At 47.3% G+C, this 57671-nt stretch carries 45 protein-coding genes; 16 read left to right on the forward strand and 29 right to left on the reverse strand.

Translation table 11 applies throughout. From position 1 onward, the window contains the following. Window positions 1-50 precede the first annotated feature (50 nt). From CWM47_RS27435 to proC, 4 genes are all read left to right on the forward strand, one after another. A complete protein-coding gene (locus CWM47_RS27435) occupies window positions 51-887 on the forward strand; it encodes a phytoene/squalene synthase family protein (protein WP_100991813.1) in 837 nt (278 codons plus the stop codon). Window positions 888-1066: 179 nt separating this feature from the next. After that, window positions 1067-2557, forward strand: a complete 1491-nt coding sequence (gene gatB, locus CWM47_RS27440; protein ID WP_100991814.1) for an Asp-tRNA(Asn)/Glu-tRNA(Gln) amidotransferase subunit GatB — start codon at window positions 1067-1069, stop codon at window positions 2555-2557. Beyond that, window positions 2554-3690, forward strand: a complete 1137-nt coding sequence (locus tag CWM47_RS27445) for a TlpA disulfide reductase family protein (RefSeq protein ID WP_100991815.1) — start codon at window positions 2554-2556, stop codon at window positions 3688-3690. The genes gatB and CWM47_RS27445 overlap by 4 nt, the downstream gene beginning before the upstream one ends. 134 nt (window positions 3691-3824) lie before the next feature. Further along, on the forward strand, window positions 3825-4628 hold the full coding sequence (gene proC / locus CWM47_RS27450) for a pyrroline-5-carboxylate reductase (RefSeq protein ID WP_100991816.1): 804 nt from the start codon (window positions 3825-3827) through the stop codon (window positions 4626-4628). A gap of 66 nt (window positions 4629-4694) precedes the next feature. Here proC and purB read toward each other — a convergent pair whose 3' ends face one another. The 14 genes from purB to nuoK form a co-directional block, all read right to left on the reverse strand. Then, on the reverse strand, window positions 4695-6035 hold the full coding sequence (gene purB, locus CWM47_RS27455) for an adenylosuccinate lyase (RefSeq protein ID WP_100991817.1): 1341 nt from the start codon (window positions 6033-6035) through the stop codon (window positions 4695-4697). Between the two features lie 44 nt (window positions 6036-6079). After that, window positions 6080-7441 (reverse strand): DUF1207 domain-containing protein, encoded by a 1362-nt coding sequence (locus CWM47_RS27460; protein ID WP_100991818.1) that lies wholly within the window; start codon window positions 7439-7441, stop codon window positions 6080-6082. 47 nt (window positions 7442-7488) lie between these two features. Continuing rightward, entirely contained in the window at window positions 7489-8850 is a 1362-nt protein-coding gene (locus CWM47_RS27465; RefSeq protein WP_100991819.1) for a dipeptidase, read from the reverse strand. A gap of 167 nt (window positions 8851-9017) precedes the next feature. Continuing rightward, window positions 9018-9683: a glycerol-3-phosphate 1-O-acyltransferase PlsY gene (gene plsY, locus CWM47_RS27470; protein ID WP_100991820.1), complete on the reverse strand. Its 666-nt coding sequence runs from the start codon at window positions 9681-9683 to the stop codon at window positions 9018-9020. 149 nt (window positions 9684-9832) lie between these two features. Beyond that, window positions 9833-11113 carry a M16 family metallopeptidase gene (locus tag CWM47_RS27475; RefSeq protein ID WP_100991821.1) on the reverse strand — a complete coding sequence of 427 codons (1281 nt, stop codon included), beginning with the start codon at window positions 11111-11113 and terminating at the stop codon, window positions 9833-9835. Window positions 11114-11215: 102 nt separating this feature from the next. After that, window positions 11216-12412 (reverse strand): type IX secretion system outer membrane channel protein PorV, encoded by a 1197-nt coding sequence (gene porV / locus CWM47_RS27480; protein ID WP_100991822.1) that lies wholly within the window; start codon window positions 12410-12412, stop codon window positions 11216-11218. Window positions 12413-12526: 114 nt separating this feature from the next. After that, complete coding sequence (porU, locus tag CWM47_RS27485; RefSeq protein ID WP_100991823.1) at window positions 12527-15967, reverse strand: type IX secretion system sortase PorU; 3441 nt, start codon at window positions 15965-15967, stop codon at window positions 12527-12529. Continuing rightward, a complete protein-coding gene (locus CWM47_RS27490; protein ID WP_100991824.1) occupies window positions 15967-16590 on the reverse strand; it encodes a SprT-like domain-containing protein in 624 nt (207 codons plus the stop codon). The genes porU and CWM47_RS27490 overlap by 1 nt, the downstream gene beginning before the upstream one ends. Window positions 16591-16653: 63 nt before the next feature. Then, complete coding sequence (locus CWM47_RS27495; RefSeq protein ID WP_100991825.1) at window positions 16654-16854, reverse strand: hypothetical protein; 201 nt, start codon at window positions 16852-16854, stop codon at window positions 16654-16656. Window positions 16855-17004: 150 nt separating this feature from the next. Then, window positions 17005-17493: a GtrA family protein gene (locus CWM47_RS27500; RefSeq protein ID WP_100994081.1), complete on the reverse strand. Its 489-nt coding sequence runs from the start codon at window positions 17491-17493 to the stop codon at window positions 17005-17007. Between the two features lie 135 nt (window positions 17494-17628). Next, entirely contained in the window at window positions 17629-19032 is a 1404-nt protein-coding gene (locus tag CWM47_RS27505; protein ID WP_100991826.1) for an NADH-quinone oxidoreductase subunit N, read from the reverse strand. Between the two features lie 73 nt (window positions 19033-19105). After that, a complete protein-coding gene (locus CWM47_RS27510) occupies window positions 19106-20584 on the reverse strand; it encodes a complex I subunit 4 family protein (protein WP_100991827.1) in 1479 nt (492 codons plus the stop codon). 55 nt (window positions 20585-20639) lie between these two features. Beyond that, window positions 20640-22550 (reverse strand): NADH-quinone oxidoreductase subunit L, encoded by a 1911-nt coding sequence (nuoL, locus tag CWM47_RS27515; RefSeq protein WP_100991828.1) that lies wholly within the window; start codon window positions 22548-22550, stop codon window positions 20640-20642. 84 nt (window positions 22551-22634) lie between these two features. Further along, window positions 22635-22979 carry an NADH-quinone oxidoreductase subunit NuoK gene (gene nuoK, locus CWM47_RS27520; protein ID WP_077132821.1) on the reverse strand — a complete coding sequence of 115 codons (345 nt, stop codon included), beginning with the start codon at window positions 22977-22979 and terminating at the stop codon, window positions 22635-22637. 297 nt (window positions 22980-23276) lie between these two features. On the opposite strand from nuoK, the gene CWM47_RS27525 reads away from it, so the two are divergent. Next, window positions 23277-24194, forward strand: a complete 918-nt coding sequence (locus CWM47_RS27525) for a Kelch repeat-containing protein (protein ID WP_100991829.1) — start codon at window positions 23277-23279, stop codon at window positions 24192-24194. A 119-nt stretch (window positions 24195-24313) separates the two neighbouring features. Here the strand turns inward: CWM47_RS27525 and CWM47_RS27530 are convergent, their stop codons facing one another. Beyond that, a complete protein-coding gene (locus tag CWM47_RS27530; RefSeq protein ID WP_100991830.1) occupies window positions 24314-25129 on the reverse strand; it encodes a 3'-5' exonuclease in 816 nt (271 codons plus the stop codon). 44 nt (window positions 25130-25173) lie between these two features. Beyond that, window positions 25174-26754, reverse strand: a complete 1581-nt coding sequence (locus tag CWM47_RS27535; RefSeq protein WP_100991831.1) for an FAD-dependent oxidoreductase — start codon at window positions 26752-26754, stop codon at window positions 25174-25176. Between the two features lie 357 nt (window positions 26755-27111). Between CWM47_RS27535 and CWM47_RS27540 the strand changes: the two genes are divergently transcribed. After that, window positions 27112-29679: a TonB-dependent receptor gene (locus CWM47_RS27540; protein WP_100991832.1), complete on the forward strand. Its 2568-nt coding sequence runs from the start codon at window positions 27112-27114 to the stop codon at window positions 29677-29679. 148 nt (window positions 29680-29827) lie between these two features. Here CWM47_RS27540 and CWM47_RS27545 read toward each other — a convergent pair whose 3' ends face one another. From CWM47_RS27545 to CWM47_RS27555, 3 genes are all read right to left on the reverse strand, one after another. Further along, a complete protein-coding gene (locus CWM47_RS27545) occupies window positions 29828-30220 on the reverse strand; it encodes an ExbD/TolR family protein (protein WP_100991833.1) in 393 nt (130 codons plus the stop codon). Window positions 30221-30304: 84 nt separating this feature from the next. Further along, a complete protein-coding gene (locus CWM47_RS27550) occupies window positions 30305-31015 on the reverse strand; it encodes a MotA/TolQ/ExbB proton channel family protein (protein ID WP_100991834.1) in 711 nt (236 codons plus the stop codon). A 248-nt stretch (window positions 31016-31263) separates the two neighbouring features. After that, complete coding sequence (locus CWM47_RS27555; protein WP_100991835.1) at window positions 31264-32235, reverse strand: zinc-dependent alcohol dehydrogenase family protein; 972 nt, start codon at window positions 32233-32235, stop codon at window positions 31264-31266. A 228-nt stretch (window positions 32236-32463) separates the two neighbouring features. Here CWM47_RS27555 and CWM47_RS27560 point away from each other — a divergent pair, with 228 nt between their 5' ends. Beyond that, the gene (locus CWM47_RS27560; protein WP_100991836.1) at window positions 32464-33189 is read left to right on the forward strand and encodes an MIP/aquaporin family protein; all 726 of its coding nucleotides are present in this window, start codon (window positions 32464-32466) and stop codon (window positions 33187-33189) included. A 33-nt stretch (window positions 33190-33222) separates the two neighbouring features. Beyond that, a complete protein-coding gene (glpK, locus tag CWM47_RS27565) occupies window positions 33223-34725 on the forward strand; it encodes a glycerol kinase GlpK (protein WP_100991837.1) in 1503 nt (500 codons plus the stop codon). Window positions 34726-34838: 113 nt separating this feature from the next. On the opposite strand, the gene CWM47_RS27570 is transcribed toward glpK, so the two are convergent. The 10 genes from CWM47_RS27570 to CWM47_RS27615 form a co-directional block, all read right to left on the reverse strand. Then, the gene (locus CWM47_RS27570) at window positions 34839-35951 is read right to left on the reverse strand and encodes a mechanosensitive ion channel family protein (RefSeq protein WP_100991838.1); all 1113 of its coding nucleotides are present in this window, start codon (window positions 35949-35951) and stop codon (window positions 34839-34841) included. 83 nt (window positions 35952-36034) lie between these two features. After that, on the reverse strand, window positions 36035-37504 hold the full coding sequence (locus CWM47_RS27575) for a DUF1501 domain-containing protein (RefSeq protein WP_100991839.1): 1470 nt from the start codon (window positions 37502-37504) through the stop codon (window positions 36035-36037). A gap of 134 nt (window positions 37505-37638) precedes the next feature. After that, the gene (locus CWM47_RS27580; RefSeq protein WP_100991840.1) at window positions 37639-41139 is read right to left on the reverse strand and encodes a DUF1553 domain-containing protein; all 3501 of its coding nucleotides are present in this window, start codon (window positions 41137-41139) and stop codon (window positions 37639-37641) included. 261 nt (window positions 41140-41400) lie between these two features. After that, complete coding sequence (locus tag CWM47_RS27585; RefSeq protein ID WP_100991841.1) at window positions 41401-42924, reverse strand: c-type cytochrome domain-containing protein; 1524 nt, start codon at window positions 42922-42924, stop codon at window positions 41401-41403. A gap of 15 nt (window positions 42925-42939) precedes the next feature. After that, the gene (locus tag CWM47_RS27590) at window positions 42940-44010 is read right to left on the reverse strand and encodes a 6-bladed beta-propeller (RefSeq protein ID WP_100991842.1); all 1071 of its coding nucleotides are present in this window, start codon (window positions 44008-44010) and stop codon (window positions 42940-42942) included. A 166-nt stretch (window positions 44011-44176) separates the two neighbouring features. Then, a complete protein-coding gene (locus CWM47_RS27595; protein ID WP_100991843.1) occupies window positions 44177-44635 on the reverse strand; it encodes a DUF4890 domain-containing protein in 459 nt (152 codons plus the stop codon). Window positions 44636-44778: 143 nt separating this feature from the next. Then, on the reverse strand, window positions 44779-45261 hold the full coding sequence (locus CWM47_RS27600; protein ID WP_100994082.1) for a GAF domain-containing protein: 483 nt from the start codon (window positions 45259-45261) through the stop codon (window positions 44779-44781). Between the two features lie 119 nt (window positions 45262-45380). Beyond that, window positions 45381-45887 carry a hypothetical protein gene (locus CWM47_RS27605; RefSeq protein WP_100991844.1) on the reverse strand — a complete coding sequence of 169 codons (507 nt, stop codon included), beginning with the start codon at window positions 45885-45887 and terminating at the stop codon, window positions 45381-45383. Between the two features lie 74 nt (window positions 45888-45961). Next, window positions 45962-46798: a rod shape-determining protein MreC gene (mreC, locus tag CWM47_RS27610; RefSeq protein ID WP_100991845.1), complete on the reverse strand. Its 837-nt coding sequence runs from the start codon at window positions 46796-46798 to the stop codon at window positions 45962-45964. 89 nt (window positions 46799-46887) lie between these two features. Beyond that, window positions 46888-47913: a rod shape-determining protein gene (locus tag CWM47_RS27615; protein ID WP_100991846.1), complete on the reverse strand. Its 1026-nt coding sequence runs from the start codon at window positions 47911-47913 to the stop codon at window positions 46888-46890. A gap of 189 nt (window positions 47914-48102) precedes the next feature. Here CWM47_RS27615 and CWM47_RS27620 point away from each other — a divergent pair, with 189 nt between their 5' ends. The 8 genes from CWM47_RS27620 to CWM47_RS27655 all read left to right on the forward strand — a co-directional run bounded on the left by CWM47_RS27620 (window position 48103) and on the right by CWM47_RS27655 (window position 57656). Next, window positions 48103-49605, forward strand: coding sequence for a GH3 auxin-responsive promoter family protein (locus tag CWM47_RS27620; RefSeq protein WP_100991847.1), 1503 nt, complete (start codon window positions 48103-48105; stop codon window positions 49603-49605). A gap of 3 nt (window positions 49606-49608) precedes the next feature. Beyond that, window positions 49609-49920, forward strand: a complete 312-nt coding sequence (locus tag CWM47_RS27625; protein ID WP_100991848.1) for a nucleotidyltransferase family protein — start codon at window positions 49609-49611, stop codon at window positions 49918-49920. Next, window positions 49913-50347 (forward strand): HepT-like ribonuclease domain-containing protein, encoded by a 435-nt coding sequence (locus CWM47_RS27630; protein WP_100991849.1) that lies wholly within the window; start codon window positions 49913-49915, stop codon window positions 50345-50347. Before CWM47_RS27625 ends, CWM47_RS27630 begins: the two co-directional genes overlap by 8 nt. Beyond that, window positions 50340-51512, forward strand: coding sequence for a 1-deoxy-D-xylulose-5-phosphate reductoisomerase (locus CWM47_RS27635; protein WP_100991850.1), 1173 nt, complete (start codon window positions 50340-50342; stop codon window positions 51510-51512). Before CWM47_RS27630 ends, CWM47_RS27635 begins: the two co-directional genes overlap by 8 nt. A 177-nt stretch (window positions 51513-51689) precedes the next feature. After that, complete coding sequence (gene rseP, locus CWM47_RS27640; RefSeq protein ID WP_100991851.1) at window positions 51690-53006, forward strand: RIP metalloprotease RseP; 1317 nt, start codon at window positions 51690-51692, stop codon at window positions 53004-53006. A gap of 87 nt (window positions 53007-53093) precedes the next feature. Beyond that, a complete protein-coding gene (locus CWM47_RS27645; RefSeq protein ID WP_240625494.1) occupies window positions 53094-53600 on the forward strand; it encodes a DUF6702 family protein in 507 nt (168 codons plus the stop codon). A 175-nt stretch (window positions 53601-53775) separates the two neighbouring features. Continuing rightward, window positions 53776-56265: an endopeptidase La gene (gene lon, locus CWM47_RS27650; RefSeq protein WP_100991853.1), complete on the forward strand. Its 2490-nt coding sequence runs from the start codon at window positions 53776-53778 to the stop codon at window positions 56263-56265. Between the two features lie 152 nt (window positions 56266-56417). After that, a complete protein-coding gene (locus tag CWM47_RS27655) occupies window positions 56418-57656 on the forward strand; it encodes an AGE family epimerase/isomerase (RefSeq protein WP_100991854.1) in 1239 nt (412 codons plus the stop codon). Window positions 57657-57671 lie beyond the last annotated feature (15 nt).

The following is a 57671-nucleotide window of genomic DNA, read 5'->3' on the forward strand; positions in this document are numbered from 1 at the left end:
CTATACTTGCTAATTCCTAGACCTCGATTAATCTTACGCGCTTAGACCATATGATGGCATTGTTCAACAAAACCGCACTGGAATGCAGTAAAATCATTACTGAGAATTACAGTACGTCGTTTACGTTAGGCATTAAAACGCTTGACCGTAAATTCCATTTGCCCATTTATGCTATCTACGGATTTGTTCGGTATGCCGACGAAATTGTGGATACGTTCCATGATTTCGATAAAAAAACGCTGCTTCTACGATTTAAACACGATACCTACCAGGCCATCGAAGAAGGCATCAGTTTAAATCCCGTATTACAATCCTTTCAGCTGGTTGTCAACGAGTATAAAATTGAACCTCAATTGATTGAAGCTTTCTTGAAAAGCATGGAAATGGATTTATACTATCAGGATTACGATGCTGATGGGTATAGTCAATATATTTATGGCTCTGCGGAGGTTGTTGGCCTGATGTGTTTGCGAGTTTTTTGCGAGGGTGATCTGGCTGAGTTTGACCTTCTCCGGGCATCGGCCTGTAAACTGGGATCGGCCTTTCAGAAAGTGAATTTTCTGCGCGATCTGAAAAGTGATTTTGTTGATCGGGGACGTACATACTTCCCTGGTGTTGATTTTAATAATTTCGGAGGGGACGCTAAACAACTAATCGAGGCAGATATTCAGCATGATTTCGACGAAGCGTATATAGGTATTATGAAACTGCCGCGTGGTGCACGAATGGGGGTTTATTTAGCCTATATCTATTACCAAACTCTGTTCAACAAAATCAAGCAACTTTCGGCCACCCGTATTCAAAGTGAACGGGTTCGTGTACCAAACCCGCAGAAGTTTGCGCTGCTGGCACAAACGTATTTGAAATACCGACTAAATGTGCTTTAAAAGCTTGCAAAAAAAGTATCCCCGTTTCATCTTTTTGACAATTCATTACATACGAACGATATAGATAGCACGATTTGGCGTGCTTATTGATCAATAGCTGTGAGTAGCGAAAGCGGGCATATAAACAACCCCTGTTTAATTTCTGCCTATCTTTGCCTACAATCATTTAGTTTTTGTCAATGGTGGACCAAGTGCTTATTTCGCCGGAGGTTCTGTCTCAATACGAAGCCGTTATTGGGTTAGAAGTACACTGTCAGTTGCTTACACGAAGCAAGATATTTGCGGCCGATGCCAATGCGTTCGGTGCTGAGCCAAATACCAATATCAGTGTCATTACGCTGGGACACCCCGGTACGTTACCCAAACTGAACCGCAAGGCTGTTGACTATGCCATTCGTATGGGATTGGCTTGTGGTAGTTCAATAACGCGTCATAACGTTTTTGCCCGTAAAAATTATTTTTATCCCGACCTGCCAAAAGGTTACCAGTTGTCGCAGGACAAAGGTCCCATTTGCGTTGGCGGGGGTATTCTGGTTAAAGTAAAAGACCCCATTACGGGCGAGCTTTACCAGACAACCATTCAGGTACATCATATTCACCTTGAAGAAGATGCCGGAAAATCCATTCACGATGGCGACGACTGGGCCACACAGTTAGATTATAACCGTGCCGGAACGCCCCTTATCGAAATGGTGACCGATCCCTGCATTCGCACTGCCGAGGAAGCGGGCCAGTATCTGACAGAAGTGCGACGGCTGGTTCGGTACCTGGACATTTGCGATGGCAACATGGAAGAAGGGTCGCTCCGTTGCGACGTGAATGTTTCCATCCGACCAAAGGGAGCCACCCATTTGGGCACAAAAGTTGAAGTAAAAAACCTGAACTCGATCCGGAATGTGATGCGGGCCGTAGACAGCGAGTTTCTGCGGCAGGTAGAACTGACCGAAACAAACGGGCGCATTATTCAGGAAACGCGCACATTCGATGCGGCCACCGGGCTTAGCTATGCCATGCGTGAAAAAGAGACGATGAATGATTATCGTTATTTTCCCGATCCGGATTTAACGCCTGTGGTTATTTCTGATGAATGGCTGGCGGCTGTTCAGGCTACCATGCCCGTACTTCCGGCCGCTCTGTATCAGAAATTTACGTCCATTTATGGATTGCCCGAATATGATGCAGCTTTGTTGACCGACGCTAAAGAACTGGCCGACTATTACGAAGCCGTTTGTGCAGAAACGACCAATTACAAAGCGGCTTCTAACTGGATAATGGGGCCGGTAAAAGGGCAGCTTAATGAAAAAAACCTGCGCGACCGCCAGTTTCCGGTTTCGGCAGAACGGCTGGCTGATCTGATTAACTTGGTCGATAATGGTACCATAAGCCAAACCGCTGCTCAGCAAGTATTTAGCTTAATGATCGAACAACCAGCCAGTACACCTGCCGATATTGCCAAAGCAAATGGATTGGTTCAAAATCGCAATACCGATGCTTTGCAAACGTTGGTAGAAGAGGTGCTGGCAGCGTGGCCAGACAAAGTAGAACAATACAAAAAAGGCAAGAAGAATTTATTGGGCTTATTTGTTGGTGAGGTGATGAAAAAATCAAAAGGCTCGGCCGACCCCAAATTGGTAAATGAGTTGATAGCAAAGACATTACAGAAAGCATGAGAAACTTATTTTTTAGTGTAGCCAGTTTGGTGGCATTAAGCCTGACGGCCAATGCCCAGACCACAAAGCCATTTACAGTAACAGGCAAAGTCAACAGAGCAACGCCGGGTAGCTTTGTTTATCTGGAAACCAACTCGCAGCCAACACACAAAATTGACTCGGCAAAAGTTGCGGCAGGCAATACATTCACGATCAATGGCAAAGTAGCCGACGGTGGTGAAGTGTTCGTGCTGAACGTAGGGGGTAATCAAAAAATGGCTATCCTTGTAGAAGGGGGTGAAACCCTGAACGTGCTGGCCGATGGCTTCGTGATGGATGCCAAAACAGGTCAGGTTGGCAAAGCCACCGTTACAGGCTCCAAAAACATGGAGTATTATAACAAACTCACTACGCTTCGCACCGATATGGAAGCGAAAGTGAAAAGCTGGAACCAGCAGGTTGCCGTAGCAACCGAAAAAAAGGATAACAAGCGAATCGCGCAAATCGAGCAGGATTACCAGGTTGCAGAACAGGATGTGGTGAACAAAGTAAAAGCGATGTTGCCCGAAATGGGAACTTCTTTAGTATCCCTGTTCGCCCTGAACTTTATTAATATCGACAGCGATTTTACTACCTACGACGCTCTGGCTCAACGCTTCGAGAAAGAAAACCCGAACAGCCCACATGCCAAGTCATTAATTGGCCGGGTTGCCCGGATCAAAGGTGTATCGGTTGGTGCAGCAGCCCCCGAAATCGCATTGAATGACACAACAGGCACGCCCGTTCCACTGTCGTCGTTACGCGGCAAATATGTGCTGATCGATTTTTGGGCATCGTGGTGCGGTCCCTGCCGGGCCGAAAACCCAAACGTTGTGCGGATGTATAACAAATACAAAGACAAGGGCTTTGCTATTTACAGTGTTTCGCTCGATCAGGCCAAAGCCAACTGGACCAAAGCTATTCGGAATGACAACCTTACCTGGACACACGTTTCGGATTTGAAGTACTGGCAATCGGCGGCTGCACAGCAATATGGTGTGCAGGCGATTCCGGCAACATTCCTCCTTGATAAAGAAGGTAAAATCATTGCCAAGAACCTTCGGGGCGACGCGCTGGAGCAAAAATTAGAAGAAATCCTGAAAGGTGGCCAATGAGTTAGTCGCAAGTCATTAGTTTTGTGGGGTCAGGTTTGTAAACCTGACCCTTCTGCTTTCTATCTGGAACGAAAAAGTAGTGCCTTCGCAACAACAGGCCACTCTTTCGCTCCTTCATTCATTCGCTCTTTAACATGAAAATTGCTATTGTTGGTTGTGGGAACATGGGTATGGCTTTCGCCAAATCGTTTATACAATATGACCTGGTAAAAAAAGACAATTTACTCCTGATCGAAAAAAGTGCCGACCGCTCTGAAGCACTTAAAAACGAAAAAGCCGGGGTTGTTGTCGATACCATTGGCCCACGTGTGGGCGAAACAGACCTTATCATTCTGTCAGTTAAGCCACAGGATTTCAATAGTGTTTACGAAGCACTTCGGGACGTTATTCAACCAACGCAGATTGTTCTGTCAATTATGGCAGGCATTCCCATCGCGCAGATTCAGGAAAAATTAGGGCATCCATTAGTGATTCGGGCCATGCCCAATACCCCCGCCATGCTCGGGATGGGTATTACCGGGTTTACAGCAGCAAAAGAAGTCGATACAACGAGCCTGCGCCGTGTCGAAAATCTGATCAACGCCACTGGCCGGTCTATTTTTCTCGAAGATGAATCCATGCTCGACGCCGTAACAGCCCTGAGTGGCAGTGGCCCTGCTTACTTTTATTATGTCGTGAAGGCAATGATCGACGCCGGAAAGCAAATGGGTTTCGACGATGCCGTATCAGCTCTTTTGGTAAAGCAGACTATGTTGGGAGCATATCACCTGATCAACACCGCCGATAAATCGTTAGATGAGCTTATCAAAGCAGTAGCCTCTAAAGGTGGCACAACAGAAGCCGCCCTTCGGGCATTTGAGACTGGCAACTTAGCCAAAACCCTCGTAACGGGTATCAAAGCGGCACAAACCCGTTCGACGGAATTATCGAAGGGATAATGTAGTACCGACCGTCCCGGTCGGGTGTTGAGAAAAGTACATAGACACCCGACCGGGACGGTCGCACTACAGGCCCGTATAACTAAACGGCGTAATAGCCCGCAATTCGGTTTTTACGGAATCAGACACATTCAATTGATCAATAAACTGTTTGATAGCCTGTTCCGTGATTTTCTGATTTGTACGCGTCAGAGCTTTCAACGCTTCGTAAGGTTTTGGATAGCCTTCCCGACGAAGAATCGTCTGGATACCCTCCGCTACAACAGCCCAGTTATCTTCCAGATCGGCCGAGATAGCCGCCTGATTTAGTTCGAGTTTACCCAGCCCTTTTAACAGCGATTTCAAGGCAATGACCGAATGGGCAAAGGGTACACCAATACTTCTTAATACAGTCGAATCGGTCAGGTCACGCTGGAGCCGGGAGATAGGCAATTTGCCGGAAAGGTGCTCGAACAACGCGTTCGCAACGCCCAGATTCCCTTCTGAATTCTCAAAATCAATCGGATTAACCTTATGCGGCATCGCCGATGATCCTACCTCGCCTTCTTTCAGTTTTTGCTTGAAGTAGTTCATGGACACATAGGTCCAGACATCACGATCCAGATCGATCAGAATAGTGTTTAGCCGTTTAAACGAATCCAGCATGGCCGCCAGCATATCGTAATGCTCGATCTGAGTCGTAAACTGACTGCGAACCATACCTAGGCTTTCCACGAATTTATCGCCGAACTTTTTCCAATCATCATCAGGATAGGCCACAGCATGGGCATTGAAGTTACCCGTTGCACCCCCAAACTTGGCCGCCGTTGGAATGTCAGACAATAAATGAAGTTGCTTTTCTATTCGCTCTACGAATACCAGCAGTTCTTTACCCAGGCGCGTTGGCGATGCCGGTTGGCCATGTGTACGGGCCAGCATAGGAATGGCTTTCCACTCTTCGGCCAACACCTGCAAGCGCATAAACACATCCCGATAGAGCGGGACGATTTCGGTATCGAGCGCATCACTGAGCAGCAACGGGATAGCCGTATTGTTGATATCCTGCGAGGTTAATCCAAAATGAATAAACTCCAGATAGGGCTCAATCGGCGACCCTTCCAATTTTTCTTTTATAAAATATTCAACGGCTTTAACGTCGTGGTTCGTCGTTTTTTCGATTTCCTTAATACGCAGTGCATCAGCTTCAGAGAAGTTTTCATAGAGCGCCCTTAGCGTTGGAAACTCCGACGGATCAACACCGGCCAATTGTGGAACCTGCCATTCGCAGAGGGCAATGAAATACTCGATTTCAATACGGACCCGGTAATGAATCAGGCCTAGTTCCGAAAAATACGGAGCCAGTGCGTCAACCTGTGACCGATAGCGACCGTCAATAGGCGATATAGCCGTTAAAGCAGATAATTTCATGTAATAGTTTACGATTTACGATGCAGTAGACAGGGGCTCCTGCATCAAAATGGGTTCAGGTATAGGCCAATACCTAACCAGGTTGTTTGCTGTTGTTCAAACTGGCTGTAAGGGCGGAAACCGGAATAGCCTTCAAACAAAAACGTCAGGTTGTTTTGTGTACGGCCCAATTCAACACCAATACCGCCATGAATACCCGGCCGAAAATCTGTTTGTTGCCAGAATTTAATATCGACTCCACCCACCAGGCGGGCCGCATGAGTGGATTGCTTTTTATAAAATGCCCCTAGTTGCGCACTAAATGGTTTACGCTCCTCAGTTTTACGCAGAACCACGCCCAGCCCTCCATATAACCGCCAGTTATTGACCGTCCGGCTATAAGTTGCATCGAGCAGCTCATAGTTCACTGAATTAGGGGACGGAGCCGTGATTTGATTGCGGTAGATATAATCGTCACCCAAATGAGAAGACAGGTGATAAACCCGAAAGCGATAATTATTTTCTCCTCGGCGAACATTATAAATGATACTGATTTTATAATCGGTATTTATTATCTGTCGACGTGCTTTGCCTAAAGTATAATCGTGATACGCTTCAAACTGCGTGAACGAAGCCAGATCAAGTACCCACTCTTCCGAACGGCCGGGCTCGGTTGTTCGGCGGTAAAATGGTTTGGCAAACCCAAACGCAAAGGGAACAATGCTCCCCTTGTATTTTTGTCCTTCGGTCCAGTAACCCGGCAATACACTGCCGTAGGTTTGTGCTTCAAGCGGGTCCAGTAAGATTGGCTCGAACAGGTGTCCTTTCGGAAGAAACTCTTGTGTAGGTCGGCTAACACTTAGCTCACGGCCAGCCTCCTGAACAACAGCTACCGAGTCCACCGACTTAGGCTTTCGCTCACGCTTGACCCGCTCCGGGCGTGGAGCTGTAGCAGGCGCTTCGACAGCGGGTTTAGCTATTGGGGCTGGTTCTTCAGCCGGAACGGTAGCAGGTATTGACGTTGGCTCAGGAACGGCTTCTTTTTTACGTTTTTCCCGCTTTTCCTTCCGCGTTGGTTCAACGACAGTTGGTGCAGGTTCTGTGGTCGATGGCTGGTTTACTACAGGCGCCGGTGTTGCGGGGACAGCGGCTGGTTTGGCTACCTCACTAGCTGGCTCGATAGGTTTACCCGCTTTTTTAGCCGCTCGTTGACGTTCTTTTTCTGCCTGTTTTGCCTCATAGTCGCGCTGTTTTTGCAACCACTCGGCCCGAATTTGCCGTTCGCGTTGAACTTCCCGATCTATTTTTTCTTTCTGCCGTTGCTCAGCAGGGGTTAAAAAACGAGCAGGTGATGTACTAGGCGTTTGCGCCAGAGCCCCTGTTCCAAGTAAGAAACTCAGTAAAAGAGCTAACAGCGTTTGTTTCATAAAATAGAAGCCGTAATTGATACTTAAGCAATTGGTTAATAGAGGATTTACTGTTTAAGCTCAGCGTAATGTTTGTAGAAATAAGGGATCGTTTCAATACCCTTATAAAAATTAAACAGACCATAGCTTTCATTGGGAGAATGCAACGCATCGCTATCCAGACCAAAACCCATTAGAATTGACTTAACGCCTAATTCCTGTTCAAAAAGGGCCATAATCGGGATGCTTCCTCCACCCCGGGTAGGAATAGGTTTCTTACCCCAGGCATCTTCAAAGGCTTTACTTGCCGCGTCAAACTCAACCGAATCGACCGGTGTTACGTACGGCATACCACCATGATGAGGAACAACCGTAACGGTAACGCCTGCCGGTGCAATGGATAGAAAATGGTTGGTGAATAGGGCTGTAATCTCGTCGGGCGTTTGATTGGGGACTAAACGCATACTGATTTTAGCCGATGCCTTGGATGGCAGCACGGTTTTGGCTCCTTCGCCAGTGTATCCACCCCAAATGCCATTCACGTCGAGCGTTGGCCGAATAGACGTACGTTCGTTGGTTGAATAACCGGTTTCGCCCATCACATCGTTGATGCCCAGATCCTCCATATAGTCGGTCAGGTTGAAGGGTGCTTTCGCTAATTCAGCGCGTTCGGCATCACTCAAATCGGCAACGTTCGTGTAAAATTCGGGAATCGTGACACGTCCATCTTCGTCATGAAGCGACGCAATCATGTCGCACAACACATTGATTGGGTTAGCGACCCCACCGCCATACACTCCCGAATGCAAATCGCGGTTAGCGCCCGTTACGTGCACTTCTACATAGGAAAGTCCACGTAAACCCGTTTCCAGCGAAGGCGTATCATTGGAGATAATGCTCGTATCGGATACAAGAATAACGTCGGCCTTTAACATCTCTTTATGCTCGGCCACGAAGATGCCAAGGTGGTCGGAACCAACCTCTTCTTCACCCTCAATCATCACTTTCACATTGCAGGGCAGTCCATCGGTAGCTACCATCGCTTCAATAGCCTTCACGTGCATGTAGAATTGCCCTTTATCATCGCAGGCGCCACGGGCATAAATGCGTTCGTTCCGAATTGTTGGTTCAAACGGGGGCGAAAGCCATAGTTCGTAGGGGTCGGCAGGCTGTACATCGTAGTGCCCGTAAACTAGCACTGTTGGCTTGGATGGGTCGACAATTTTCTCTGCATAAACAATCGGATGGCCCGGTGTTTCGTAGAGTTGCGCCTTGTCCAGGCCAGCCGCCTGTAATTTGTCTTTTACATATTCGGCCGCCCGGCGAACATCGCCTTTAAAGTTGGAATCGGCAGAAACAGATGGAATGCGGAGCAGTTCTAGTAATTCATCTAAAAACCGCTGCTTGTTCGCTTCGAGGTACGTAGTCATGATGTAAAAAGTTCGCCCCGAAGTTACGCACTTTTCGCGCAACGTCGGGGCGTTGATTAGTTTAGGGTATTTGGCAATTTTAACAGGATTGCAAAATTCACACGTTTTTGAACCAGAGATTTACATCCTTTATACGCCTGTAATCCTGTCAAAAAATCTATTTTTAATCAGGGCTGAAGTTTATCGTTTTTTTTACGCAAACGAATCAGAACTGTGCGGCTCTCCTGCCCGCGCAGCAAACGGCCAATATTTTTTTGATGGGTCAAAACAACCAGCAGGAAAACAACAAAGCCGAAGACAATGAGCAGTGGGCTTTCTTTTTGGCCAAAAATCCGAAGTAACAGCAAGACCGGAAAAGCCAGTGCCGCCATAATTGATCCCAGCGATACATATTGTGAGGCAATGACAACCAGCAGAAAAATACCAATGCAGACGGCCGCCATTTCGGGGTGCGTTGCCAGCATCATACCCAGTAACGTTGCGACGCCTTTACCACCTTTAAAATTGGCAAAAACAGGATACAAGTGCCCTATGACGGCCACCAGGCCAAAAACAATCTTGAATGTCAGGATTTCGTTATCCGTAATCACATCGGCATACCAGAGCAAAGAGGATAAAACGGCAGCCGTATAACCCTTCAGCACATCCACAAGCATTACAATCGTACCGGCCCGTTTACCCAATACTCTGAATGTATTGGTTGCGCCCGCATTACCACTGCCGAACTTACGAATGTCGAGGCCAAAGAAGCCCTGTCCGTACCAAACAGCCGTAGGAATTGAGCCTAATAGATAGGCCACGACCACTGTCATGCTAATGAGAAAGATATTCATCAACAAAAAATAAGTTATTGTTGGATAGGGATTAACCGATTTTGAGGCAATCGTCCCCACAAAAGGAATGTGACGCCAAAATTAAGGGATTGTTACTAAACGGTCAACCTTTTAATCTGGCATTCAGCGGTTAGTTAACTAAATTTCCACTATTTACCCCCCACAATCACTTCGAGCAGCGTATCGAGGGCTAAATAGCGGGAAGCAGTTTCCATAATGTCGGTTGGTGTTACAGCCCGTACGTTCTGAATATAGGTTGTCAGGAAATCGGCGGGCATGTTATCCAGCAGAATTACCTTGTAGCGGTCGGCAATTTCGAAAGGCGTGTTAAGTGATCCAACAAACTCTCCAGCCATGTAATTCTGAACGGTTTCCAGCTCATCAGGTAAGACCGGCTCCGTTTGCAGAATGTGAATTTCCTTCCGAATCTCATCCAGCGTTTGCTGCGTATTTTCCTTATTAACATCGGTGCCAATCAGGAAATAACCATCCCGCCGAAACGAGGGCATATTCGAAGAAATACCGTAGGTGAAGCCTTTTTCTTCCCGAATATTCTTCATTAACCTGGAGCCGAAATACCCGCCAAAAACCTCGTTTGTAACGAGCATCTTAAAAAAATCGGGGTGCGACCGTGTAAACAACCGCCGGCCTATTCGTATGGACGATTGTACACTGTCGGGCTTTTCGGCCAGTACAGGTGACTTATCATCAGCATGTACATTGTCGAATATAGACGATAATGTGTCAGTTCGAATAGCCGATTGACCCAGTTCACGATTGATGGCCATTACTTCATTTTCGCTGGCCTGACCAGCCAGAATGATCTGAAAGGGCTGATTATGAACAACCCGGTCAAAGAAATCTACGACGTCTTTCCGCGTGAGGTTTTCAACTGCCTCTGGTCGCTGGCTACGGCCATAGGGATGGTTAGGCCCAAACAGTTTCTCCCGGAAAAGCACTCCTGCGAGATAAGCATTCTTCTCGTAGTTGACGCGCAGATTTTGAAGGGTAATATTCCGAAGATCGTCTAACTCTTTCTGAGGAAAGGCCGGTTCGGTCAGCATTTCGCGCAGGAGCGGTAATACGTCAGGCAGGAACTTGGTAAGACAGTAGACAACAACGCTTGCCCGGTCTGGGCCTGAGTTCAATTCCAGAAACGCGCCATATCGATCAATGTATTCATTAATCTGGGCCGACGTACGCGAAGGTGTTCCTTCCGACAGCATCTTCATCGTAAAGAACGCACTGCCCGGCACCTGTTCATACCATGTTCCGGCATTAAACACACATTCCAATCGCAATACCGGCTGGTGAGCAATAGAAATAAGGTGCAAAGGAATGCCATTATCCAGATGATGAGACTGAACCAATGGTAAACGTATTTCCTGAATAGCCTGAAACGCAGGTGACTGAGTTCTATCGAGAGTCATGGGAATAAAGAGTAAAAGAGCGAAACGAGCGAAAGAGTGAAAGAGCGATAGCCAACTGGCCTGATCAACGCTCTTTCACTCTTTCGCTCGTTCACTCTTTATTTAATTCGAATAAGCTTCGTCATCGCCGATGCGATTGCCTTTGTTAAGACTCAGCAATAGGGAGATACGGAAGGTTTCGGACAATGGGCTGCCTTGTTTAACGGGCAACAGGTACGAGAAATCAACACCAAATCGATCCTGTAACCGTAGACCAATACCCGTTGTAATGTACTTACGGCCACCTTTCGTATTCGACTCGTTAAAATAACCGACACGGGCAGCAAACTGATCGTTGTACCAGTATTCAATACCTGAAGAGATCGTAATTTCTTTCAATTCTTCACTAAATCCACCCGGAGCATCAGCAAATGAGCCAAATACCGAACTAAAGTAATTCTTATTGGCATTGACATTTGTTTGTACACCATTCACAAGTTGAATGTCGGGTGTTGGAACCATTAATTTGTTGGCGTCCAGAACAAAGTTGAATTTGTTATACTGATCGGCATACAGTGTGAACCGGGTTCCCAGGCGCAGGTTGGTAGGAATGAAGTAACTCTGTGTGCCACCATAGTTAATACGACCACCGAGGTTAGAAATCATACCGCCAAATGCCCAGCCAATTCCTTTACCAGTTGCATTATCACGCGCTTCGTCCTGATAGTAGGCGCTAATATCGGCGGCTGCAGTTGACCCTGGCTTCAAACCAGGATTGCTGCTCCCTGCGGCCAGATTTGAACTCAGGTATTTTAGATCAACACCGAGTGAGAAATTTTCTGAAAGTCGTTGCGCAAATGTTGCCGTAATAGCGTACTCACGTGAGTTGAATGTACCTGCTGCTACACCTGTTGCGGTCGTAAAATCGACGGTACCCAAGTCGAAATACATCAGCGAACCACCCACTACCGAGTTTTTGCCTACTTTCGAATAACCGCTCAGGTAGGTATAATACATATCGCCGATCAAATTCCTCAACCAAGGCGTGTAGGAAATTGCTGCGCCTTTATCTTGCTTGGCAAAAACTAATTTTGAAGGATTCCAGAAGATTGCATTAGCATCTGCATCGCCAAGTGCGACGCCAGCGTCGCCCAATGCGCCGGAACGGGCATCGGGCGTGAAATTCAAAAAAGGTACCGACGACGTTGGAATATTTAGCTGCTGGCCGTTAAGGGTAGTTACTACAGTAGATTGAGCAGAGACGACGAACGGAGTAATACTACAAATGCCGAGAAGAACACGGAAAAAATTGCGCTTCATATAATGAGAGATGGTCAACGACAGCTGCTGACAGTGAGAATAGCAGGCCTGTGCGGTCAAAATTACAATGAAAGGTTGGATTAGAAAAAACGAGATGACTTTATGTATATGAAATCATTTAGTTAATAGTAAGCGGCAGGTACTGTTGGCTACTGAGCCATCGACCGCCGAACGGACTTGAGAATGAATAATATATAGACCATTTGGTAAAAGGGCACCTGTTTGAGTAAGTCCATCCCAGGTCCCCATATTCAGTTTAGCATCACAGTCGGTACACTGGCCTGTCTGTTGGTTGAGCAACCGTCCATTCAGATCATATATACCCAATGTCCAGTCCAGTGGCTCCCCTGAGCGATTCAGTTCGGCTACAAATGTTGTTTGCAGCATAACCGGATTTGGACTGGCCCGCAATATAGTTACTTCCAGCCCCGGTCGGGCCGAAACTACTATGGTCAACGTGCCCTCTGTTGAATTATTGTTAATATCCCAGGCTTTGACCCGAATCGTGTAGGTTCCTGGAGCAACATCCCGGAATGTGTACAGAACCTCTCCCTGTCGTCCATTGGTGCCATTGGCTACATAATTTTCATTAAGCACAACCACTGGTTGCGAATCAAGTTGAGCCGTAAGTTCATGCCCTAAACCCGATCGGGCAATATTAATCCCCTGATTATCAGACAACACAATTCGCAAGAGTACATCTGGTCCAACTACGCGAACTATAGTTGCGTCAGGCACGCCCCCAATCACCGAAAGCGCTACCAATGGCGGCTGACTATCTATACTATCAGCAAAAACGCTGCCACCAATGAGCAGACGCTCATAACTGCCTGCCGCATCCAATACACTATCGGCTCCCACAGCATATAAATACAATTTTCCCTGCCCAACGGTATAATTAATATCCTTCGGCATCGTAAACCGTATGCTAAACTGCCCCTGCTGTACAGGCACTTGACCCGTAAAAATAGGGTTAGAAAATGCCTGGTACGTCATTTTTGGACTCCCTGCTTCTGAGCCGAGCGTTGTATGTGCCGTTGCTTTATCATACAGGGTCAGTCGAAGGAGGCCCGAAAAGGTAGCCAGTCGCTTATCCTGCTGACGAATTTCGCCCGATAGTTCAACCGTTTGCAACGCCCGTAGCGTATCGAGCCGACTTGTCGACAAGGCTTTACCATTTACCTGTGTAAGCACAGCCTGCGCCTGCGGATAGGCGAGACGTAGGGATGGATCGCCAAGCAACGCAAAATTCCGGTTGACAGGCCCACTTAAACTATTGTTTTTTGTGCTTTGCATTACCTCCCCCAGGCGAGGCATCTGCCCGTTGACAGGTTTAAAAACAGCATCATAAAATGCCTGATTCAACAATAGGTTGGTATTGGCATATACCGGGCGGGTAGTTGTCAGCAAGCCAACGGCGCCCCCTGTCCGGCTCAATAAGGTAAGTTCGGCACCAGAATTCACGTTGGGATCATCATAACGCCCAAATTGACAGGTAGCGGTTACGAATAAGGGCAGTCGGCGATTTTTCCAGGAAAGAATATCCTGAAGTGTAACGATCTGTTCATCGGCAAGGCCCAAAATTCCGCCATGCCCGCTATAATTGATAATAAGCTGCCCATCGGCCATTGCCTGGTTTATGAGTTGATTGACAACTGGAGCTTTCTGTCCGTTACTGGTATTCTCCTGCGGATAATCGTCCAGAAACACACGCTGTGGCCGATAAGCCGGAGCTGTATTTTCGACGCTTTTTGCCATTTGATCGGCATCCTGCTGATGAATATTATAATCGCCATCATCGGCAACGACCATAAGGCGAGTTTGCCAATCGCCCGTTAACGACTGGTCAGAACTATAACGAATGAGTTTATCAACCACGGTACTGGCTTCCTCCACCGATTTTACGGGAAGCCGACCAACACCAATATCCAGTTTATGATCTCCATTTTGGCTTTCGATCCATTCACCTTCGTTGGCATCCATAAAGCCATAATAATCATCTGATGAGTAGCTTAGCACTGGGTGCAGTGACTCCCGGCTTTCATAAACGGGTACCATATTCGCCAACTGCGTCGAACTGACTCCCCCGCCTATGTTCCGGTAGTTGAACGTAGCATCGCCAAACAACAGCAGATAGCGCAGTTTGGCCGGTTGTTGCAGAAAGAAGAACCGGGCCATATCCCGAATAGCTGTTGGGTCGGGTTGGCCAGATCCAAATTCATTATACACCTGCTGCGTTGTAACAACCAAGACCTCGAGCTGGTCATGCTGCCGACGAAAAGCGGCCAATCGTTCGGCTTGCTCACGCCAGGCAGCTGGTGTAACGATAAGCAGCTCGGGCACAGGTTGGGAGCGTACATCCTGATTGGCAACAGAGAGCACTGAAACAGGTGTTAAAAATTGGGCGTCGGTGAAGAGGAAATAATCACGCCGTTTTGACGATGTCCAGCCAGCCTCCTGTGCTGCCGATAATATATACGCCTGTGTGCCGGGAACAAGTGGATTTGTTATATCCCAAACGCGCAAACTGGCACTTGCCTGTCGAACGGCATACTGCCCCATTATCCCACGGCGCACCCAGGTTGGTTTATCATACTGCCGCAGTTCACGGCGAGTTTGCAACGAGAGAAAGTTCAAGTACCCCTGTGCCGATGGCTGACCGTTTTTCCGAAACGTAAGTGCCAATCGTAGCGGGCTACTTACCGATGCCAGCTTAGTAACGAATGTGTCTGTTCGAGCAACGCCCTGATAGTCGTATTCGTACCCGGAAATGGTCGACATCGGCATTGTTCCAACCAATTGGTCATTAACCTGAAGTCGAAACTGGGTTGATGATAGAGCGCCTGCCACCGCAGAAGCCCCTAATCGAAGCGACACACCCGGTATTATGCCCGGAACATCGAACGAAAACGTTTGTGTTGTGTCAATTGTCATGTACTCTCCCAGCCACTCCCGTCCTGAACGAACAGCCGGAATTTTCAATAAATCCTGTTCATGAAACTGGTAATCGTCAAATGTTGTGACCGTAGGCGTTGCAGACAGGCTGCCTGCTGGTGTATCGACCATTCGCAAACCAGGAGCATCCCCAATGGTCAGGAAATAAAAGGTGGTATCGGAATAAACATTAATCTGGTGAGTAAAGCGTCGGTTAGTGGAATCATAGCGCACGACGTGCGGACTTTGACCGAAAAACAACAAAGCATCTCCCGTATCGAACCGGCCATCGCCCTCTCCCACCACCTGAATTGCATTTTCAGTTAAATCGGCTGGTCGTGTGGTGGCGTTTGGCTGGGGCAACATGGCTCCCCCATTGCTATATAACCGCAATCGGTGGGGGTCGGCGGTAGCAAAGGCAGGATTAAGCTGGGCTAATTGAGGTTGGCTGATTCGGTAAACACCTGATTCTGTTATACCAATTTTCACCCAAAGTCCTGTTCGTAACACCGATTGCGCTTCTAACGAATGCGTAGAGAATGAAACTTGAAGAACAAACAACAAATAAAACAGCGAGTAGCCCCCTATCCATTTTTCATCCGCTTTTCGGCTATTTTCCATTATTCATTCGTCGTTTTCACTAGCTCTACCAGAGCATGGGCCAGAATCGCATACGATCTACCTGTCGTTACTTCTTTACAAACGACACGCGTCCGTCGGAGCGTACCCCGCACATAAGTCTTTTTAGCGAATTGAAATATGTGCCCTTCGGGGACTTTACTCAGAAGTAGTTTATTCTCCCCGACGGTGTGTGTTGAATCGGCATCCATTTGCCGTAATGCCATCATAAGCGCTGGGCTGGCATACGTTGTAGCCGCAGGATTAGCCATATACTGTTGTAATGGACGAAGAATAGCCACAGGAAAAATAGTCTCTGTCAGCAATGGCTGCATAAGTTGCTGGAACGCCCCCTGCCAGGCTTTACCGTGCGGTTGCACGCGTTTTTTATAGTGCTGATTTACTGCAGCATGAGCTACTTCGTGCACATAGGTAATCAGGAAGGCGTAAGGATTGAGATTGGCGTTTACCGTAATTTGCGTTTGCTTATCAGGAAATGCCCTAAAATCACCCAAACGTGTCTGGCGAGGCTTGGTGACTTTGAATCTGAAGTTATACCGTTGCCACAGCTCACGACAGTAGGTGGTAGCACCAGGTGGGAAGTAGGTTGTAAATGGGTCTATCAAGGTCTATAAAACAAAAAAGCCTTATAAAAATAAGGCTTTTTTGTAAATTTCGAAGAGCCGAAATTACTTCGTCGCGCTGTCTGCAGGAGCAGTTGCAGCCGAATCCGTAGCCATAGTCGAAGCTGAATCCGTAGCCATGGTTGTAGTATCGGTTGACATTACAGCAGTTGAATCAACAGCAGCTTCTTCAGTTTTAGGCTTGCTCTGGCAAGCTGCAAACGTTAGCATGCTACCAACAAATAATAAGGTGAGTACTTTTTTCATTCCTTTCAGTGATTTTTTAGGTTTTCGAGCACAAATATAGTTTTTTCTCAACTAATGCAAAAATATAGTCAACTAACCTGGATTAAATAGGGATTACCATTCAAATAATACTATTTATAATTGGCTTAATTGAAGATTATCTATTCTTTGTCAAAATTGTTTCTCCTCTTGTCTGGCAGAGCGTGCGCGTATCTTGTCATACACACCTGTCGTTCTAAAAGTCAATAGTTTATGACCGAAATAGTTTGCCAAAAAGCTAAAACCCATACCCACAACGTGCGACATTTTTTCCCGCCAAAACATGGAAGCATTTGGAAAATAAGGGTTTGCGATCCATTCGAGTGTAGCAACCGCAACGCCCACCTGAACCCCCCAGGCAACCAGTGCAATTATACCGAACTTGATCATTTCGCGTCCCGTATTACCCGTTTTTTTAGCCGAGAATGCAAATAGTTTGGTTGGAACGAAGCTAACGACCGTAGCCGTCAGATAACCCAGAAAAACACTTGTAGAATAATCGAACGTTTTACGGTAGAGAATCTGACTAAAAAAATTAACAGAGGCACCAAAGAGAGCCGTCAGAAAAAATGAGAAAAAACTATTGTAGTTTTTAGATTTCGGCTGTTCGATACTGCTCACGTTCACTGTTTTACTGGATAAAAGATACCGTGTTTATTTACCTTTCAGATTTGGAGGCTGTTAATCATACAAACTCAATAGCAAACTATATGTTATAATGTAAGCTACAGTTCGTCAGTAAGTTACCTGATCTTTCTAGAAAAGTCCTTGTAAAAGGCCCGGAGCTATTCCTAACCCCAAGGTTAATAAGGTGGCGGCCAGCAAAACATACTTATAAAAAGGAGCCACTTGGATGGCCTCCGTTGCGCCATCGCGGAAGTACATTGCGATGATGACGCGGAAATAATAGTAGATACCAACTGCCGACATCAGCACAGCGATCACAAGCAACCAGATTTGTCCACGCTCAACAGCCGTTGAGAACATATAAAATTTACCCCAGAAACCCGCCGTTAATGGGATTCCTGCCAGCGACAACATGGATACGGTCATGGCGAAGCCTAAAAATGGATTTTGCCTAGCCAGACCATTAAATGAATCAAAGTTTTCACTTGTTACCCCTTCGCTGGTGATCGTCTGAATACTCCGCTGCCTGGCGACCAGCAATAAAATACCAAAAGCAGAAATAGTAGCGACCGAATAAGCGAGTGAATAAAATACGATAGCTTGTTTGGTTAGTGCGCCTAAAGCGGCCAGACCGATCAGCAAATAGCCAGCGTGTGAAATACTGGAATACGCCATCATACGCTTGAAGCTATTTTGATAGACCGCTGTGACATTGCCTACAAGGAGAGTAATGGCGGCAATGATAGCCAGGATAGTCCACCAAAATCCATACACGCCCACAAACGAAACCGATAATAGCCGGAATAGGGCGGCAAAACCAGCCGTTTTAACAACGGTAGACATAAAAGCGGTGAAGATGGTAGGTGCTCCATCGTAAACGTCAGGCGTCCAGAAATGGAAAGGTGCTGCCGACACTTTGAAGAGTAAGCCAATGAGCAACATCAATAAGCCCACATAAAGCAATAACGAAAGCCCCTGCGAATGGGCTGAATAGGCACCAATACCACCTAATGTAAACGAACCAGTGGCGCCATACAGGAGTGCCATGCCAAACAGCATAATACCGGTTGTGAAAGCTCCCATCAGAAAATACTTCAGCGCGGCTTCGTTCGAGCGTAGGTTTCGTTTGTCACTACCGGTTAGCACATACATGGCAACAGATAGAATTTCAACTCCAACGAACAGCATGATCAGGTTTTCGTAACTGACCATCATAATAGCCCCTACCAGTGAAAAGAGGATAATGGCGTAATATTCAGCTGGTTGAGATTCTTCATTTTCCAGTAAACTGCCCGACAAGGCAACAACAAGAAAAGCAGACAGTAGTATAATAGCGGTAAACACCATGCCGAGGTTATTTGTCCGCAACATATCATTGAAATACAGATATGTTTTATTCCAGTCGAGAAAGTTGACTGCCAGTGTGATAAGCAAAAACAGTAGGGTTGCAGGCAGCAGAATTGCTTTTGACTTCAGGAAGCCAAGGAACAGCAGTGCTATGCCAAAAACCGATAACAGAACAATTGGAAACATAGGTCTATAGTTTACGGTAGTCGGTTGTCAGTTTTGGGAATAATACCCCAAGAGCCATAAACCGAAAACTTTTTTATTTCATTGATACCGCCGTCGTGCCGATGTACTTCATCAGGTTAGCCACAGCAGGTTCGGTTACTTTTAGGAATGTATGTGGGTAAATGCCTATCCAGAAGACCAGCACAATCAACGGGATAAATACCCAGCTTTCAGAGGTGGTCAGGTCAGCGAATGATTCAGTACGGGACGAGGTAGGACCGAACATACTTTTCTGGAACATACGAAGCATGTATACGGCACCAAAAATAATGGTAAACCCAGCCGCCAGACCCAGATAATGATTGTAGGTAAAGACTCCATGCAACAATAAAAACTCACCGATGAACCCATTCGTAAGCGGTAATGCTACACTTCCTAACAGTATAATCAGGAAATAGACGGTCAGTTTAGGTGTTGATTGAGTAATACCACCGAGTTGGTCGAGCTGGCGGGTATTTGTGCGCGAGAAGATAATGTCGGCAACAAAAAACAAGCCTACTACATTGATACCATGCGCGAGCATTTGCACCAGTGCGCCCTGCATCCCGGTTTCTGTTTGGGAGAAAACGCCAGCAGCCATCAGGCCAACGTGTGAGAACGACGAGTAAGCAATCAGCCGTTTCATGTCGCGCTGACGAATGGCAATGATCGCTCCGTATATAATACCGATAACAGCTAAAATGATGGCGGTTTTCCCCCAGGTTTCTACGCCAAGCGGTACAATGGGAAGAATAAAGCGAATCAGGCCGTAAACCCCCATTTTGAGCATGATACCCGCCAATAGCATGGTGGCAGGGGTTGGCGCTTCGACATAGGTATCGGGTTGCCAGGTGTGAAACGGGAACACCGGCATCTTGATCGCGAAGGCGATGAAGAAGGCCCAGAAAACCCAGTTCTGCGCTTCGGGAGTAAGCTTGAGCTTGTAAAAATCAGCGATAGCCGATGAGTGGGTGGCCACGTCTGTTGCAGGTGTCTGGAAATAAAGATAGACCAGCGCTAACAACATGAACAGACTGCCAAAGATGGTATAAACGAAGAATTTAAACGTAACCGGAATCCGGTTTTCGCCACCCCACATAGCAGCCAGGAAGTAAATCGGGATCAGTGCCGCTTCGAAGAAGAAGTAAAACAGAAAACCATCGCGGGCCGTAAAAACGCCCATTAGTGCCGCCTGCATAAACAGCATTAGGGCATAGAATGTGGCAGGTTGTTTATAGGTTCGATTAAAGGTCGATAAAACGATAAACGGCACCAGCAGCCCTGTCAGCAGTACCAGCAGAACACTGATACCGTCGATACCTGCGCTCAACCGGATACCCAATGAACTGATCCAGGGATAATCGAAGCCAAATTGCGAAGTGGCATCGGGGGTAAAGACAAAAAAAGCATAACCAGCCAGCGCAAGCTCGACCAGTGCGGCTACCAAAGCGATCTGTTTTATCCGCTCTCCCCCAATAAGAAAAATCAGGGTGGCCGCTACGGCAGGGTAAAGAATAAGAAAAAGAGTAAGCATATTATCGATTTACGATATACGATGGACGAATGACGATTACGCGCCAACGTTATGATTATAACCGAATGAAGAACCGTAGGGCAAAAATGACGACGATACTCACGACCATTGCCAGAACATAAAAGCCAATTGAGCCGCTTTGCAATAACCGCAACTGCGCCGAACTTTTCTGCACAAGCCAGGCTACGCCATTGACAACACCATCGACAAGCCCTTCGCCGAAACTATAGAGCGTGTCACCCAACCCACGGATTGGCCGAATAATGATGGTTTCATACAGTTCGTCAACATAATATTTGTTGTAGATCACCTGCTCAGGTAGTGAACGTTCGCTCGATTCAGGAGCCGGTATAGCCTGACGGCTAATGTACATGATATAGGCAATAACAAGTGCCAGCAAAGCAACACCTGCCGAAACAGCCATCAATATGTATTCTGTACTATGCTCAACGGTCGATTCGGCAAAAGCTTCGGGACTTATCAGCCTTGACCCTTCGAAGATGGGGGCCATAAAATGACTCAGCCAGCCACCACCCGGCAGATTCAATCCGCCACCGATAGCCGACAACACAGCCAAAACGATTAGAGGAAGAGTCATGGATATAGGGGACTCGTGCAGATGGTGCCTTTGTTCTTCCGTTCCCCGGAACTCGCCAAAGAACGTCAGAAACAGCAACCGGAACATATAGAAAGACGTTAGACCGGAACCCAGAACGCCTAATGCCCAAAGCAGTTTATTGTGCTCAAATACGTGAGCCAGAATTTCATCTTTCGAGAAGAACCCGGCAAAGGGTGGTAAACCCGAAATAGCTACCGTTCCAATTAGAAAGGTAATAAATGTGATGGGCAATGATTTCCGCAAACCACCCATCTTCCGAATATCCTGTTCGTCGGACATGGCGTGAATAACGCTACCAGCCCCCAGGAATAGAAGGGCTTTGAAAAAGGCGTGCGTAATAACGTGGAACATACCCGCCGTGTAAGCCGTTGCGCTCAGGCCAAGAAACATGTAGCCTAATTGTGAAACGGTAGAGTAGGCAAGTACTTTCTTGATGTCGTTTTGAAGTAGCCCGATTGAAGCCGCCAGCAGTGCCGTTACAATAGCAATACCGCCAACGATTTCGAGCGTGAGCGGAGAGAGCGTGTAAAGGACGTTCGACCGAACAACCATATAAATACCCGCCGTTACCATGGTCGCTGCGTGGATCAGGGCTGATACGGGGGTTGGACCAGCCATAGCATCAGGCAACCACGTATAGAGCGGAACCTGTGCTGATTTACCCATAGCGCCAACAAACAGCAGCAGCGTAATGGCTAGTACTGTTTTATCACCTATCGCTAAACTCGTAGCCTGTTTAAAAATGTCGATGTACTCAACCGTGCCGAACGTGTTGATGAGCATGAATATGCCCAGCAAAAAGCCCAAATCCCCAATACGGTTCATGACGAAGGCTTTTCGGGCGGCATTGTTGTAGCTGATGTTCTTGTTCCAGAAGCCGATGAGCAGATACGAACAAAGCCCTACACCCTCCCAGCCAATGAACATGATGACGTAGTTTGACCCCATCACCAGCAACAGCATAAAGAAAATAAAGAGGTTCAGGAATGACATAAACTTGCCAAATCCTTCGTCGTGGCTCATGTAGCCAATGCTGTACAGGTGAATCAGCGAGCCGACGCCCGTTACAACGAGCAGCATCAACAAGGATAGCTGATCGATCTGGAACGAGAAGTTGATGTGTAAATCGCCGACACTGATCCAGTCAAAGAGCGTAGCAACTATAGGTTGAGAGTCGCTGGCGAAGGAGCTGAACAGATAAATAGACAGCAGAAAGGACGCCAGCACAGCCGCTGTTGAGATCACTCCGGCCAGACCTTTCGGTATCTGACGAAAGCCGAGGCCATTGATAAGAAAGCCAAGTAACGGAAAGAGCGGAATTAACGCACAGAGTAATTCTATTTTCATTTTTTTAGTCGGTGAGTTGGTAAATCAGTAATTGGTTGGCACACGTTTTTCTGTTCTACCAACTCACTGATTTAGCGACCAATATTACCATTTCAATTTATTGAGCAATCCCACGTCGATAGAACGGGTATTGCGGTAAATCATGACAATAATGGCCAGACCAACCGATACTTCGGCGGCAGCGACGGCCATAATAAAAAAGACGAATACCTGCCCCGCAGAGTCGGAACGGTACGACGAGAACGCAATTAGTAACAAATTGACCGCATTGAGCATTAGCTCAACGGACATAAAGATAATAATTGCGTTGCGCCGGGTTAATACACCTATGATGCCGATAACGAAAAGCGCGGTACTGAGAATCAGGTAGTACGTAAGCGGTATTTGTTGAATGACTTCCGGAATGAGGACGTCCTGCGTGGGTTGCATGGCTTGCCGGTTAATACAAAGTTCCGCAAAGGTAAAGATTATTCGGAATTGGCGTAAATGTGTTTTTGCGTCTCCAAGCTGACTTGAGGTAAAACTACAGCAAAACTGTGTTCTTCCGCGAAGTTACTCGTATAGATTTTGCCAGATTGGGCTTTTAACGCGGGTAAACTATCGTTTTGCGGAGTTTCCTGTTTTTATATTCCGTAGTTCTACGCTAAAAATCGCTGCCTTTTCCGATCAATTTTGACCAAATAAGCTACTGACAGTCAAAAGATTACTATTTAATCAATTTAACATATGAAAACTTTCTTTATAGGCCTATGCATTCTTTTTCTGGCTGGTTGTAAAAAAAGTGATGATCCACTAAAAACAGTAAATGACATTACGTTAATGGCAAACCCACTCAGCGTGCCCATAAGTAGTTATGACGCAGGGCCTTACGTACTACAATCAGTGCTCGTTGGGAATTCTGTTTATTTTGGTAATTGGTCGAATACAGCGAAAACACAATTTTTTGTCCGCTATGATTTATCGGCCAATTCCTTCTCATCAGCATTAACAAAATCGACTAATGTTTGTGGATGTGGGTATAGCAGTCATTTAATAAGTGATGGAACAAATATTTTTTACATCGCCAACGATGCCACAAAATATACAGCTTCGTCCAATACATGGTCGACTTTAACATACCCCACTACAGCAAAAGACAATGCCGGAGAGGCTGGGGTTGTGTATTACAACGGAAACATCTACTTCGTTGGAGGACGCACGCCAAGTACGCTTTTCAAGTACTATAATATCAGCCAAGACAAATGGTTTACATCGCCTAACTACCTGTATCCGACCACCAGCAGCGAAATGGCCGCTTACAAAGACCGAATTTATGTACTGGGGGGACAAGGCGCCAAGAAGAAGATGGCTTATTATTCCACCACAGCAAACACATGGACAGCGGTAAATGATGCGCCCGTTGAGATTTCCAGTAATGCCAATACTATTTTCTCAGCTATCCTGGGCGACTACTTGTATCTGCTGCAAGGCCAGTCTGTCTATATCTACGACATTGCCAACGATACATGGGCTGCTAATCCGATTATGCTTAGTGGGCTACCCAACTCTGCAAATCTGTTTTCGAATGGACAGAAGCTATACATTACAGGAAAAAATACGTCAAACATTCCCGTAGTGACGGAGCTGACCGTATCGACAAAATGAGTTGCAGGGGTTAATAGACAAAATTACGGCCGTGACAGAGTTAATCGTCTCGACTAAATAAATGAAGAGGATACATACAGGATTAGAGCAAATAATCCTGTATGTATCCCTTCCCTACTTTAACGCTTTCCATTGCTGAACAGCCGTAACCGGATTTCGGTCAATCGTCGTTTCGTATCGAGCGGGAACTCTCCTTTTAGTATCCAATCATAGAACGAAGGCTCTTTCTTTAACACATCGAGTACAGGTGTGCCTTTGTGCTTCCCGAAATTAAAGACTTCTTCGCCTTTTTCGTTCAGGATCATTCGCCCGGCGAGGTCAATGTTTTTATTCGCGGTCAGGCTGTGAAGCATGTCGATGTCATTCTCGAACACAACCTCCGTTCCACTGTCCGACTTAGCGACCATTCCCATGTACCGTTGCACCTGTGCGTCAAGCACTTCGAGCGTAGCAATCGTATCGGCTTCAGCACCGTGAGCCCCAATCAGATCTTTTTTGCAGTAAAATTTGTACGCTGCCGAAAGATTACGTGGTTCCATCAAGTGAAAAATCCGCTGAGCATCTACTGATCGCCGGTTTTTCATGTCAAAATCCACATTGGCCCGTAAAAATTCTTCAACCAGGAGGGGTACATCGAACCGATTACTATTGAAACCGGCCAGATCGCAACCGTCCAGGAATTGAGCCAATGTCCGGGCAACCGCCTTAAATGGTGGTGCATCCTGAACATCGTCATCATAAATTCCGTGAATCAGGCTCGACTCCAGAGGAATAGGCATACCGGGGTGAACACGCTGATTTTTGATAACCACCTCGCCACCCGGCAACGCTTTAATAATGCAAATATCAATAATGCGGTCTTTTGCGATATTGATGCCAGTTGTTTCGAGATCGAAAAAGGCCAGCGGCTTTTTGAGTACAAGTTGATGCGTCATAACCAAACCGGTTTTTCAGGGTTTGACCACAAAGGTAAACAGCTTTAGCTTTTTAGCAGTTCGTTAATCCATTTTATACCATTCCGTACGGCGTCGACAGATGGCATTTTATTTTCCTGCATCAATTCCCGAATGGCAATAATATCCTGATCGCGTTTAAGTCCAGCCGCTGCTTTTATCTGACCGTCCTGAACGTATAGGGCTAAAAACGAGTCGCCTTCCTCTGGGTCGCCGTCATAAATTATATCATCTGTTTTAGTAGCGTGGCCAATATAATTAATACGCTTCCCCTGCTGGTTGCTCCAGAAAAACGGCACCATCCGATAAGGCTCTTCTTTGCCTGCCATATTTAGCCCAGCCACATGTCCTTGTTGCCCGGCCACTTTCCAGTGTTCAATTCGCTGGGTTCCATCAGCCACCGGATAATGAGCGACATCACCAGCCGCATACAAGTCAGTAGCTATTTGCAGGTATTCATCGGTTTTCACACCCCCATCTTTCTCCAGCGAAACACCCTCCAAAAAATCTGTTTTGGGTTTCACACCCAGACCAAGCAACACAAAATCAGCGGGTAGTCGCTCGCCATTGTCGAGTAGAACGGCTGTAACATGGTCGTTGCCTTCCAATCGGTCGATCTTACGGCCCAAATGAAATTGAATGCCTTCTTTTTCGTGCCAGCCCTGTATGACACGTCCAATTTTTTCGCCCAGAATTTTCTCAAAAGGCACCTTCTCTAACCCAACCACATTAACTTCACTACCAAGCTTTCGCAGGCTCATGGCTCCTTCCAATCCAATAAACGAGCTTCCGATAATAACCACCCGTTTGCCTGCCTGCCCAAGTTCGCGCAATTTCTGGCTGTCGTGCAGGCTACGCAACATATAAACTCCCATTAAGTTAGTCGCTAAATTGGGTAACGAATTGGGCGCACCACCAGGACAAATTAACGCTTTGTCGTAGTCCAGCGTTTCGCCGGAGGCTAATCCAATCTGTTTGGTTGCCGGGTTAAGGCTGGTTACGTGTTGGTTCGTGCGAACGTCGATGCCGTAATCTTTATAAAACTCATCGCTACGCAGCGACATCCATTCGTCGGGCGCTTTGCCTTGCAGGTAATCTTTGGAACAATTTGGCCGGTCGTAGGGTGCCTCTCTACTTTCTGTCAGCATCACGATCTTTCCCGTGAAGCCCCCCTCGCGCATTCCCTCTGCGGCAAATGCACCTGCACCCCCACTTCCGATAATTACGTAAGTTTCTGAGTTGGCTTCGTCCGGCGCCGACAAAGGGTTTTCTATACTTTCTTTGTTGGTAGTCAGGCGAACAAAAACCTGGTCGCCTTCTATACGCACCTCATGGGTAGGCAAGCCGTTCAAGGCAGGTGCTTCAAGTCGGTAGCCATTTCTGACATCGAAACAGGCATTATGCCAGGGGCAAACGAGCCGATGCCCATTCAACAATCCTTTGGCCAAAGGGCCATTATAATGAGAACATTTTGGATGTAAGGCAAAGTATTGCCCATCTACGCGGGCCAGCAATACATCGGTGTCGTTAACGCGAACTTCTTTTAGTTCACCATCGGTCAGATCATCGACGTGGCAAACGGCGGCTTCGGAATAATCAGCTATCATGAGCGGTTGAGTTTGTCCTATAAACTCACCAACTGGCTGATTTGATTTTTTTGGCAGTTACGACTACCTTATAACTAACTCATATACAGATATATAGTAACTTGTGAGCAACTATTTTCAACGATCATGTTCCAAAATAGACCCATTTATTGGCCATACCTTATTTATGCCGCAGTTTATTCATTACCCTTTCCCTTGAGTGCTTTAGAAGCTATTTGAGTTTAAAAAGCATTTTTTTAGGCAAAAGCGATTTTTCAAACGATTTCTTTCATCTTTTTAATCTCTAGTTTACACTTAAGGACTTATTATTTTGGTTTTTATATATTTGTTGATTTTCACGCTTACCAGTGTAACTGAATGAATACAAAACTCTTTTTTATCTGTTGTCTGTTATCGGCAACGACATTTGCTCAAAATTTACGCGGACGCATCACCAACGAAGCAACGGGCAGCCCGCTGCCTGGCGTAGCCATTGTGTTAATAGGTCATCAATTTGGCACAACAACAAACAGTGATGGTGATTTTTCTATGAAATTGGGCCCCGGCCAATATACGTTGCGATTCAGCTCGATAGGGTCCGAGACAATCGAACGACACGTAACCATAGAAGCGGGTGAAAACCAGCGACTTAATTTGGCACTGCAAATTTCTCAGACCAGCCTAAATGAGGTAACTGTGGTGGGGTCGCGCAACCTGAATCGCTCCGTTACCGACTCGCCCGCGCCTATTGATCTAATAGATGTGCGTCAGGTAACGTCGAAAACCGGCCAGTTGGATGTAAATCAGCTCCTGCAATTTGTAGCTCCGTCGTTTAACTCCAACCGACAGACTGGTTCTGACGGGGCCGACCACGTAGATCCAGCTTCCCTGCGCGGTTTAGGGCCTGATCAAACCCTGGTTCTGATTAATGGTAAACGTCAGCACCAATCCTCGCTGGTTACGTTATTTGGCACGCGAGGTCGTGGCAATACAGGTACCGATCTAAATACAATTCCGGCGGCCGCTATTGAGCGTATTGAAATTCTCCGTGATGGGGCAGCTGCTCAGTACGGCTCCGATGCCATTGCGGGGGTTATTAACATTGTACTGAAAACTAGTACCAATCAATTGAATGCCAATGTCAATTACGGCGCGTACCAGGCTAAATTTCGCTTCGATAATCAGAAATTCGATGGCGGAAACTTAAACGTGAATGCCAATTATGGCTGGCATATTAGAGAAACAGGCTTTCTGAACGTAACGGCCGATTTTAACCAACGCCAACATACCAACCGCGCCAATACCCCCGGTATCGACTCTACACTTCAACGGCGTCAATTTGGCGATTCGAAAATTACGAATACCTCACTCTATGCCAATGCGGAGATTCCACTCTCAGACAATACGCGTATGTATGCGTTTGGGGGCCTGAATTCTCGTAAAGGGGATGCCTACGCCTGGACCCGTTCGGCAGATAGTCCACGTAATATAACATCTATTTACCCGGATGGATTCGATCCTATTATTACAAGTGCCATTGTTGATAAAACATTTGCGGCTGGTGTACGAACGAAAATAAACGATTGGAATGTAGATTTTGGCAATATTTTTGGCTCGAATCGCTTTGACTATGGCGTTAAGAATACGCTAAACACATCCTTGGGTACCTCCTCTCCCCGTGAGTTTAATGCGGGCGGATTTCAACTGCAACAAAACGTTACCGGATTACACTTCACCCGCTTCTTTTCCAATACATTGCAAGGTCTGAACGTAGCTTTTGGATCGGAGTTCCGGTACGAAGATTACAAAATCTTTGCGGGAGAGGAAGCCTCATATAAGGCTTACGATGTTACAAGGGCTGCGGGTTCGCAGGGCTTTCCTGGTTTTCAGCCGGGCAATGCCTTAACTAAAAGCCGTATCAACCTGGGGTTATATGTCGACACAGAAGCCGATTTAACAAAAGCCTTCATGATTGGTGCCGCTGCCCGGTACGAAAATTATAGCGATTTTGGTAGTACGCTGAATGGAAAGCTATCGAGTCGATTGAAAATAAGCCCATCATTTCTGCTGCGCGGTACGCTCAGCTCTGGCTTCCGGGCTCCATCGCTGGCACAGACCTATTTCAATTCGACCATTACTAACTTTGTTGGCGGCCAGGCTGTACAGGTGCAAATTGCTCAGAATGGAAGTGCCATTACGCAGGCCTTGGGCGTACCTCCGCTTAAGCAGGAAACATCTGTTAACGCCAGTCTGGGATTTACCAGTCATTTAGGTAGCGGCTTTACGTTAACTGTAGATGCTTATTATGTTAGAATCAAAGACCGGGTTGTTTTGACAGGCCAGTTTACAGATGATTTACCAGCAATTGCACCCGAATTACAGAAATTGAACGTAAGTCGAGTGCAGTTTTTCACGAACGCTATATCGACCAAGACACGGGGTATCGACATTGTACTAGCGCATCATACGTTGATAGGCGACGGGCGGCTGAACACGTCGCTTGGCATGAATTTCAATTCGCTGGACACGATCGGCGTGAACACGAATGCCAAATTAAAGCCTTATAAAGACCTGTATTTTGATCTGCGTGAGTATTACTTCGTGAAAGCATCGGCACCTCCCTCCAAAATGAATATAACGGTTGATTATAGTATCAATAACTGGGCATTTCTGCTTCGTGTAGTTCGTTTCGGGGAAGTAAAACTGGCAAACTGGAATTACGATGCGGCTAATCTGGATATTTATCGACCTAAAGCAGCAACCGATTTATCCATCTCATACCGGTTTACGCGCCAGATTGGGCTATCCGTTGGCGGATCTAACATCTTTAATGTTTATCCAGACATGCATCGGGCCGATCTTACCGAATCAGGTGGTGCGTGGGACCCCGTCCAGATGGGTTTCAACGGGGCTTATTGGTTTGGCAAGATGAACTTCAAGTTTTAAGAGCTTAGCCTGCCCGTACGAAAAGCCCATCACTAATGCCTTTTGACGTGGCATTAATGATGGGCTTTCTGATGAATTACTTATCCATAAAAAAGTCGATACAAAAATGTATCGACTTGAAAATCAAGAAAATCCTTAAAATCCCGGTTTATTTCGACGTCGCCATAACCATCTTGATATTCAGCTTCGCTCCGGTTTGGAGTACATCGACCAAATCCTGTACGGTTAAGGTTTTATCAAAGCGCACGACAACAGTTGGTTCTGCAATACCAGCCATCATTATTTTCAGCTCGTTCTCCAGATTGACCGGATCAACTGGTTTTTTGTCGATGTAATATTTCTTATCAGCATCAACCGATAGTGTCACCTGTTTTTTGCTTAACTGCTGCGTAGAGGCCGCTTTAGGTAATAGCAATTTAATAACATTCGGGTTGGCCACCGTCGAGATGATCAGGAAGAACAACAGCAAGAAAAACATGATGTCATTCAGGGATGAAGTCGCGACTTCGGCAGCAAATTTTGTTTTACGTCGGAGTTTCATAGTTGGCAATGAATAATGGATAATGGACAATGGATAAAGTACTAGTGCACCTCCGTTATTCATTATCCATTGTACATTAAAAAATTACCGCATCCGGGCGGGCTCGGTTGTTGGTTTTTGAAGAACTTCGATAAACTCGAAAGCATTTACCTCCAGCGAGAGGGTAAACCGCTCGATCATCATATTGAGCAGGTGATAGCCTGTGTAGGCAATAACCCCCACAATAAGACCGGAGCCCGAGGTGATCATTTTTTCGTATAAGCCCCCGGCAATAATGCCAACGCTAATATTGTCGGACAGCGAAATATCGTAGAAAATCCGAATAATACCGGATATGGTGCCGATGAAGCCTAGCATCGGCGCAATACCGGCAATGACGCCCAGATACCCCATGTTCCGTTCTAAACGAGAGAGTTCGATCTGCCCAACGGTTTCGATAGTACTTTCAATTTCCCGGATAGGCGATCCGATACGGCCAATGGCTTTCTCGAATACGCGACCCATAGCCGTACGTTGATTTTTGGCAAACGACTCGGCCGATTTGATATTCCCCTGCGCCACCATATCCCGAATGTTATCGATAAAATTGGCGTCGTACCGGCTTTGCGAACGAATGACAAAATACCGTTCAAAAATCAGATAGAGGGCCGAAAACAACAAAAACGCGATGGGAATCATGACCCAGCCGCCTTTGGCTACCAAATCAAATAATTGTAACGTTTGGGGTTGAGCAGCCGTTGTGGCCGACAGTGATGTGGCCGTAGTATCAATAGCCGGAACCTGGAGCAAGAGCATACGAACGAGTCGGGTAAGTGTATGAGGGTAAACCTGTATTCGTTATTCAAACAAACGCCTGTGGGACGTATATTGTTGTCAAAGATAAGCAAGCCACCTGAAATCGTTCGAGAAAATTAGTGAACGCAGTTGAAGCATTGCTATCTTATCCCTACTTGCGTGTTTTGTACAACGCAGTACCAATCCATTGTACAAAACGCGCCCACTAAATCTATTTCAAAAAACAGCGTTACAGCTACATCACACCACTACGGCTTCAGCAGAATCTTTCCCCGACGACCTGGACGGTCGGCGTGGTCGATGGCTTCGGCAATCTGGTCGAGTGGGTACGAGGCTTCGACAGGCAGTTGAATTTTCCCCGATGTCAGCAATTCAATTACGTTTTGCGCAACGTCCTGCCGGGTATGGCTATCGACCCGACGCATCCAGTCGGTAAGCCAGAAACCCTTCACGGTCAACTCCCTGAATATCATCAGTCCCGCATTCAGGATGGGGTCCTGCAAGCTCATCAGCCCATAAATGAGCATTGTTCCGCCTTTAGCCAGACATTTAAACGCTTCTGTGGCGGTGTGACCACCAACGGCGTCAAGCACACAGGCAACCCCAACGCCATCTGTAATCTGCTTGACACGAGCCGCCAGATTTTCTGTTTCGGTATTGATTACCTCGGTCAAGCCAAGGGCTGTCAATTCGTCGTTCATATCATCACGACGAACAGTACCGATGGTTTTGATACCCCGCATGGCACAAAGCTGAATAACTAATTTGCCGAAAGCTGACCCAACCGCAGTGAGCATCAGCCAGCCGCCTTCCGGCACGCCCGAATCCTGCACCATTGCATAGGCCGTAAATGGATTGACAAATAACTGAGCCGCAACCTCGTCTGGCATGGCCTCGGGCACCGGAATCAGGCTTCGCTGATGCGCTATGGCATATTCTGACCAGGTCCCTACACTGGTAAAACTCACCCGTATACCGGTTTGCATCTCAACACCCTCTCCCAGGGCATCCACAATACCCACCCCTTCAAACCCGACTCCTGACGGAAATTGTGGCCTGATACCGTACATATTCTGCACGAACATGATGTCAGATGGATTGATTGGGGCCGCAATAACCTTAATGCGAACTTCCTTCGGACCGGGTTCGGGCAGAGCAATGTCGGTAGGTTTAAGAACATCGACGGGTTTTCCGGCCTGGGTAAAAATGATGCTTTTCATAAAGACGAATTGATAGACGAACGCATAAAATCCTGCCGTCAGGAGTAGGACGAACAAATGAATTTTTACTACTGTTTGGAATAGGGTCAAAAATATGACTTAATTCGCATAAACTATTCCTAAACCTTGAATCGAGTTGTTAGCCGAAAGTCGTCGGCCGATAGAAAAAAGAGGATTTTCTCTTTATCAATCGACCGACGACGGCTGACTGACAACGAATGACTTCTTATGCAAACTTCTCCCTTTCTAGGTGAATTAATTGGTACAATGGTGTTGCTGCTTCTGGGGAACGGAGTCGTAGCCAATGTGGTGTTAAAACAAACAAAGGGTGAATCGTCGGGCTGGATTGTCATTACCGCAGGCTGGGCCTTTGCTGTTGCGATGGGCGTTTTTGTCGCTAAAGCCTTTGGAAGCGTCGATGCACATTTAAACCCCGCCGTTACGGTCGCCTTTGCGGTGGCAACAAACGATTTCAGCCACGTGGTACCCTATATTACAGCGCAAATGATCGGCGCATTCTTAGGAGCCACACTCGTCTGGCTACATTATCTCCCCCATTGGGCAGCCACCCCCGATCCCGAAGCCAAATTAGCCTGTTTTGCTACCGGGCCAGCCATTCGCAAACCCAGTGCCAACTTTTTAAGCGAAGCTATGGCAACGCTGGTACTTATTCTTGGACTGGCGGGTATCTCCTCCAAACACCTGGGCGAACTGGCTATTGGCGTTGGTCCCTATCTGGTCGGAATTTTGGTTTGGAGCATTGGCCTGTCACTGGGCGGCACAACGGGTTATGCCATGAGCCCCGCCCGCGATTTCAGTCCGCGTCTGGCTCATGCTCTCCTACCCATTCCCAACAAAGGGTCATCTGACTGGGGCTATGCCTGGGTACCTGTTGTGGGTTCGCTGGTAGGCGCTACTATTGGTGGGTTATTGATTCGCTGGTTTACATTGTAATTTTTAAGTCTCTTTTCGCAATTTCAGATTCTTATGCCCTCCTACATAGCCGCTATTGACCAGGGAACAACCAGCACCCGTTGTATTGTATTTGACAAGCAAGGCAAAATCGTTTCCGTTGCTCAGAAAGAACACAAACAGATTTATCCGCAACCAGGCTGGGTAGAGCATGATCCCGAAGAAATCTGGCGCAACACACTCGAAGTCATCGCCCTGGCTCGCATTAAAGGGAAGCTTTCAGTACAGGATATAGCTGCCGTGGGCATTACCAATCAACGCGAAACTACCGTTGTCTGGAACCGCCGAACGGGCAAGCCGTATTACAACGCCATTGTTTGGCAAGACATGCGCACCGCCGATCTGGTTATCGAGTACTCGGGCAATGGCCACGGACAGGATCGTTTTCGTGCGCAAACCGGCCTTCCCCTGGCCACCTATTTTAGTGGTCTAAAACTGAAATGGCTGTTGGATAATGTGTCGGGCCTTCGCGAAGATGCCGACCGGGGCGAAGCCATTTTCGGTAACATGGATACGTTTGTCGTCTGGAACCTGACGGGCGGCACCAACGGTGGCTTGCACCTCACCGACGTCACCAATGCCAGCCGGACGCAACTCATGAATCTGCATACACTCGACTGGGACGATAGCTTACTAAGCGACTTTACGGTGCCACGAGCTATGTTGCCCCAAATACGGCCCAGTAGTGAAGTATATGGAACCGTATCGTCGGAGGTATTGCCGGGGGTTCCCGTGGCGGGTATTCTGGGCGATCAGCAGGCTGCTCTTGTTGGGCAAACCTGCTTTGAGCCGGGACAGGCAAAGAACACCTACGGCACCGGCTGCTTTCTACTGATGAACACTGGCACCGAACTCAGAACCTCCACTTGTGGCCTGTTGACAACGGTGGCCTATCAGTTTCAGAATGAACCCGTTCATTACGCGCTGGAAGGTAGCGTAGCCATTACGGGCGCCCTGGTGCAGTGGCTGCGCGACAACCTTGGTATCATTAAGAAAAGTACGGACATTGAAACCCTTGCCCGGTCGGTTGAGGACAATGGTGGCGCTTATTTCGTACCAGCATTTTCGGGCCTTTACGCGCCCCACTGGAAAGCCGACGCGCGTGGCGTTATTGCGGGCTTAACGCGATTTGTGACCAAAGGTCATCTAGCACGAGCGGTTCTGGAAGCAACAGCTTACCAAACCGTCGATGTAGTCCGGGCTATGGAACAGGATGCGGGCGTGTCGCTCAAATCCCTGCGTGTGGATGGCGGCATGGTTGTCAATTCATTGCTGATGCAGTTTCAGTCCGATGTGTTGAACGGACCCGTGGTGTGCCCCCGTATGACCGAAACAACCGCCCTGGGAGCTGCCTATGCCGCCGGACTGGCGGTTGGGTACTGGCAAAATCTGGACGACTTACGCCAGAATTGGGGTGTCGCCCGAACGTATGAACCCAATATGGACGATGCCCATCGAAAAAAACTCATGCGCGGCTGGCAAAAGGCCATTGAGCGGTCGTTTGGGTGGGAAGAGTGAGTTGGTAAAATAGTGAAGTAGTCGAATAGTGTTCTAGTAATAGTGAGTTTTGAGAATCCCCTTCACTGTTAAACCTCTTCACTATTCGACTACTCCACCATTTTACCATTTCACTACTCCACTACTTTAGGCTTCATTTCTTCGGCCAACATCAGACGTGTTTGAGGCAGACTTTGCGGGTATTCATCGCGGAGGAACGCAATGATTTGTTCGCGCATGTGACAACGTAAATCGAACGCCGACGGCGAATCCGACGCTGACACCAGAATACGTATAACAATACAGGTAGGCTGCGTATCAGTTACTTGCAAGGCAAAGGTTTCTCCTGTCCAGAGAGGGTCGTTTTCGGCTATTTCACGCGCTTTTTCGCGTACCTTTTCAACTGGCACATTATAATCCAGGTACAGAAAAACAGTACCAATAATGGATGCATCCGAGCGTGTCCAGTTCTCAAATGGCTTTTCAACGAAGTAGGTAATGGGTAAAATCAGTCGACGACGGTCCCAGATTCGCACGATCACGCTGGTCAGATTGATTTCTTCAATTCGTCCCCACTCCTTTTCGACTACGACCGCATCGCCCAGACGAATTTGCTGGTTGAAAGCAATCTGAATGCCAGCCATTAAGTTGGCCAGTGTTTTCTGTGCAGCAAAACCAATCAATACGGATACTACGCCAGCCGATGTCAGGACGCTCAGCCCTACTTTGCGGCTGCCCTGAAACGAAATCAGCAAGAGTGACGCGCCAATTACAATGACGCCAGCAACCAGTAGCCGACGAAAAAAGCGAACCTGTGTAACAAATTTCCTGTGCGATAGATTAATGTCCTGAACTGTATCATACCGACGAATGAGCAGTAGTTCGCCCACCTTCAACAATTGAACGACCAGCCAGGTAGTAGCAATCAGAAATACAACCTCGGCTGTTTTATCGGCTATAGGATGCCGACGTAGAAAACGAGCGGATTGTATATTGGTTGCCAGAAGAAAAAACATAGCAGGCACAAAAACCCAGAATGCCCAGCGCACATGTTCCTTAAGAAAAGCCAGCGTTTGAAATGGCCTGCGCCGAACGATGAACCGAACGGTCTGTGTCACGACAAAATCGACAGCCAGCCCAATTAATATGGCTATAGTAAGCAATACCCAACCCGATAAATCCCGGTTAGGAATATAGCCAAACCAGCGAACGGTGGCTCGTATCCATGATTCAAGTTGTTGTACCATATAATTTATAGACAAAAGTAAGGCCTATAAGGTTGAAAAAACCTTATAGGCCTATTTATCCTATCTGTATGAATGGCTCTTTCTTACGCTAGCAATGGCTTTACAACTTTTCCGTGAACATCTGTCAACCGGTATCGCCGTCCCTGGCTTTTAAATGTCAACTTTTCGTGATCGACGCCAAGCAGGTGTAAAATAGTTGCCTGAAAGTCATGAACATGAACGGGATCTTTGACCACATTATAACCGAAATCATCCGTCTCTCCATATACCATCCCTTTTTTAACACCAGCACCCGCCATCCAGACCGAGAAAGCGCGTGGATGGTGATCACGTCCGTAATTATCGCGGGTGAGTTTCCCCTGCGAATAAGCTCCCCGGCCAAATTCTCCGCCCCAAATTACAAGTGTATCGTCAAGTAAGCCGCGCTGTTTGAGATCCATAATTAATGCGGCTGAAGGCTGGTCGACGCTTTTCGCCTGCGTTTTAATATCGTTGGGCAAGTTGCCGTGCTGATCCCAGCCCTGATGGTATAACTGCACGAACTTTACGTCTTTTTCGATCAACTTACGTGCCAGCAGGCAGTTAGCCGCAAAGGTGCCCGGCTTGCGGCTGTCGGGGCCGTACATATCAAAAATATAGTCTGGTTCTTTCGAGATATCCAAGGTTTCGGGCACCGACGTCTGCATCCGATAGGCCATTTCGTACTGGGCCATCCGGTTATTTATTTCCGGGTCCAGCACGTGTTTATATTGCTCCTGATGTAGTTTTGTCAGGTAATCGAGCATCCGCCGACGGCTGGTTTTATCGACGCCTGGCGGATTATTCAAATAATAAACCGGGTCTGGCCCCGACCGAAAAACCACGCCCTGATGCACTGAGGGCAGGAAGCCATTACTCCAGAGTTTGGCATATAATGGCTGATCGCCGTCGCGCCCTTTAGAAAGCAGCACCACAAAAGCTGGAAGATTCTGATTGTCGGACCCCAAGCCATAGCTAATCCAGGAGCCGAAACTTGGCCGCCCTGCCTGCTGGCTCCCCGTCTGGAAGAACGTAATGGCCGGATCATGGTTGATGGCTTCGGTGTGCAGGGAACGGATAAAAGTCAAATCACCGGCAATACGCGACGTATGCGGCAACAATTCACTGAGCCACATCTGACCGGGGCCGTACTGAGCAAATTTATATTTCGAAGCTGCCAGCGGAAAACGACTTTGTCCGGCGCTCATGCCCGTTAAGCGCTGACCATTACGTACCGAAGCGGGTAAATCCTGCCCCCACATGGTTTCGAGCTTCGGCTTATAATCGAACAACTCCAGTTGAGAGGGTGCGCCACTCTGAAACAGATAAATTACGCGCTTCACTTTGGGCGGAAAATGCGGCTTCCCCACGGCTGGGTTCTCGCCCGGCATGGAGTTGCCCGGCGATGATGCCCCTCCAAACAGATTTGTCGGGTTCAAAAGCGATGCCAGCGCAATGGTACCTAAGCCCGCACTAGCTTGCCCCAGAAAATTTCGGCGGCTGAGCTGGTCATGTATTTCGTCCTGAATATCCATTGCCTTAATGTATCTGGCGCGGGTATTTACCCGTGCCTGTAATGAAGCCAGTATTTACTGGCGCGTGAAAATTAGCCATAATGCCAGTAAATACTGGCATTATTACAGGCACGGGTAAATACCCGCGCCAGACGCTATCGCTTTACAATCGCTTCGTCGAAATTCATAATCGTACTGGACACTACTGTCCAGGCCGCTAATTCGGCGGGGTTTAGCTTTTTATCAACGGGATACTCCCCAACGGATAACAACGCCATAGCCCGTTTTGGATTCTTTCTGAAATCCGCTAGTTCTTCAGCGTACAGTTGTTTCACCAGTCCCATTTCTTCCGGTCGCGCCGGACGACTGATTACGGCTTTGAAAATAGCGTTGATTATCGTACCAACTGCTAATGAGTTGTCTGGTGTTACCCGCTGTGCCAGCACTCGGGCAGCCTCTACAAACTGAGGGTCATTCAGGGTTACAAGCGCCTGTAAGGGCGTACTTGTTTTCTGCCGTTTCACAATGCAGGTGTGCCGTTCGGCGGCATCGAAATTCAGCATCATGGGTGCGGGCGATGAGCGTTTCCAGATAGTGTACATTGACCGCCGGTAGAGACTATCGCCGTGATTTTGAACATATTTAACAGCATTACGCGTTGCCAAAGCCTCCCAGATACCGGCGGGTTGATACGGCAGAACACTTGGCCCGCCAATACGCTGCGTCATTAATCCGCTTGCTGCCAATGCATTATCTCTCACCTGCTCCGCCGACATCCGATAACTTGGCCCGCGGGTCAGGAATGTATTATCCGGGTCAGTTTCCCGTATATTTTCCGGCACACTCGAAGATTGCCGATACGTAGCCGACATAACAATCATTTTGTGCATCGCTTTCGTATTCCACTGCCCGCCCGATTTTGAATCGCCCATATCGCGAAACTTCACAGCCAGATAATCCAGTAGTTCGGGGTGACTCGGTAATGCGCCCTGATTGCCAAAGTCATCACTATTTTTAGCTAATCCCTGCCCGAAATATTGCTGCCACATCCGATTAACCATGACGCGGCTAAACAATGGATTTTCGGGTGCCAGCAGCCATTCCGCCAACCCAAGCCGATTGGTTGGCATATCGCCGGATAATGGATTCAGGCTGTGTAACACGGCGGGTTTCACCACATCGCCGGGTGCATCGTAAGCACCGCGTTTGAGTAGGTGTGTTTCGCGCGGCACCGACCGTTCCTGCATAATCATTACCTGATCAGAATTGGTGTAGAGCGTAATTTGCTCACCACGCAGTTTCATCGCCTTGGCATATGTCGACCGATATACGGGGTCCTGCGTTTTGACATAATAAGTGTACAAGCCCGTCCGTTGGGCGGCAGTACGGTTAGCGACGGGCGTTTGGAGGGCAGCCATGAGCGCGTCGGGCTGACCGGCTAGCTGGGGCATTTCCAGTGGTGTCAGGCAGCGGTTATAGATACGCAACTCATCGACGGCAAAGTCTTTATAGAAGTTATCATGCATCCGGCCTACATAAAACGGGTGCTGTGCCCAATGGCTCTTATCTTTACCATATACCATGCTGTGTATCAGGTTATCGGCAACGACTTTCGTACGCAAAGGCCGACCGTTTAAATACAGGGTAATTCCCTTGGCCTGACCTGTACCATCATAGGCAAAAGCGACCTGGAACCACTGATGCACCGGCACTTTGTCGACCGTTTCAATGTCAATAGCATTGGCAGGCCAAACATGGCTAAAGGCCAGTTTCAGCCGCCCGTCGCCTAATAAGTCAAGTTGATAGCCACGCTGCCCATCCATTGGACCGGTCGTTCGCCCCATCAGTGTAAGGGCCATATTTGGCTTCGCCAGATTAAACCAGCTACTAACCGTAAACGACTCATTTTGCTCGAAGGCCCCGAAATTTCCGGGAAGTTCAATAAAGCTATCTCCCGCCAGATACCGGGCTTTCCCGAATCGACCGGGCACCGAATAGGGTACTTTGTCGGGATCGCCACCAAGTCGGGCGGGGATTGTATCATTCACCTGATTAGCGAATGCATTGCGAGGGTCTTTCCAGAGTTCTTCTTTCGTTTTACGTTTGGGAGCCTCTTTCTTTTCTGGTTTCTTATCACCAGGCTTACCAGCTTTGGCAATGCCTTCTTTTGTTCGTTTAGCGTCCTCCTCCCGTTTTTTCTTTCCGTCTTCAATCTTCCGCTTTTCATTTTGCGCTTTCACATACGCACCAATATCTGTCCGGTCGGCTTCATCGAATGTATAATGAGCTAACAAGCCCGAATCAATTGACGACGTTGCGTGCGTGCTGGCCAGCCATTTACCAAAACGTTGCTGATAATCGGGGCGGTTTGGATTAAGTTGTTGCTGAATTGGGGTCAGTTGCTCGCGGATAAATCGCAGCTTGGCGTCGGTTTCGGGCTTTGTGAGTGAAATTGTAGGAGCAGCCTCGCCGTTGTACGGAATCTGACCGCGTTCATTATTGCTGTTAAAAAAGGCAAACAACGAATAGTAATCTTTCTGGCTGATGGGGTCGTATTTATGGTCGTGACAACGGGCGCACTCCACCGTTAGGCCCAACATAGCCTTTCCAAATGTGTTTGTCCGGTCAGCAACGTATTCGGTTCGATATTCCTCGTCAACAATCCCGCCCTCCTGACTTTGCTGGTGATTGCGGTTGAAGGCCGTGGCAATGAGTTTCTCACGTTTGTCTTTCGACCCGGCCAGATTCGGCAACAGATCTCCGGCTAATTGCCAGGTAATAAACCGATCAAACGATAGATTGCGATTATAGGCCCGAATAACCCAGTCACGATAGGGCCACATCGTTCGCAAACCATCATCCTGATAGCCGTCGGTATCGGCATACCGAGCTACATCTAGCCATTCGACGGCCTGCCGTTCGCCATAATGCGGACTGTTGAGCAATCTGTTAACGACTTTTTCGTAAGCATTTGGTGATTTATCGGCCAGAAAGGCATCCACCTCGGCGGGTGTTGGTGGTAGACCTGTCAAGTCAAGGCTGACCCGGCGGAGCAAAGTTGTTTTATCGGCTTCGGGTGCGTGACCTACTTTTTTTGCTTCCTGTTTTGCCAGAATGAACCGGTCAATGTCATTTTTAACCCACTTTTCGTCTTTTACCTTCGGAAGTTCCGGCATGGTCGGCGCAATGAGCGACCAGTGTTCTTTGTATTCAGCCCCTTGCTCAACCCAACGAATCAGCATCGCTTTTTCTTCAGTCGTCAGGGTAAGATTCGACTTTGGTGTTGGCATCATTTCCTCCGGGTCGGTGCTGATGATGCGGTTGACCAGTTCACTTTTGGCCAGATTACCCGGAACAATGGCCGTATGGCCGCTTTTTGACAGCGCTTCATAAGCCCCCTCGGGAGTGTCTAACCGTAAACCCGCCTGTTGCTTGGCTTTGTCCGGCCCATGACACGCAAAGCAACGGTCGGACAGAATTGGCTTTACATGTAAATTATAGTCAACCTTTTCGGGTAAAGTGGCTTCGGCGACAACAATATCGGCTGGTTTTTCGACCGAGCTATGACAAGACGTTAGCCAGATAGACGCACCGAACAGACCAGCCGTTGCGCTGAGAAGAACGTATCGAAATCGCATGTCAGACCAGACGGACATATCAACGAACAGATTGATTATGAAACGAATTTACAAAATTAGCTCCAGATGGTACGTAGAAATTGTACTATCTTATCTTTATGATAGACTATTTTGCCAGTAGACAGGAAAGATCCCGATGGTAGTTTATGAAGACTTTGGTGAAGTTAATTTGGATAAACCCTGCTGTGTCAGGTCCTGAAACGCCAGCCTAGTCAGACCCGACATCACGGAGTAAAATACATTCCAAGGCAGCAAATATCAGATCCTAAAAACCCGTTTTTATTTCTTGGGCTCGCTAGCTTTCGACTCGCCCACTTTCACAAAATCAGCAACGGCCTGTTCGCTAATTCCACCAATTACTTCCAGCTTAGGCATGGCTGTTTTCAACCGGGCAATGCCTTCCTCAGTCACTTTAGTTTGCCAGAGATAAACCGTTCTCAGGTTCTTCATTCCGGCTAACTCGGTCAGGCCAGCATCGGTAATGGCCGTACCATAGAGATTTAGATACTCCAAATTAGCCAAGCCTTTTAACTGTTTCAGACCCACATCGGTCACGTTCGTTTCTTCCAGATGGAGCTTTTGCAGGTTTTTCAACTTGGCGACCTGACCAAGTGCCGCGTCAGAAATCTCGGTATCGCCAAGTTTAAGCCATACGATCTGGTTGCTAAGTTTTGGCAGCTCAGCCGCCTGCGCATCGTTGAATGTGTGAGCATTTACGGCACTAACTTCTAACTGATTCTGCTCTTTCGAAAGCGGTAATACGAGCAAATTCAGTTTTTTCAGTTCATCAACAATTTTCGAATCGGCGGCCGGCACTTTCATCGTTAACACCGGCGAATCGGGAGCGGGTCCTGATGCAACCTGAACGCCACCATTTTCAACCGGCCCACCGCCCCCTAATGACGCCAGCACAGGGCGGATAGCGTCATTCACCTTAAGATCGGAGACTTTTTTGTCGAACGGAGCACCCTGATCAATCCACCAGGTTAACAGCGCAATGTCGCTTTCTTTAAGTTGGTTTTTACCTTTAGGCGGCATATGGTGTTCGTCGTCTTCAGGCAAAAGGCACACTTTCACTAATTCACTAGCCGTGCTTTTGCCTGCCACCAACACCGGCCCATCTTCATACCCTTTCTTGATCATTTCGGGCGAATCCAGCCGCAAGCCCGCCTTCGATTTACCAGCATTATGACACTGTACACAACGGCTGTGCAAAATAGGGTTGACAATTTGCTGATAAACCATTGCCTGATTGACATCAGTAATCGGCTCAAATTTTACCTCTTTCTGCTTAGGTGGCACACCTGCCAGTGTCCGCATGGTTTCGGGCATATACTGGGTCAGGTAGTCGTCACCGTGGGTCAAATTGCCTCCCAAATGCCCGGCAGCCAGTAATAACACCAGTGACACGCCAAGTGCGGGTAGGTATAGTAGTTGCGCAAAGGGAAAAATGCGGCCCAGATTTTCGGACTTCACCGACCAGGCGAGCCAGGCAAACACGGCCACACCGATACCTTCCCATTTGTGGCTGCTCAGCGTTTCTTCTTCATAACCTCCCCCCAACGACAACATATACCCGAACAAACAGGCAAGCGTAGCACTCACCGCCGACCAGAACAGGATCAGCGTAATCGTGTGAGGACTAACTGAGTTGCGCCGGGTCAGGCGGTCAATTTCGAGAAGCCCGGCAATCAGCAGAAAGCCAATGGGCATGTGAACGATAAGTGGGTGAAAGTGACCCCAGAAAAGCACCCAGTCAGCAGGGGACGACGGATTAGCTTGCAACAAAATCAGCTCGCTCATAAGTAGGCCAGGCTATCAGGCAACGCGCTCAAGTTTAATAGGATAAGTTTTTTTAGATGCCCACTGAGCCACGTAAATGCTATCGTCCTCATCTACCAGCACGTCGTGCGGATGCAAAAAAGGCGAGTTGCTGCGGTCTTTGCGTTGCTCGGCCAGTTTATTATCCTGATAAACGGGTGCAGAACCGCCGGGCGTAGATACTACGCGGTCATTTTTGTCCAGAATCTGAATATATCCCGAGTCAGGATACGAGTCGGACGTGCTCCGAAACACGGCTCCATAAATATTTTCGCCATGAATTACCGGCCGGCAAATGTAGGAACCCGGCAAGGCAATGGTTGACAGGTATTTCCCATCCAGCGAAAACCGCTTAAGAGCATTGTGCCGCCGGTCGGTAATGAGCAAGGTTGGATTAGTAGCTACCCGACGGTCAACAACAATACCATGACAGCAGTCAAAAGTGTCATTAGTTTCGCCTTTACCACCCCACTGGCGAATTAATTTACCCGATTTATCATACTGCGTCACATAATTCAAACCGTAGCCATCGACCACATAAATATCGCCATTGACGGGATTTATGGCCGTTTCGGTTGGTTTATATTGGCCTGGATAGGCATATTTTTCGGTTTCTCTCGGGTAATCGAGCTTCATCAGTTCGCGGCCTTTCAGGTCGGTTTTGATAACCTGATTCCGGTCGGTATCGCAGATAAGCAAATATTGATCGTTTCCCTCTCCCCCTAGCGTCAGGCCATGTCCACCAGGATAATGATGCCCCCAGGTTTCGAGCAATTTACCCGATTTATCGTAAATCAGGATGTTGTTTTTCGTTTCATTCGTCAATAGAATAATCCGCCCTTTGGCATCCTGCACCATTTCGTGGCAATCGTTGACCGGATTTTTGCCCGCATCTAAAACGCCCCAGCCCGGTACAGTTCGATATTTAAAGCCGTTATGGCCAATTATGGTTGGTTCAGGATCCTGTTTACCTGATTTAGCCGACAATAGTGTCGGAACTGCCATACTGGTGGCGCCTGCCAGTGCTGTTTGTTTGATAAAAAGCCGACGAGATACGGAAGATGCCATGAGACGAATACCTGATTTTAGAGCAAAAGAAGTAAGCGTGTAAACTTTACTGCAAATGGGTCGAGTGAGACGTTTCTGGCTGCCTGAACAACAACCGACCAGTAAGTAGACGTTACATTCGTCTACTTACTGGTCGGTTGTTGTTCGAATGAACGTTTACGATACTTTACTTCTGGTCTTTGTTGTCACTCTGATCATCAGGCCCACGATGGCCGTTACGCATACGGCCTTTCATGGAGGCCATTTTGGCAAACTGGTCTGGCGTTAAGATACCTTTCAGTTTAGCTTTATAGTCATCAGCGTTTGCTTTCAGTGCCTGTTGTTTAGCCCGATTATCATCCGAATTAGCCTGAATGGCATCTACTTTCTGGGCACGGCTAAGGGTAACATCGTATACCTTTTGCGATGTAGCCTGATCAAGGCCCAACTGCTGCGTCATGCGATCGGTTATCTTTTTAGCGCGGGTAGCTGGGTTACCCATTTTATGGGGTTGCATTGACCGATCCTTGCCCATACGGCGGGAGTTGGTCTGAGCAGGTGCATCGGGCGTAGCTGCTTGTTGCGCTAATAAGGGGAATGAGAAGAACGCGAGTAGTAACCCGCTTATGGCAATTTTCTTAAACATGGTTCGTCATTAGTTAAATCTGAACCTAAGACGCATGATATGATCTAGGGTTTAAGGGTCGAAGGAAATTTAACAGCATCTTAACGAATTTCATGTTTCCCCTGCGAGCCAACTTACGCCAGATCATATAGTTGACCTGGGCACTAAAATGTCATGATCAGGCCAGCGATCTTTTCAAGCTCTTTCGCATCAATCTCGCTAAAGTCATTTAGCTGATCACTATCGACATCAAGAACCATCGTCACATTGCCATCCCGATCAAACACCGGCACGACAACCTCCGATTTCGACGCCGAATTACAGGCAATATGCCCCGGAAACTGGTCAACATCGGGCACCAGAATCGTTTCCTGTCGTGTATAAGCAGCCCCACAAACGCCCTTGTCAAACGCAATACGTGTGCAGGCAATGGGTCCTTGAAATGGCCCCAGCACTAGTTGATTCTCTTTTCTGAGGTAAAATCCGACCCAGAAAAAACCAAAGGCTTCTTTAAGGGCAGCGGTAATATTCGCCAGATTAGCAATCAAATCCGGTTCGCCCGCTACGAGAGAGGCTATCTGTGGAATCAGGCTATCGTAAATTACCTGTCGATTTTGTGTTTGTGGAAGTGTGAGTGTTTCAGCCATTATTGTCATGCTGGAACGCCAGCCCGGTGCCGAAGGAAGCATCTTCGTTAGTTTTAATAAATTTTTCCGCCGAAGATGCTTCCTTCGACACCGGACTGGCGTTCCAGCATGACAAAAGTCTAATTTCTTGTAAAGAACTGGATTAACACAATGCTTACGGTTGTAAACAATGTACTGGCAACCACCCGGATCAGGGTTGGAATAATTAAAGTCAGACTGCTGGCTTCAATAAAAAATAAAGCGGTGTGATGAATAAGTGTCAGGATCAAAACATACCGAAAGAAAGCCCCAACGCCCAATTCACTTAACGAAAATTCGATACGCGTTTCCAGGCCGGGAACATCAATTTGAGAACGCACAATCAACGGCCTACAGTAGGCCATTAATACCGAAGCAGCTGCGTGCATTCCTAATGTATTGTAAAACGTATCGACAATGATACCGGTCACAAAGGCAATAATCAGTAGCCACGTCAGGCTGATTTCGTTCGGCAGAAGCAGAATGCAGGCAATATAAATGAAGCAGAACGCATAATCGAACAAGACCAGGTTCCGCGCCAACAGAAGTTGCAGAATCAGGTATACTAAAAACAAAAGCGACGTAGACAGAATTTCGCGCAGGGTCATTTTAAAGGCGGTAAGTCGGTAGGTCAGTAAGTTGATAACAGGGCGGCCCCGTTACTAACTTACTGACTACTTAACTATTTTTCATTTTCAACATTTTTCTCTAATTGTTCCTGTTCGGCCTGCAGGCGATTTTCGACAACGTAAACAAACGATAAGTTGCTGAAATTTGTAGCCAGATTGAGCGTAATATCATGAAATGTCATGTTGGGTTGTACACCCACCGAACGGACACGCCCAACCAGAATTCCCGGAGGGAAGGTTGAATTAAATTCAGACGTTACAACAGAGTCTCCTTTACTAACGGGTTTATACCGCGAAATATCGTTCAGCTTTATCAGGTGTGGATCACCGCCATCCCACTTAGCCGAGCCAATTTCGTTGGCCTTCGTTAGTTTCGATGATACCAGAAACTCTGAATGCAAAATTGAAATAACAACAGAAAAGTGCTGGTTGCAGACTTTCACTTTCCCCACGACACCCGTTGGCGAAATAATACCCATACCCGGCCGGATGCCGTCGTCGGTGCCTTTATCAATTGTGATGTAGTTATTGGCGAACTGCGTTGTGTTGTCCACCACCTTTGCCACGGTAAACTTAAACCGGTCGGCAAAGGCCGAATCAGCCTGATACTCTGCCGGGGCGGCTGGTTTACTTTGGAGTAGTTTCGTCAGTTGGGCATTCAGCCGTTGGTTCTCTAACGCTAAATCGGCGTTGACTTGTCGGAGGCTGGTATATTCGTTAGCCGCATTTGACCACGCCAGCACCTGAGCCGCATACCGATTCGAGGTGTTGAAGTAGGTAACACTCCAATAATTACTGGTATTGATAATGAAGTAAAAGCAGAGTACTTCCAGCAGTACGAATAAAATGAAGTTTCGGCTTCGAATAAAAAAATCAACTAACTCTCCCATTAGATTGAAAAAGTAACGCGGGCAGAAGTCCGCGCTTTGTAGGTGTCATTTGCTTCTACAAAGCGCGGACTTCTGCCCGCGTTACGCAATTAACTAATCAGTACCGACCGGTACATTTCCAGATTTTTAATTACCTCACCCGTGCCTTTTACAACCGCCTTGAGGGGATCGTCGGCCACGTGAATCGGCAATTTGGTTTTAGCCGCCAGTCGTTTGTCGAGGCCGTGTAAAAGGGCTCCTCCACCCGTCAGGTGAATACCGTTGGTATAAATATCGGCCGATAATTCCGGTGGCGAAATTTCGAGGGCCTTCATCGTAGCCTCTTCGATTTTCGAGATGGATTTATCGAGCGCGTAGGCGATCTCACTATAGGTAACCTTGATTTCTTTGGGGATACCCGTCATCAAATCGCGGCCACGAATTTCGTAATCAGCAGGTGGGTTGTCGAGTTCGGGCAATGCCGAACCAACTTCCATTTTAATTTGCTCGGCCGAGCGTTCGCCAATCAGCAGATTGTGTTCCCGACGCATGTAATCCACAATATCACGGGTGAACACATCACCGGCAATACGGATCGACTGCTCGCAAACAATACCTGACAGGGCAATCACCGCAATTTCGGTCGTTCCTCCACCGATGTCTACGATCATCGTACCGTTGGGTTGTGTAATGTCAATGCCAATCCCAATAGCGGCAGCAATAGGCTCATGCACCATGTACACTTCTTTGGCACCGGCATGTTCGGCAGAGTCTTTAACGGCTCTTTTTTCCACTTCTGTAATACCCGATGGAATACAGATTACCATCCGGTGCGAAGGCGAAAACAGTTTACTGCCCGTATCGATCATCTTGATCATGCCCCGAATCATCAACTCGGCGGCCGTAAAGTCAGCAATAACACCGTCTTTCAACGGACGGATTGTTTTGATGTTTTCGTTGGTCTTTTCGTGCATCTGCATGGCCTTATGACCAATGGCCAGCACCTTGCCGGTGAGTTTATCCATTGCAATGATCGAAGGCTCATCCACCACAATCCGATCCTTGTGAATGATCAAGGTATTCGCTGTGCCCAGGTCAATAGCAATGTCGCTAGTTAAAAAATTGAAAAGTCCCATTATAGGTTGGCGCTGAACGCCTTATTACAAATACTGTTTTATTGAAAAGTGTGCAAAAATATAGATTATTCAAGAGAATAAAATGGATAATGTAGAATGAAGATCGGATAATGTCTAATCAAGGCCGTGAGCCACTGGTTATTGATTCCTCATGATACATTATTTATAACCCACTACCTTTGTGCCATTATGGGAATTCGTTCGGTCGTAAGTAAGCCATTCGCCAAGTTTATTGTAGAGCGTCAGCAAGCCTGGATGTATCAGCCTGCCGAGGCCCAGCAACGCTGGTTTCGGAAACTAATGGAAGGCGGTCGCGCTACTGCTTTTGGTCAGGATCATCACCTCAGGGACGTACAGACGGTTGCTGAGTTTCGGCAAGCCGTTCCTGTCCGTGATTATGAGGACTTAAAACCCTATATCGAGCAGATTTTAAGCGGTGGAATAGACATACTTTGGCCGGGAAAACCCCTCTATTTTGCCAAAACATCGGGCACCACATCGGGCACTAAGTACATTCCAATTACCCAAGATTCTATTCCAAATCATATCAATTCTGCCCGCGACGCCCTGTTGAATTATATTAATGAAACGGGAAACGGCGCGTTTCTGGATAAAAAATTAATTTTTTTATCCGGCAGTCCCGAACTGACCCAAAAAGCGGGAATCAACATCGGGCGGCTCTCGGGCATCGCCAATCACCATGTTCCGGCCTATCTGCGTACGAATCAGTTGCCCAGTTACGAGACCAACGTCATTGACGATTGGGAAACAAAACTGGAACGCATCATCGACGAAACGCTGACGCAGCCCATGTCGCTGATTTCGGGTATACCGCCTTGGGTACAGATGTATTTTGATCGGATTCAAGAGCGCACGGGTAAGTTGATCAAGGATGTTTTTTCCGATTTTTCAGTGTTCGTCTACGGTGGCGTCAACTTCGAACCCTACCGCGCCAAGTTGCTTGACAGCATTGGAAAACGAATTGACTCGATTGAGACGTACCCGGCATCAGAAGGTTTCATCGCTTTCCAGGATAGCCAGACCGAGGAGGGCCTTTTGCTCCTGGCAGATAGTGGTATTTTCTTCGAATTCATTGCCGCCGACGAATACTTCAGCGAGAACCCGCGCCGGTTGACGATTGACGAGGTCGAGCTGGGAAAAAACTACGCCGTAATTATTAACAACAATGCGGGTTTGTGGGGATACTCCCTTGGCGATACCGTCAAGTTTGTATCGCGGGAGCCGTATCGACTGTTGGTAACAGGACGGATCAAACACTTTATTTCGGCCTTTGGCGAACACGTGATAGGCGAAGAAGTAGAAAAGGCGTTGCAATTTGCCATGCAGCAACACCCCGAAACAGAAGTTGTCGAGTTTACCGTAGCGCCAATGGTTAGTCCGAAAGAGGGCTTGCCATATCATGAGTGGCTGGTGGAATTTGCCACGCCCCCACACAATCCAGATGCCTTTGCCCGCGATGTAGATAACCGCCTTATTAAACTAAACGTATATTACGACGATCTGATCACAGGCTCAATTCTTCAACCGCTAAAGCTGACAAGTCTGCCACGCGGAGCATTTCAACGGTACATGAAATCGCAGGGTAAGCTGGGCGGACAAAACAAAGTACCCCGGCTGGCCAATGATCGAAAAATTGCTGATGGGTTAGCGGAGATAGGACAAACGGCATAAGAGATGGAAACAGTAGCTATTAATCAGACATACATTCTAGAAACGCTCCGGGCCAACCGTGCTCGACTTCAAAAGGAGTTCGGTATTGAGCGTATTGGGTTATACGGCAGTTTCGCCCGGAATGAGGAGACGGAGAAAAGCGATATTGATTTGGTATATTCTTTAGAAAAAGGGGTTGCTTTATCCTGGGAGGAACGGGAACGGTTATACCGTATTTTAAGACGTAAACTCCATCGAAAATTAGATTTGGTCGAATGGGCATACATGAATCCAATTATTGGATATTACGTAAAGAAGGAACTCATTTATGTATAACCGCCGTAACTTTATTCATCTCTGCACAATTCTTGAGTGTATTGAAAAGATAACAATTTATAGCTGTTCATTTAACAATGCAGATGACTTTTTCGCGGCTGATGACCAAGTGTATTACAATGCTTCATGGGCACTGTTATTAGTTATTGGTGAAGATTCTAAGAAGTTAGCAAAAGAATTAAAAAACGATTACCCTGCCGTTCCATGGCGATTACTTTCAGGTACCCGAAATTTCCTGGCCCACGAGTATAGAGCTCTTAATCAACAACTGATTTTTGACATTATTCGACAGAATTTACCGTCGTTGAAAAATACAGTTATCAGTATGTTTCACAAAGTAGATTATAGTAGTGAAGTATTGGAAGCAGCCCTTTCCTCTGACTACTACCGACACATTCAATACCTGCGCGAAAAACTAAATGACTGACATAAAAAAACGCCATATCGCCATCCTCGGCTCTACCGGTTCTATTGGAACGCAGGCCGTCGACGTGATAAAATCCAATCCTGACCGGTTTCAGGTTGAGGTATTGACAACCAATAACAACGCCGAATTGCTCATTGAACAGGCGGTTGAGTTGAAACCCAATGTGGTCGTGATCTGCAATGAAGCCCGCTACGATCAGGTTTTTGCAGCGCTCGATCCACTGGGCATTAAAGTGTATGCGGGTGCCAAAGCCATTGCGTCGGTGGTGCAGATGGATACTATCGATATGGTGCTGACCGCTATGGTTGGTTATGCCGGGTTGTTGCCTACTATCAAAGCCATCGAAGCCGGTAAGTCGATCGCACTGGCCAACAAAGAAACCCTCGTGGTTGCGGGCGAACTCATTACCCAACTAGCCGCGCAGAAAGGCGTCAATATTTTTCCGGTCGACTCCGAACACTCGGCTATTTTCCAATGCCTGGTTGGGGAGTTTCATAACCCGATTGAGAAAATTATCCTGACCGCATCGGGTGGACCGTTTCGGGGGAAATCGTCGGAGTTTCTGGCGACGGTTACGAAGGCGCAGGCGCTTAAGCACCCAAACTGGACAATGGGGGCGAAAATAACCATCGACTCTGCAACCTTGATGAACAAAGGGCTGGAAGTTATCGAAGCCAAGTGGTTATTTGGCCTGACGACTGAGCAGATTGACGTAGTTGTTCATCCACAAAGCATTATCCATTCGATGGTGCAGTTTGAGGATGGCAGTATCAAAGCCCAGATGGGGCTGCCCGATATGCGCCTGCCGATTCAGTTTGCGCTGGGGTATCCAGACCGATTGAAGTCCAACTTCCCGCGTTTCAACTTTATGGATTACCCATCGCTAACATTTGAACAGCCTGACCTGAAAACGTTTCGCAACCTTCAACTTGCCTTCGATGCGCTCAAACAGGGCGGCAATGCCCCCTGTATTATCAACGCAGCCAACGAAGTAGCCGTCGATGCATTTCTGAACGATCAGATTGGCTTTCTGGAAATATCAGAGATTATTGAACTGTGTCTGGCGAAAGCAACCTTCATGAAGACTCCAACTTACGACGACTACGTACTTACTGACGAAGAAACCCGTCGACTGGCTACAGAGAGAATTAAAACACTGGTTTAACTGTTTATACCGTATCAACCACGCTCAACGTTTTAAATGCACGTGACTTACTGGATTTGGTTTATTTTAGGTATCCTGATTGGCATTGGTTTACTTCGCTTCCTTAAAAGTCGAAACAAGTAAAATTGTATAACCCTCAATAGTAACACAACGGTCCGCCGTAGCGGTTCTGAATACATGGAAATATTAATAATGGCGGGTCAGCTCATTCTGGGTTTATCCATTTTAGTAGGCTTACACGAGTTAGGGCATCTACTGGCAGCCAAGGCCTTTGGCATGCGGGTAGAGCAGTATTTTATTGGCTTTCCGCCAAAGGTCTGGAGCATTAAACGGGGTGAGACCGAATACGGCATTGGCGCGATTCCACTGGGTGGTTTCGTAAAAATTTCCGGCATGATTGACGAATCACTCGACACAACCCATACCAATCTGGAGCCTCAGCCTTATGAATTTCGGGCTAAGCCAGCCTGGCAGCGGCTTATTGTTATGCTCGGTGGCATTATTGTTAACGTTATTGTTGGCATCCTGATTTTCGTGATCATTGCCTACAAAAACGGCAATACGTATCTGGCTGCGAAGGATGCTAAATACGGTATCGTTGCCTACGATCTGGCAAAGAGTATTGGCTTGCAAACCGGCGATAAAATTGTAAAAGTCAACGGAAAGACAATTACGGATTTCAACGAAATTCGTGGTTCTGACGTATTTCTGGGCGATAATAGTACGTACACAATTGAGCGAAACGGTAAGCTGGAAGATATTTATATTCCGAATGATTTCGTCAATAAGTTAGCGGATAAGAAAGCGGCCGGTCAATTTATTGAGCCTATCGAGCCGTTTAAAGTGGCCGAGTTAGTACCCGGTCAACCAGCAACAAAAGCAGGTTTGAAAGCGGGCGATGTAATTACCAGCATCAACAATAAACCGATCCAGTTTTACCACGAGTTTACCGAGATCGTAAAGCCACTTAAAAATAAAGCTGTCACGCTTGGCATCAACCGAAATGGACAGCCAGTCACTTTAACGATGACAACCACTCCTGATGGTACCATCGGTTTTTATCCTGAGTTCCTGCTACCCTTGACCAAGCAGGAGTATACGTTCGGCGAAGCGCTTGGCGTGGGTACAAAAAAAGCATTCCAGGTTGTGTTTGATAATATCAAAGGCTTCGGTAAGATTTTCCGGGGTGAAGTTTCAGCATCCAAAGCACTGAGCGGTCCAATTGGTATTGCACAAAATCTCTTTGGGGGTGTCTGGGTTTGGGATCGTTTCTGGACTGTTACGGGACTTCTTTCAATGGCGCTTGCCTTCATGAACGCTTTACCAATCCCGGCTCTCGATGGAGGCCATGCCACAATTCTGGGTTACGAGATCATCTCAGGCCGTAAGCCTTCAGATCGTTTTCTGGAAGGAGCCCAAAAAGTGGGTATGGTTATTTTGCTTGGACTAATGGCATTTGCTATTTTCAACGACGTTTTAAAAGCTGTTTTTTAAGACCCTTTTTGCCCAAAACAAGAAGAGGATTGTAGAAGCAAAGGAAACTCTTCCTTATCTCTACAACCCTCTTCTTGCACTTCATCTATGTTTAATTCACTGATTCGAGCAGGCTTTTTAGTTTGTATAACGGGCTTGCTATCGGCGAGTATGTCCGCACACGACTTCCACGCCAGCGTAACCCAGATGCAGTATGACCCTAAAGAGCGGACGTTTGAAATAAGCATTCGGATATTTACCGATGATTTTGAAAAGGCACTGGCAGAAGCAACGAAAAGTAAAGTAAACCTGAACGGACCAGGCAAAAATGACCAGTTGATTGAAAAATATGTTCAGGCCCATTTTTCGTATGCGAATGCTCAGAAGCAGGCTAAACCCATTAAGTACATAGGCTACGAAGTGGAAACCGATGCACACTGGATTTACCTTGAAATGCCTTATAATGAACCTTTTAAGGGCGGATCATTAAAACAGAACGTATTGATGGAAATGTTTGACGATCAGGTAAATATGGTTAACGTTCAATATCAAGGGCATAAAAAAACGTTTGTCTTCCGTAAAAACCAGTCGATTCAGGACATTTGGGTCGATTAATAAATTTTTAGGTCACTAAGCACCCTAATTCGTTAATTTTGTAGTTGTAACGATTAGTCCGTCAGATCGTCATAGAAATTGACTGTGGCACGGACCTTGCGAATACCTCGTTTCCCTTGCCTTTCCTATAGTTTAGGTACCAAATATTCAATGCTGCCAGTCTGGCAGTGTACTTATGCATTCAGAACAAGATTTAGCTACCCGTTTGTTGATGACCGATTTTGACTCGGACAATTTGGAAATTGTACCGCTTGGGTCGCCGGAGGGGTTAGATGATGATTACGAATTACCTGCAAACCTACCCATTTTACCCGTTCGGAATACTGTCCTGTTTCCAGGTATGGTCATTCCAGTTACTGTTGGGCGGTCCAAGTCAATACGATTAGTTAAGAAAGCGTATAAAGGCAACCGGATTATTGGTGTAGTGGCGCAGTTAAATCAGCAGAAAGACGAACCCACCGCCGACGATCTCTACCGATTCGGGACAGTAGCCTATATTATTAAAATGATCACGCTGCCCGATGGTAATATTACGATCATCATTCAGGGCAAGAAACGATTTGAGATTCAGCAGATCACACAGGAAGAGCCATTTATGACAGCTCAGGTTCGCCAGATCGATGACTCATTTACAAACGTAAATAAGAAAGAAGGTAAAGCGCTTTTGCAATCGCTGAAAGACGCTGCCTATAAGATGCTGCGACTGAATCCTGAAATTCCGCAGGAAGCCCGCATTGCGCTCGATAATATTGAAAGCCCAACCTTCTTACTGCACTTCCTGTCATCGAATGTAAACGCGGATGTGTCTGATAAACAACGGCTTTTGGAACTACTTGAAGGCAATCAGCAGGCAAACTTGTTGCTGGAATTCATGCTTCGGGAGGTGCAATTGCTTGAACTCAAACGCGAAATACAGTCCAAAGCGTCATCAGACCTTGACCAGCAACAACGGGATTATTATCTGCGCCAGCAGATGAAAGTTTTGCAGGATGAATTGGGAATGGAGAATCCTGACCGCGAAATTGATGAGCTACGCATTAAAGCCGACCGTAAAAAATGGCCTAAAGAAGTACGCTCCCATTTCGACAAAGAACTCACAAAACTTCAACGCATTAACCCTATGGCACCGGAATACCCGGTAACCATGAACTACGTTGAGTTAATGGTCGATTTGCCCTGGAACGAATATACTAAAGACAATTTTGACCTGAAACGGGCTCAGAAAATTCTGGATGCAGATCATTTCGGTCTGGAAAAAGTGAAAGAGCGGATTATTGAGTACCTCGCCGTTCTGAAACTAAAAAACGACATGAAAGCCCCGATTTTGTGCCTCTACGGCCCTCCGGGTGTGGGTAAAACCTCGCTCGGGAAATCGGTAGCGAAAGCACTAGGCCGTAAATACAGCCGAATGGCCCTGGGTGGCGTTCATGATGAAGCCGAAATTCGCGGTCACCGTAAAACATACATCGGCGCTATGCCGGGCAAAATCATTCAGAATATTCGTAAGTGCGGCACGGCCAACCCTGTGTTCATTCTGGACGAAATTGATAAGGTTAGTTCCGATTTTCGGGGGGATCCATCCTCAGCTTTGCTTGAAGTGTTAGACCCTGAACAGAATTCGACGTTCATGGACAACTACCTCGAAACCGAGTTTGATCTCTCGCGGGTATTGTTCATTGCTACGGCCAACTCACTTGATACGATCCACCCCGCCCTGCGCGACCGGATGGAAATTATCGACATTGCGGGCTATACCGTTGAAGAGAAAGTCCAGATTGCTAAAAAATACCTGATTCCTAAGCAACGCAAAGATCATGGCTTGAAACCTAAAGACTTGATATTTGAAGATAAAGCCGTTTTGCGTATTATTGAGGGTTACACGCGTGAATCAGGCGTTCGAAATCTAGAACAGAAAATTGGTGCCCTAATCCGAAAAGTCGCTAAGAACATTGCGATGGAAGAGGAATACAACCATACCATTAAGGTTTCGGATATTCCTAAAATGCTGGGCGCCGAAATTTTCGACAAAGAACTGTATGCTGATGATGACCTTGCCGGTATCGTTACGGGTCTTGCCTGGACACAAGTTGGGGGCGAAATTCTGCTCATTGAATCCAGCCTGAGCCGTGGTAAAGGTGTGCTTACTCTGTCGGGGCAACTTGGCGATGTAATGAAAGAGTCGGCCATTACGGCCCTGTCTTATCTGAAGGCCCATGCCGATGATTTGGGCATCGACTACCGGATATTCAGTCATTATGATCTGCATATTCACATTCCGGCAGGTGCTGTCCCAAAAGATGGCCCTTCAGCAGGGATTACGATGCTGACTTCGATGACCTCCATATATACCCAGCGTAAAGTAAAACCATATCTTGCAATGACCGGTGAGGTGACGTTACGGGGTAAGGTATTGCCGGTAGGTGGTATTAAAGAGAAAATTCTGGCTGCCAACCGGGCTGGCATTAAGGAGCTTATCTTATGCTCAAAAAACCGGAAGGACATTGACGAAATCAACCAGTCTTATATCAAAGACCTGGTTTTTCATTACGCCGATACCGTCGACCAGGTACTTGATATAGCGTTACTTCCCGGCAAAGTAGGCAAGCCAATGAAGTTTATTCTTCCCGAAGACAAAGAGCAACGCGAAGTAGAAAAGGTGTATTGATTTAATTGAATTTACAGGAACGTTGCCGGGCTTGCGTACAAGATGAAACGGATTGAGCGGGTTAAAACGGATAAATAGATAAAATTCCGTTTTGATCCGCTCAATCCGTTTCATCTTGTGCGCAAGCCCGGCGATGTCCCTATCTTTATATCGTGCTCGATTTTCAAAAACTCTCCGCTAACTATCAGCAGGCCCTGCTTAGGCAGGTTGCACCATTCTGGCTAAAAAACAGCCGGGATGAACAGTGTGGAGGTTATTTTGATCTATTAACAGCAACGGGCGATCCCATAGAGGGTGACAAATTCGTTACCATGCACGCCCAGCAAACATGGGCTTTCGCCTGGCTGTATAATACCCTTGATGGCCAGCCAGCCTGGCTCGATCACGCCCGGCACGGTGCTTCATTTTTAAGCCAATTTGCACACGAAGACTCACTGGCCTGTTATGCGCAACTTGACCGACGCGGGCGAGCCCTTGCCCAATCAATAAACTTCATCCCGGATAGCTTTGTCATTAGGGCGTATGCCCAAATGCACCGCGCAACCAATCAGGATGAATGGGCAATGCTGGCCAAACAAACCTTCTCCACCCTATTGCAACGCCGAGCTAATATCCGCGCCGAACAAATCAATACGTTAGGTGGTATTCAGCAGGTTAGGCAGTTAAGCGAAGCGGTAGCCATCCTCAAAATGGTGTTGGAGATGCAGCCTTTACTGGCTGAAGATGCCTGGAAACAACATATCGACCTGGCTTTGCAGGATATTTTGCACGAGTTTATGGACAGGCGGACGGATACGCTCCGTGAGTCTATTCTGCCCGAAGGTTCCTTCATGAATACTCCCGAAGGCCGACGTTTGAACGTTGGTCTCACGTTTCAAACGGCCAGTTATCTGTTTGATTTTTATACCGATGGGGCATCGGTCAAAACTGGGACTATTGTTAACAACCGTCGACTGGCGGCTCAGGTCGTTTCGTGGTGTCTGCGTCTTTGCGAGCAAGCCTGGGACGAAACCCATGCCGGTTTGAACCAGTATGTCGATTTTAAACAACAGGCCCATATCTTCCCCGATTGGCAACAGAAGTGGGCGTGGGTTCAGGTGGAAGCGCTGGCAGCCCTCGTCAAAGGGTATGAACACACACGACACCCCGATTGCCTCAAGTGGTTCAAGCGAATACACGATTATACGTTCCAACATTTCCCCGACCAAAACCAAACAGGGTGGCATCTGGTGCTAGACAACCATGCCCAGCCGAAACTAGCTGCTAAAGCCATACCAACAGTAAGCTGTTATTCTCTGATCCGCTGCCTGGCCGAAATAGGGAAGTTACTGGCTACTTTCGGGCAGGCTAAAGAACGAGCAGGTCGAACGGGTATTTCAGTAAATTCATAATCTTGTGTACTTACT

The organism is Spirosoma pollinicola, assembly GCF_002831565.1.
Lineage (GTDB): Bacteria > Bacteroidota > Bacteroidia > Cytophagales > Spirosomataceae > Spirosoma > Spirosoma pollinicola.

Excerpts from the sequence above, each read along its gene's own strand:
- CWM47_RS27475 (WP_100991821.1), bottom strand. The coding sequence starts at position 11,113 with ATGACTCTCGATAGAACTCAGTCACCTGCGTTTCAGGCTATTCAGGAA.
- CWM47_RS27620 (WP_100991847.1), top strand. The coding sequence starts at position 48,103 with ATGGGAATTCGTTCGGTCGTAAGTAAGCCATTCGCCAAGTTTATTGTA.
- mreC (WP_100991845.1), bottom strand. The coding sequence starts at position 46,798 with ATGGGAGAGTTAGTTGATTTTTTTATTCGAAGCCGAAACTTCATTTTA.
- CWM47_RS27585 (WP_100991841.1), bottom strand. The coding sequence starts at position 42,924 with ATGAGCGAGCTGATTTTGTTGCAAGCTAATCCGTCGTCCCCTGCTGAC.
- CWM47_RS27570 (WP_100991838.1), bottom strand. The coding sequence starts at position 35,951 with ATGGTACAACAACTTGAATCATGGATACGAGCCACCGTTCGCTGGTTT.
- CWM47_RS27645 (WP_240625494.1), top strand. The coding sequence starts at position 53,094 with ATGTTTAATTCACTGATTCGAGCAGGCTTTTTAGTTTGTATAACGGGC.
- nuoL (WP_100991828.1), bottom strand. The coding sequence starts at position 22,550 with ATGAAAATAGAATTACTCTGTGCGTTAATTCCGCTCTTTCCGTTACTT.
- CWM47_RS27550 (WP_100991834.1), bottom strand. The coding sequence starts at position 31,015 with ATGCTCTTGCTCCAGGTTCCGGCTATTGATACTACGGCCACATCACTG.
- porU (WP_100991823.1), bottom strand. The coding sequence starts at position 15,967 with ATGGAAAATAGCCGAAAAGCGGATGAAAAATGGATAGGGGGCTACTCG.
- CWM47_RS27465 (WP_100991819.1), bottom strand. The coding sequence starts at position 8,850 with ATGACTACGTACCTCGAAGCGAACAAGCAGCGGTTTTTAGATGAATTA.
- CWM47_RS27580 (WP_100991840.1), bottom strand. The coding sequence starts at position 41,139 with ATGTCCGTCTGGTCTGACATGCGATTTCGATACGTTCTTCTCAGCGCA.
- CWM47_RS27545 (WP_100991833.1), bottom strand. The coding sequence starts at position 30,220 with ATGAAACTCCGACGTAAAACAAAATTTGCTGCCGAAGTCGCGACTTCA.
- lon (WP_100991853.1), top strand. The coding sequence starts at position 53,776 with ATGCATTCAGAACAAGATTTAGCTACCCGTTTGTTGATGACCGATTTT.
- CWM47_RS27615 (WP_100991846.1), bottom strand. The coding sequence starts at position 47,913 with ATGGGACTTTTCAATTTTTTAACTAGCGACATTGCTATTGACCTGGGC.
- CWM47_RS27540 (WP_100991832.1), top strand. The coding sequence starts at position 27,112 with ATGAATACAAAACTCTTTTTTATCTGTTGTCTGTTATCGGCAACGACA.
- CWM47_RS27600 (WP_100994082.1), bottom strand. The coding sequence starts at position 45,261 with ATGGCTGAAACACTCACACTTCCACAAACACAAAATCGACAGGTAATT.
- CWM47_RS27595 (WP_100991843.1), bottom strand. The coding sequence starts at position 44,635 with ATGTTTAAGAAAATTGCCATAAGCGGGTTACTACTCGCGTTCTTCTCA.
- CWM47_RS27530 (WP_100991830.1), bottom strand. The coding sequence starts at position 25,129 with ATGACGCATCAACTTGTACTCAAAAAGCCGCTGGCCTTTTTCGATCTC.
- porV (WP_100991822.1), bottom strand. The coding sequence starts at position 12,412 with ATGAAGCGCAATTTTTTCCGTGTTCTTCTCGGCATTTGTAGTATTACT.
- gatB (WP_100991814.1), top strand. The coding sequence starts at position 1,067 with ATGGTGGACCAAGTGCTTATTTCGCCGGAGGTTCTGTCTCAATACGAA.
- CWM47_RS27510 (WP_100991827.1), bottom strand. The coding sequence starts at position 20,584 with ATGCTTACTCTTTTTCTTATTCTTTACCCTGCCGTAGCGGCCACCCTG.
- proC (WP_100991816.1), top strand. The coding sequence starts at position 3,825 with ATGAAAATTGCTATTGTTGGTTGTGGGAACATGGGTATGGCTTTCGCC.
- CWM47_RS27445 (WP_100991815.1), top strand. The coding sequence starts at position 2,554 with ATGAGAAACTTATTTTTTAGTGTAGCCAGTTTGGTGGCATTAAGCCTG.
- CWM47_RS27625 (WP_100991848.1), top strand. The coding sequence starts at position 49,609 with ATGGAAACAGTAGCTATTAATCAGACATACATTCTAGAAACGCTCCGG.
- CWM47_RS27525 (WP_100991829.1), top strand. The coding sequence starts at position 23,277 with ATGAAAACTTTCTTTATAGGCCTATGCATTCTTTTTCTGGCTGGTTGT.
- CWM47_RS27460 (WP_100991818.1), bottom strand. The coding sequence starts at position 7,441 with ATGAAACAAACGCTGTTAGCTCTTTTACTGAGTTTCTTACTTGGAACA.
- plsY (WP_100991820.1), bottom strand. The coding sequence starts at position 9,683 with ATGAATATCTTTCTCATTAGCATGACAGTGGTCGTGGCCTATCTATTA.
- CWM47_RS27630 (WP_100991849.1), top strand. The coding sequence starts at position 49,913 with ATGTATAACCGCCGTAACTTTATTCATCTCTGCACAATTCTTGAGTGT.
- CWM47_RS27495 (WP_100991825.1), bottom strand. The coding sequence starts at position 16,854 with ATGAAAAAAGTACTCACCTTATTATTTGTTGGTAGCATGCTAACGTTT.
- glpK (WP_100991837.1), top strand. The coding sequence starts at position 33,223 with ATGCCCTCCTACATAGCCGCTATTGACCAGGGAACAACCAGCACCCGT.
- CWM47_RS27590 (WP_100991842.1), bottom strand. The coding sequence starts at position 44,010 with ATGGCATCTTCCGTATCTCGTCGGCTTTTTATCAAACAAACAGCACTG.
- rseP (WP_100991851.1), top strand. The coding sequence starts at position 51,690 with ATGGAAATATTAATAATGGCGGGTCAGCTCATTCTGGGTTTATCCATT.
- nuoK (WP_077132821.1), bottom strand. The coding sequence starts at position 22,979 with ATGCAACCCACGCAGGACGTCCTCATTCCGGAAGTCATTCAACAAATA.
- CWM47_RS27535 (WP_100991831.1), bottom strand. The coding sequence starts at position 26,754 with ATGATAGCTGATTATTCCGAAGCCGCCGTTTGCCACGTCGATGATCTG.
- CWM47_RS27555 (WP_100991835.1), bottom strand. The coding sequence starts at position 32,235 with ATGAAAAGCATCATTTTTACCCAGGCCGGAAAACCCGTCGATGTTCTT.
- CWM47_RS27560 (WP_100991836.1), top strand. The coding sequence starts at position 32,464 with ATGCAAACTTCTCCCTTTCTAGGTGAATTAATTGGTACAATGGTGTTG.
- CWM47_RS27605 (WP_100991844.1), bottom strand. The coding sequence starts at position 45,887 with ATGACCCTGCGCGAAATTCTGTCTACGTCGCTTTTGTTTTTAGTATAC.
- CWM47_RS27635 (WP_100991850.1), top strand. The coding sequence starts at position 50,340 with ATGACTGACATAAAAAAACGCCATATCGCCATCCTCGGCTCTACCGGT.
- purB (WP_100991817.1), bottom strand. The coding sequence starts at position 6,035 with ATGAAATTATCTGCTTTAACGGCTATATCGCCTATTGACGGTCGCTAT.
- CWM47_RS27575 (WP_100991839.1), bottom strand. The coding sequence starts at position 37,504 with ATGGATATTCAGGACGAAATACATGACCAGCTCAGCCGCCGAAATTTT.
- CWM47_RS27435 (WP_100991813.1), top strand. The coding sequence starts at position 51 with ATGATGGCATTGTTCAACAAAACCGCACTGGAATGCAGTAAAATCATT.
- CWM47_RS27505 (WP_100991826.1), bottom strand. The coding sequence starts at position 19,032 with ATGTTTCCAATTGTTCTGTTATCGGTTTTTGGCATAGCACTGCTGTTC.